A 42,329-nucleotide genomic window follows, 5' to 3' on the forward strand; every position below is an offset into this window, starting at 1 on the left:
TCATCAATGACCAGAATGCCGTTGTCATACTGTTTTTTTATATTTGATAACTGGATTATGGCCACGATTACTTCTCCTACTTCTCCGTTTCAATAAGGCCTTTGATAAAAAGCCGCTGCATGAAGATAACAACAAGAACAGGCGGTATCATGGCAACGACCGATACTGCCATGAGTATATTCCATTGAGGATCATGTTGAAGTGATTCAACAATAAGTTGTTTTAAAATAATCAGGATTGTTTGATGATTCTGATCCGTTGTGATGATAAGAGGCCAGAGATATTGTATCCATCCATAAATGAACATAATGATAAATAAAGCAGCAATATTGCTTTTACTAAGAGGAAGGAGAATATCCTTAAAAAATTTAAATGGTCCTGCACCATCAACACGTGCCGCCTCTAAGAGCTCATCTGGAACAGTCAAAAAAAACTGGCGAAATAAAAACGTAGCGGTTGCGGATGCAATAAGTGGAATAATCATTCCACTATAGGTGTTGATCATTCCCAATTTTGCAACAACCATATAGGTTGGAAGAATACGAACTTCGACAGGAAGCATCAATGTAACAAAAATAAGAACAAACGCAGTTTTTCGGAAGGGAAAACGCATGTAAACAATTGCATAAGCAGATAAAAGTGAAATAATAATTTTTCCAATACTAATCCCAAGAGCCATAATGAGTGAATTCATTAAAAGTGGCCAAAGATTGGGCAATCCGAGCTGTGCAAGACCATCACCAAAGACTTTTTTATAATTTTCCAGAGCATATTCTCCAGGTAAAAGAGGAAGTATTCCTGAGGTAAATGCTGCTGAACTATGAGTTGATGCAATGATAGCAACATAAACTGGAAAGCAAATAATGATAATACCAACAATGAGCGTTATATGGGTTAGAAATTTCAAAACAGGGCGATTTTCAACCATAACTTATTTCCTAATATTGTACACGACGCTCAATCCAGCGAAATTGGATAAACGTTAAGACAATAACCATCAACATCAATAGTGTTGATTGTGCTGCCGATGCACCGATTATTTGATTTCTAAAGCCATCATCATATACTTTATAAACGAGGATGCTCGTTGCACGCGCAGGACCTCCAGAAGTTGTGCTATCAATAATACCAAAAGTATCAAACATAACATAATTGACATTAACGATAAGAAGAAAAAATGTCGTTGGTGAAATTTGCGGAAAAACTACAGTCCAAAATCGTTTAAAGGGACCAGCACCATCAATGGCTGCGGCTTCTATTTGAGAACGCGGAACGGACTGAAGACCTGTAAGAAAAAAGAGAAAATTGTAAGAAATCTGTTTCCAGCTAGCCGCAATGACAATAAGAAGCATCGCTTGATTGCCATTAATACGATAATTCCATAAAACCCCTATTTTTTCGAGAAGAAAAGGGATAATCCCAATAGTGGGATGAAAGATAAACAACCATAATATACCTGCCAATACTGGAGCAACAGCATAGGGCCAAAGCAAAAGCATTGTATAAGCTTTTTTTGCACGGATGACACGATCAACACAAACAGCTAAAAGAAGCGATATTGTCATTGAAGCGACAGTAACTGAGATGGAAAATACTGCGGTTGTAAGAAGTGACTGCCGATAAGTAGGATCAGAAAGAACGGTTATATAATTTTCAAGGCCAATAAAAGTTGTTGTAAAGCCAAAAGGATCTTCGCGTTCAAAGGATGATTTTATTGCCTGAGCAGCAGGCCAAAAGAAAAACAAAAAAGTCACAAGGAGCTGAGGAAAAAGCAACCCGTAAGAAAGGAGACTATTTTTAAAATATGCATGCTTTTCTTGCATTCGTAGGGCTCTTTAAATGTAGAGACTTTAAAAAGATAAACAAAAAGGACTCAACGATTTTTGTTGAGTCTTTAATGTTTAACAATAAAACGAAATTAATGATTGGATTTTTCAAATTCACGCAAGAGTTTATTTCCACGTTTAACGGTTTCATCTAAACCATCTTTCGGTGTTTTTGAACCACGAAGAACAGCTTCCAACTCTTGATCAAGAATAGTACGGATTTGTGGTAAATTACCAAATCTTATACCTTTCGAATTAACTGTTGGAGGATTAAGGTTGATCTGTTTAATAGCTATATCAGCACCTGGCGTTTTTTCATAGAAATGTTGTTTTTTGCTTAATTCATAAGTCGCTTTTGTGGTTGGAAGATAACCTGTTTCTTGATGCCATCTTGCTTGATTTTCTGTTGTTGAAAGAAACTTAAGAAAAGCCGCTGCTCCAGCATATTCTTTTGGGGTATGTCCCTTAAATGCCCAAATAGAAGCTCCCCCAATAACTGAATTTTGCGGCGCTCCTTCTGCATCCTTATAGTATGGTAGCATACCAACCCCCACATTAAACTGAGCTTCAGAAACAATTCCAGCATATGATCCTGAAGATTGCATTAAAATTGCACAATTTTGCGCCATAAACATTGGTGTTGAATCTAATGCGCCAGCAGGACCACCATAGCGGAAAATACCTTGATCAGACCACTTTTTTAAGTCAGCCCACATACGCACTTGTAAAGGTCCATTAAATGTAAGTTCTGAATCAAATCCTTTAAAGCCATTTTCCTTCGTTCCAAAAGGAACATTATGCAACGCTGAAAAGTTTTCTATACCAATCCATTGAGCTGCATAAGTCATTGTAAAACCACACGTTGCCGCTTTAGTCTCAAGAATTTTTTTGGAAAAATCTTCTATATCTTGCCACGTTTTAGGAGGCTGCTCTGGATCAAGCCCTGCTTTTTTAAAGATATCTTTGTTATAATAAAGGATTGGTGTTGAAATATTGAATGGCATAGAAACCATACGCCCCTGTTCATCGGAGTAATAGCCACTAATAGCAGGAAAATAATCTGTAGGATCGAACTCTTGTTTTGTATCAGCCATAAGTTGATAAAATGGATAGATTGCGCCTTTTGCTGCCATCATAGTTCCAGTACCAACGTCATAAATTTGAGCGAGCACCGGCTGTTTTTTTCCACGAAATGCTGCAATGAGTGAAATCAAACCCTCTTCATACTCACCGCGATATGAAGAAATAACTTTATATTCAGATTGACTCGCATTAAAATCGTTAATGAGACTTTCAGTTTGCTTTCCTAGTTCACCACTCATAGAATGCCAAAAGCTAATTTTTGTCTGCGCGAAACCTTCTGTTATTCCCGCTGTTGTTATTATGATAGCAACCGTGGCTACTATGGAAAGATAAAAACGACTCATGGTTCACCCTTTCTGAAGTGATGGAATACAAACTACCCCTAAATTTATAGTATCACACATGAACATGCCATGCCGATTTTATTATAAAAATATGCTGGCTCATTTAAACAGGAACCACCAAAAGGTCAAATGAATTCGTTTAGATTTATTCGTTTTCTTTTATAAGCTTTCTTATGTATTCATGAGTCATTCGCTTGTAAATATTTTTAAAAATGAGAAGGTTTAAATAAACAAGGAAATAGGTAAAAAGATATAGATCGTAAATGTTATTCAATGACTATTGTAATATTTTGACTTACTTTTTAAAAAAGAGTTGTTTATTCTTTTGTTATTTGTCTTATAACTTTCGATTTATACCTTAAAACGGTGTTAATACTACATTTAACAAAGAGACAAATAGACTTTTTCTTAAAATGAAGAAAATTATTTTGAAGTATTTAATGGCCTCCTTCCCTGATAATGGGGTCGTGCCCTTCATGCAAAACAAAACGGCATTGTATTACCCAATTTTCATTCTGTAAAAAAATCTTCAATACATCCCCCTCCATTTCATGATTGCCACTATAATATATTGATTTATATAGATAATATAGCGTTGTTCATCTTTAATGAGACCTTCGAATATCATAGGATTCTCTCATTTCAACTCTCTGTATGTTGAAGTAATCAAAATCTCTTGCTTGCATACCACAAGCAGAGCTGACGTATGGGCAAAATTGTATAAGAAAAAACAAAAATATCTATCATGAACCGTCTCAAGTGCCAAGGGTTGTCGCAACATCCACAAGCTGGAAAAGTGTGTGATGATATCGGCTTGCTTCTCCAAAAGTGTAAAGACGAGAGGGCTCTATAGATTTTACATTATTTCCATGGAGGCTTTATCGTTAAAAGTCCCTCCACTAAAGCGTATAAAACTTTTTGCACGTCATCATTTTTATACTTCAAAAGTTAAAATAGCACCACTCTATGAACCCTCATACTTCAACAAGTCTTGTATTTGAGAACGTTAAATGAAAATTTTTATTCTTTTCTCACGAGCTGTTTATCCACATACCAAGCCTACTTGTAATGTGCAAACGAATGATTTTGATTGATCTATTGTAAAAAGATTTGAAATGAGAAAACCTTATATGTTAAGAATTCTCATTCAACATGAAAAACTATTAATTATCATTATAAATTAATGTGTTATTGTTACGTGTAAAAAATATTTCTTGCTTTCTTTCATTATGCTCGCTTTATGAAGGTACAGAAATTTCTTTTATAAGGTGTATTTTTTACCTTTGTGCTCGCAATGTCAATGCAAGATCAGGTTGATCTGTCGTAATATAATGTACAGGCATATCAAGCCAATGTGATAACCGAGCTTTTCCATTAATTGTCCATACCCCTACAATAAAACCAGCCTCAAGAGCTGATTCAATAAAATCCTGTGAAACAATAGAGCCATTTAAACTTAGATCAGTATACCCCAATTGTTTCCATTCAGAAAAATGACGGTACATATCACCTTCAAAATTATCAACACATGGACCAGATGGTATTCCTGCTTCAATAAAAGGACGAAGAACTAAAGGATCAAAACTAATTGCAGAAACCCGTTCTGTTAAATTGCGGCTTTTTATGAGTGCAAGCGCTTTTTGGGATAATATTGTTTCACGCTCCACTTCACCACATGTTTTGATTTCAAGATGTAACGCAACATTCGTTGGTGCTAGAAGATCAAGCAACTCTTCTAATAAAGGAGGTGCTTCTCGGCTTCCTTTCACGCAGAGTTGTTTGCGTGTTTCATTATCAATGTCGTGAATATATCCCTTTTTGCCAACCAATTGGTCTAGATGAAAATCGTGAAAAACAACCACCTCACCGCTTTTCAGCAAGTGAACGTCACATTCAACTTCATCAGCACCTAACGCCACGGCGTTATTAAATGCAGAAAGAGTATTTTCAGGATAAAGATGAGCTCCACCACGATGTGCAACAATTTTTTTCTCAGACATGCAAAATTTCATACTTCTCACTTTTCAATATATTGACGTACAGATTTTCAGATAAAAACTTATATCACATGAAAATGCACAATCATTTTTAAAGATTTTTTCTACATTTTTCTGAATATCAAACCCTCAGTCATATTTTATTCCTAAAAAGTTTATCCTTCATTTCAATTATTCCCATTCAATGGTACCAGGAGGCTTTGAGGTTACATCATACACAACACGATTAATTCCTCTAACTTCGTTAATAATACGTGCTGCTGTCTTACTTAAAAATGCCATATCATAGGGATAAAAATCAGCAGTCATTCCATCTACAGATGTGACTGCGCGAAGAGCACAAACAAATTCATAAGTGCGATCATCCCCCATAACACCAACAGTTTGAACAGGCAGAAGAACAGCAAAAGCTTGCCAAATTTCATCATAAAGACCAGCCTTACGGATTTCCTCAAGATAAATAGCATCTGCTTCGCGTAAAATCTCTAATTTTTCATGTGTCACAGCACCTGGACACCGAATTGCAAGGCCGGGACCTGGAAAAGGATGGCGACCAATAAATTGCTCCGGTAGCCCTAACTCTCGCCCTAGCGAGCGAACCTCATCCTTAAAGAGTTCACGCAACGGTTCTACAAGCTTCATATTCATCTGTTCTGGTAACCCTCCCACATTATGATGGCTTTTAATGGTTACCGATTCCCCAATAGCAGATACACTCTCAATAACATCTGGATAAAGTGTTCCTTGTGCTAAAAACTCTGCACCTCCTATTTTTTTTGTTTCTTCTTCAAAAACTTCAATAAAAAGGCGACCAATCGTTTTGCGCTTTTTTTCTGGATCTGTCTCACCTTCTAAAGCATTAAGAAATATATCGGCAGCATTAACGTGAATAAGCTTTATATTATAATGATCACGAAAGAGCGTGAGAACTTCTTCAGCTTCATTCTTGCGCATCAGCCCATGGTCTACCAAAATGCATGTCAATTGATCTCCTATGGCTTCATGAAGGAGTACCGCTACAACAGATGAATCCACTCCCCCTGAAAGACCACAAATCACACGACTTTTCCCAACTTTTTGTCGTATCGTAGCAATTGCCTGCTCACGATAAGAAGCCATTGACCAATTACCTTTAATAGCAGAGATCTTATGAACAAAATTTTGCAAAAGTTTTGTACCATCCGGTGTATGGATAACTTCAGGATGAAACTGTACCGCATAAAAATGTCTTTTTTCATCCGCAATAGCCGCATAGGGAGCTCCTTTTGAGGTTCCTATGATACGAAAGCCTTTTGGTAAAGCGGCCACACGGTCACCGTGGCTCATCCATACTTGATAACAAGATCCTTTTTCCCACACTCCATCAAAAAGTACACTCTTCTCTTGTACTTCCAAAAAAGCGCGCCCAAATTCACGCTCATGTCCAGCTTCAACCTTTCCTCCAAGCTGAATACACATGACTTGTTCGCCATAGCAAATACCAAGAATCGGAATACCTGCCTCAAAAATTTCCATTGGAACACGCGGCGAACTTTCATCCATAACGGAATAAGGACTCCCTGATAAAACAATAGCTTTAGGATTGATCCGTCTGGTAGCTTCTAAAGCTAATTGAAAAGGAACAATTTCACAGTATACCCCCATTGCTCGCACCCGTCGTGCAATAAGTTGTGTAACTTGTGAACCAAAGTCAATAATAAGAACAGTGTCTGGATGTGATATGCTCATGGAAAACCAATCAACAATTGTAAAAGAAAACGAATGAGATTTATGATTCAATCTTTCTCTTTTCACAAGCCTGTTTTCTTAAGAAAAAGATTATTCTCATAAAATTTATGATAAAAAATGCAAAAATATGGATTAATGTTTTTTTTGCAACACTGATAAAAAGAAACCATCTGTTTGTGTTGTTGCAGGCGATAAAGTAAGTCCATAATTTGAAAAAACCGGTTGCACAGGAGAAAAACTAAAATGTTGCTGCCAAAGTGCCTGCATATCTATGGGATAAAAATGAGAATGTTGTTGAAGGAAATGGGAAATTTGTTCCTCATTTTCATCTGTAAAAAGAGAACAGGTAATATAGACTAAGCGCCCATTTGGCTTAAGATAAACTATAGATTCATTCAAAATAGTCCTCTGTTCTGTTTGGCGCTGTCTCACCTGTTCTAATGTTAAACGCCATTTCGCATCAGGACGACGACGCCATGTTCCTGTCCCACTACAGGGTGCATCTATTAGAACTCTATCCATCTGACCTGTTAATGACCTCAATTCTTCTTTCTGCACTCGTACTTGGACATTACGAACACCAGCGCGTCGAAGACGATCAAAAATTGGAGCTAGGCGTGCTTTATCAGAATCATAAGCATAAATTTGCCCACGATTGTTCATATCAGAAGCTAAAGCTAATGTCTTGCCACCAGCACCTGCACAATAATCTAATACTTGCATGCTTTCTTGCGCTTCTACAAGATGAGCAACAATTTGAGATCCTAAATCCTGTATTTCAAAGTATCCTTTTTGAAAAGCTGGTTCAACTTGAACATTGGGATGACGGTTGAACTTTTCAATCGGTGCTATTCTTAAAGCTTGCTGAAACCATGATAGAGCTTGAGATTTAGTTCTTTTTGCTAATTCTTTCAGCACCTTCTCTGGTGTTGCCTTAAGGCTGTTTACCCGTAAATCTAAAGAAGGACGCGTTGCTAACGCAGCCGCTTCAGTAACCCAATTATCGCCAAATAAAGGACGCAGATGTGCCTGACACCATCGGGGAATATTACCACGAATATAGTCTGGCGCATCCACTAATTGCCTCCTTTGCCAAGATTCGCGCTGTTTATCCTCTAATAACTGCGGTGCAAACCGATCTCCTTCTAACATACTATCAATTTGCTCCAACGTCATTTTTCCAGTATCTAATAAGGTAGCAAAAACAATAGCCCGAATATCATCACTCTCCATACGCCATTGTAAAGAATAGCGCCGTCTTAAAACATCATAAACGATTGTACCAATAGCTGCGCGATCACCTGCTCCAGCAAAGCGATGAGAAAGACCCCAATCCTTTAAAGCTTCTCCTACTGGGCGATGCTTCATTTCTATCTCTGTGAGAACATCTATTGCTGCTTGCAAACGCCCACCTAATCGCATTCATTTCTCCCATTAAAATAATAAAATTTTAAATCATCTAAAAAAATAATATTATCTTCTTCTTGCCAATGAAACCTTCTCAAAGCCATAAAAATCTACATTCAATATTAAAATGATCTGATCAAACTTTTTATAAGACCCAATTTAGAGTATCTATATTTTTTCTTTCATCTTCTACCCATTCGCTTTATTATCTCCTTCTACCTCTTATACTAAAAGATACGTAGCCATCCATAAAGAACTTATTTCCGCCATGCATTATGAAAAAAACAACCTCTCTATCATTGCGTAAAATAAAATTTACGAAGATTATCTGAATAACAGAAAAATCAAATATCTCCCATCTTTTGATGGCTATCCTTCTGAAAAAATAGAAAAAATATTCTCATAAAATTAAACAAGTTCATCTGACTCCCATCAAAAAATTAACTTTTTAGAAAATGCTTGGAACCACTATTTGGCATGACCGTTTTTACTCTACTGGCAACTGCCAGGAAATTTAAAAGGAGAAAATAATGACTTATAATAATGGAAAAACAACTTCATCTAAAAGTCGTCAGAACACAATGCCCTCAAACAATGGAAAGAAATCCGTTCAAAGTGATCAGACAAACACTCGCCAACGTGCATCAAAGACAGGGCGGAAGACAACAAAAAGTTAATTCTAATTTTATATAACTTATTTCACATAGTCTAGAAGAAAGAATTAGAGTTTTAGCCTCTAATTCTTTCCTTTTGGGACTTTATTCCAAATCACAAACAGAAAGAAGAACAGCCTCTCTTTGTTTGTTCTCGGAAGATTTTATATTTATGCGATATGATGCTAGACTCTTATTTCTTCAAACAGGCCCACGATAGTTTGGACTCTCCCGAGTGATAGAAACATCATGCGTATGACTTTCATGGAGTCCCGCATTTGTAATACGAACAAACGTTGCTTTTTCACGAAACTCTACGAGATCTTTTGCACCAACATAACCCATCGAAGCGCGCAGTCCACCAGCAAGCTGGTGTAGAACTGATGCTATAGGACCTTTATAGGCCACTTGCCCCTCCACACCTTCAGGAACCAACTTAAGTTCATCATGAACGTCATCTTGAAAATAGCGATCTGCCGATCCTCGTGCCATAGCACCAACAGATCCCATACCGCGATAGGCTTTAAAAGATCGACCTTGATAAAGATAAACTTCTCCAGGACTTTCTTCTGTACCCGCTAAAAGAGAACCAATCATCGCTGCACAAGCTCCACCCGCTAAAGCTTTAGCAAAATCACCCGATGCTTTGATCCCACCATCTGCAATTATGGGAATGCCTGCTTTTTCAGCAACTTCTGCAGCATTCATAATGGCTGCAAGTTGAGGTACACCAACACCAGCAACAATACGCGTTGTGCAAATAGAGCCAGGACCAATACCAACTTTTACCGCATCTGCACCACTGTCGATCAATGCCTGCGTTGCTTGAGCAGTCGCGACATTCCCAGCAATAACAGCTGGTGAGGAAGCCATCTTTTTAATTCGTTCAACAGTTTCTAGTACACGTTGAGAATGTCCATGCGCTGTATCAATGACCAAAACATCAACACCTGCGTCAATGAGACGTTCAGCACGCTCAATCCCATTATTCCCAACACTACTGGCCGCTGCAGCACGCAAGCGCCCTTGAGAATCTTTAGCAGCATTTGGATTTAATTTTGCTTTTTCAATATCCTTAACTGTTATCAGTCCGACACAACGATTCTGTTCATCCACAACTAATAATTTTTCAATACGGTGATGATGTAAAAGATATTTTGCTTCATTGAGTTGGACATTTTCACGCACTGTAATCAAATTTTCATGCGTCATTAATTCATAAATTTTTTGTTTTGGATCTGATGCAAAACGTACATCTCTATTGGTTAAAATGCCAACAAGTCGTCCCGCTGTCTCACCTTTAACGCTATTTTCAACAACCGGAATACCTGAAATACCATGAGAGCGCATCAAAGCTTTTGCTTCTTCAAGTGTTGCATCTGGTCCAATTGTAACTGGATTAACAACCATACCAGATTCAAACTTTTTTACCTGGCGGACTTCTTCTGCCTGCTCTGCAGGAGACATATTACGATGAATAACCCCAAGACCACCAGCTTGCGCCATAGCAATTGCCAAACGCGATTCTGTTACCGTATCCATTGCAGCGGAAAGCAATGGCAAATTGAGCTTAATATCAGCTGCAATGCGCGTACTGAGATCCACTTGACTAGGCATAACAAGAGAATGACCGGGTTGTAAAAGTACATCATCAAAAGTCAGTGCTAATGCACCTGTCCCCGTTTCAACAATCTTTGCCATAGCAAAATTCCTTTTATAATAAAAATTATAATAAAACACCGCAAGGAGCTTTAAAATACAACTGCGGTTCTCGTACATGGTAGATTGGCAAAAAATTATGCCATGCTACAAACAAAATGAAAAGAAAAATAAATATCTTTTCATAGTTTATAAAAATTTACAATTGTGATTCGATAGGTAGCCAACTTATTATTTTTGCAAATGCGCGACGCCAGAAATTGCTTTCTGGTTCATAATCAATGCTATACTGTTTTTCATTTTCAATAAAATCCCAATAAATACGATTATTATCACCAAGACGAAGATGATAACTCATTTCCCTCGTCGTTTCTTCAGAAAACAACAAATCTAACCTCGCTGTAATAGGCGCACATTCAAAAAGAATGCCCATTTCTGTATTTAACGCTGCTGATCTAGGATCAAAGTTTAAAGATCCAATAAAAGCTGTTTTATGATCAACTAAAAAAGCTTTGGCATGTAAACTTGCCTTACTGGATCGAAACAATCGTAATCCATGGGAATTGCCTTCCGCTTTTAATTCATAAAGCTTAACACCACTTTTCAACAGTGCCTTACGATACGGGACATAACCACCATGCACTAATGCTACATCAGTAGCAGCTAAAGAATTTGTCAGAATTTTGACATCAACACCCTTTGAAACCAAATTACTAAAATTCTGCGTGCCAACCTTACCAGGAACAAAATAAGGTGACGTAATCTGAACGGTTTTTTGGGCATTTCCAATAACCTTTGACAGTGCCTTCATAAGCCAATTGCTTGCTTTTTTACGCAATGCTTTTTCTGGAGGATCAGAAAGAACGACAACTTTATCTGCTAAAAATAACCGCTTTCCTGTTTGGATAAAACAACTAAAGTTAATGTGTTCTTTGACATAATCTAAATAAACCTTTGCAACCTTAGAATCCCGAAATTTTCGTAATTTATCTCTCCAATAGCTAAGATCACTTGCGCTTTTAGGAACAACCAAAGTATGAATTGGCAAAACAACAGCACTATTCCAAAAATCATCAAAGATACTTTCCACTTTTTTAACAGAGGGACCGATTAACATCAAATCTAAATCTCGAAAATGAGATTCTTTACCAGCATCAAAATAAGAATCTGCAAGATTACGCCCTCCGACAAAAGCAACCCTACCATCAACGATAAAAGCTTTATTATGCATTCTACGTGTTACAGTAATTGCCCGTAATATAATTTCTAAACCACGGCGTAAACCACCTTTACGCGATCGCCCTGGATTAAACATTCTCACCTCAATATGAGGATGTTTATCTAGCGCAATATAAGCTGGATCACGTGCCTGAGCATTAATATCATCCAAAAGAAGCCGTACCCGAACACCCCGATCAGCTGCCTCAACTATTTCACTTAATAATAGGCGCCCCGTTAAATCATCGTCCCAAATATAATACATCAGATCAAGGCTACGCCCAGCTTCTGCAGCCCCTATTGCACGAACACAAAACGCATCCAAATTGCTGATGATGAGGGAAAGGGCATCTTTATCAACCCCCAATCCATTTTCTTCCTCACCTAATTGACTGACAATACGATCAAGCTTGGTTTCATCTTTCTTAATAGGCAACGCATATGAACATTGTCCCTTAGCACTTTTCACAAAACGCCCATATGTATAGATTGCCAACATAGACGCAACAAAAAAAAAGAGAACAAAACCAATAACAATCTGTAAAAGAGTCAAAGAGGATAAACTTTCTATTTTCAAGCTAACGCATCACCAATGATACAAACGACAATCCTAACACTAATCATTTTATCTTAAACGTGTAGCAGATAAAATGCCACTTCTTGCTTAAGAGAGTATAAACTTAATATCCATGATGCAAAAATTTTAGCTTTAATCTCTCAAAGCTTAAAAAATGCCTCTCAGCTGTAATAAATGCAAACTTCACTAAAATTGTATAAATTGAAACAAAAGATAAAATAGTCAAATAAAATTTATACTTGATTTAAATCTATAAAATCATCCTCACTACATAAACTTTACAATAAATGATCATTTTCTTAAGTCTTTCTATGGACTTTATAAACGGACTTTATCAAAAGCCACTTCATCTTTTTTGAAAATCATGTTTATTATGAATTTCACTTCCGTTCTTGATTTCTTATTGCTCTCAATTCTTCCATTTTTCTATAAAGTGTAGAGCGACCAATATGAAGGCGGCGCGCAATCTCGCTCATATGTCCTTTATAGTGTTTAACCGCTTTCTCGATAATATCATGTTCCATTTCTGCAAAAGTACGCACATGGCCATCAGTATTCAAAAATTGGATCGATTCTTGTTCATTATCTTCATCTTCTTGCATATTACCCTCAATGATATTGGGAACATTCATTAACGAATTTCCCATTAATTGAGGAAAATCTCGAACCGTTAATAAAGGTCCTTCACTGAGTAAAATCGCACGAAATAAAAAATTTTCAAGTTCATTTCTATTACCAGGCCAATCATACTGCATAAGCAAGGAAAGAGCCGATCCTGCTAAACCATGAACATGTGATCGCCCTGTTTCTACGATAATACGATCAATCAAATGTTGTGTGATCTCTGGAAAATCATCCCTTAATTCTCGTAAAGCAGGAACGCTAATAGACAAATGAGAAAACTGTTCAAACAAACTATGCAAAAGAAAGTTCTCTTTAACCAAGTCCTTTAAACGCGATGTTGAAATAGCAATGATCCGAAAAGGAAAAAGTTCTCCTTTTGTATTCTTTTCCCTTTCTTTAAGATAATGCGCAAACCGTTTCTGCTGTATGGGCTCAAGTCTATCAATATCACAAAGGCAAAGTGTCCCTTTTTCAAGCGAAGAAACCAATGGTAGGAATTCTTTAAACCATTGCTGATTTTCTTCTTCTGGATCAACAATGGCGGAACATTGAAAGCGAATAAAAACGCCCTCTGAGAATAAACCCTCATGATGAATAATCCGAGCTAATGTCTCACGTCCTGTTCCAACTTCACCCTCTATCAAAAGATTTTGCAAAGAATTCGCTGCTTTTCTCGATTGTTCTAAAACTATCTGCATAGCTCTACTTTTCATACAAAGGTCAGAAAATCGTAAATGATTCTCTTTTTTTCGTTGAATATCTCGAACCTCATGCTTCAAAGCAGAAATAAGAGCAAGAATATCCAACGTAACTCTTACTCGTAATAATGTTACTGGATGAATCCAATAATCAATCGCTCCAGCTGCTAGAGCTCTCTGGAGTAAATCCTGATTTTCTTGCTGTGCTATAACAATAATAGGAATAGAAACACCAGCAACTCTAATCATTTTAATCAAATCGCTCACACTCAAATCACTCATAACGACATCAAGGAGTGCAAGCACAATGTTTTTACGCCTGTGTAAAAGATCAATCGTACGGAGACCATTTTCTGCTTCAATGACACGGTAGCCAAAACCTCGGAGCATAGCAGAAAGCTCTATACGTCTTCCATAATCTTCACTCGCAACAAGAATGGGACCAACCATAATGTCAATAATCTCCTTTGAGATCACTCAGCAGCTTAATGTAAAAATTATTGTAAACCATAAGAAATATTTCACCTTTTGTGTTTCACTTACGAACTTCATTAAGCTGTTAATTAAATACAACATTAAGGCATTTTTTTCTATTTTTTTGCTTTTTCATTGATTTTCATCAAATTTTTCATATTGACTCATGGGATAATTTAATAATGTTATAGAAACTAGAGAGCAAAATAATCTAAATAGAGTGCAATAAATGAAACATACCTATCATATTTTATGTCTTACAATCACCACTTTCCTATTAAGTGCTTGTAGCTTTTCGCAGTATTATAACCCAAATATGCCAACAGGAATTGATGGAAAATGGGTTGACGAGAATGGTATTATTTCTTCTTTTCATAATGGTGTTTTTGAAACACATGCAGCAGATACAGAAGAAAAGCTATCAGAAGGAGCATATAATTATATCAATGCTCAAAATATAGAAATTGAAATACGCTCTATTCTTCGTGGAACAATCTCTAGAGTCAATTGCACAATGTCATATGACGCCACACAACTTCTCTGCACCTCACATACAGGAGCACAATTTTTTCTTAAACGAAAATCTTAGACAAAATATAAAGTAAAGCTTTTCTTATAAGATAGACAAAATACATACATTAAGCAGGAGGTGTTCCTTTCTCCTCCTGACAGGAAATCTTCTCTCAAATACGTAAAGAGACTGATACAATCTCTATCCGTAGAATTTTCTAAACATTATGAAATGCGTAAAACACTCATTTTCTTCCACAAAACATCAGAAAAACCGCTTCACAATAAAACTGTGACTTTGTATCATTCAATCTATTTTAAGCTAAAATAACATTTTATTTGGTAGGGAACTTTAATCTAAGCAGCACCAATACGCAAAAGATCATGAAAATGAACAATTCCTATCGGCTTCTTATCTTCAACCACGAAAAATGCGCCAATATGATGATCATTAATAAAAGCTGTTGCGGCACCAACAAGTGTATTTGGCGTTACAACTTTAGGGGTTTTTGTCATCACCTCATCAACATTAAATTTCGATAAATTAGAATGAATGTTACGTGCAAGATCACCATCGGTCACAATTCCGATTAGTTCACCTTTTTTATTCACAACACCAACACAACCAAAATGTTTTTTCACCAAAACATTCATCGCTTCAGTCATAGCTGTTCCCTGCATAACCAGAGGAATACTATCACCCTCATGCATAATATCCCGCACATATTTGAGGCTTGCACCAAGAGAACCACCAGGATGATATATTTTAAAATCCGTTGCAGTAAAACCACGCATTTCTAAAAGAGAAACCGCTAATGCATCTCCCATTGCCAATTGCATAATTGTTGAAGTTGTAGGAGCTAAACCATGGGGGCAAGCCTCTTCTATCTTTGGTAATAACAGAACAATATCCGCTTGTCGTCCTAACACAGAATGCTCATTTGATGTCATTGCAATAAGGGGGATACGAAAACGTGCAGCATAGCTCATAATACCACTTAACTCTTGAGTTTCACCAGACCATGATAAAGCAAGAATAACATCATCAGATCCAATCATACCAAGATCACCATGATTGGCTTCTGCAGCATGAACAAAAAAAGCAGGTGTTCCAGTTGAGGCTAAGGTTGCTGCAATTTTTGTTCCTATATGACCACTTTTCCCAAGACCCGTAATGACCACATGTCCACGAGCATTTCTAATAGTTTGAACAGCCGCTTCAAAAGAAGCAGAAAGACTTCCAAGAAGAGCTGCTTCAAGAGCTTTAAGCCCTTGCTTTTCACTCGCAAGTGTTTTAAGCGCCGATGCAACAGCTCCTTGCAAGGCCATGTGAGGAGACGGTATTGTCATAATCAAATTCGATCAATAAAATTAAATGAGAAATCTACATCATTTTTCAATTTTAACGGTTTCCAATAAATTTTTCAATGAGGCAGAAATGTGGCTGTGCATATCAGCGCGGGCTAAAGAAAATGCAACATTAGCTTCAATAAAACCAGCTTTAGAACCGCAATCAAAAGTGCGCCCTTCTAATTGCAAACCCCAAAAATCCTGTTCGTTTGAAAGCCGTATCATAGCATCTGTTAATTGAATTTCATTTCCTGCTCCTCGTTCTTGAGTGGAAAGAATATTAAAAATTTCTGGCTGCAAAATATAACGCCCATTGATGTACAAATTTGATGGTGCTGTTCCTTGTGCTGGTTTCTCTACCATTTTTGTGATTTCAAAACCATTTGCAATCTGTTTGCCTTTCCCAACAATACCATATTTATGTGTTTCTCTAGGATCGCATTCCTGAACTGCTATAATATTCCCCCCACCTGTTCTTTCATAAAGGCTCATCATTTCAGAAAGACAGCCCTTTTTCGCTTGTATCAACATATCCGGTAATAACAAAGCAAAAGGTTCCCCTGCAACTAATTCACGTGCACACCAAAGAGCATGCCCTAGTCCCAAAGGTTGCTGTTGCCGTGTAAAAGACGTTGTCCCTGGCAACGGCTGTAAACGATATAAATGCGCAAGATCTTCTTTTTTTCCACATTCAGCAAGTGTCGCGTATAATTCAACTTGCGCATCAAAATAATCCTCAATGACTGCTTTGTTGCGTCCAGTCACAAAAATAAAATGCTCAATACCAGCCTCCCGAGCCTCATCCACAACATATTGAATAACCGGCTTATCAACAACTGTTAACATTTCTTTAGGAATCGTTTTTGTCGCAGGAAGAAAACGCGTACCAAGACCTGCTACAGGAAATACTGCTTTCCGGATTTTACGCACACTCATCCTCCTTAATGAATTCATATAACCTTTTTGTTTTATTTATCATATGTTTTTACGAAATGATAAAAAAGATATCTTATTGTTTTATTTATTATTATAATGGGTAATTAAAAATGTAAAAAGAAAGTATGAGAATTTATTGAAAGGATTAAAATGAATTATTTGTTCCAATTTTTTTCTCTTCTTGATCGTATTATCGATTAATACTAAATACAAAATAAAGTTATTGCACATCTAACAAAATGAATATTAATGGGGGTTTTAAAATGCAAAAAACAGAATTGAAGATCTTCTCTTTTTCAGAGAAGTCAATAAATTGGAGTCCCCTTGTCACTGGCTCTGCCGTTCTTTTGTCTGCTTTTTTAATGTTTTTTGCATCATTTTCACATGCGGATAGCGGATTTAAACACTGGATTAAAGAGTTTAAAACAATAGCTCTTGCTCACAATATTACTCCCTCTACGTTTCATATGGCTTTTAAAGACATTAATGCCATTGATCCAGAAGTTTTAAAAAGCGCCGCATACCAACCGGAATTTATTGCTCCTTCATGGAACTATTTCGATAATCGTGTCCATGATATTGCTATTATAGAAGGACGGCGCCAAACTCAAAAATGGAATAAATGGCTTCTTCAAATTGAAAAACGTTTTGGTGTAGACCGCAATATTCTGCTTGCTATTTGGTCAATGGAAAGCAACTATGGGAAAGTTTTAACCAATAAAAGTGTAATGCGTGATGCCATTCGCTCACTTGCAACGCTAGCCTATGCTGATAAAAAACGTGCAAAATATGCACATATACAACTGATTGCCGCTTTGAAAATTCTACAAAGTGGCGAAATTAAACGCTCTCAACTCACTGGATCTTGGGCCGGCGCATTGGGGCATACACAATTTATTCCAAGCAGTTATCTTGCCTATGCGGTTGATATGGACCAAGATGGACAGCGTGATATTTGGAACTCTGTTCCCGATGCTCTTGCGACTGCTGCTAATCTTCTCCACAAAAATGGCTGGCAACCTAATCTTATTTGGGGAGTAGAGGTAAAAGTGCCGCAGGGGAAAAAACTTCCTGAAGGCTGGTATTCCTTTGAACAATGGAAAAAATTAGGTGTAAAACACGCTAATGGGCATCCTCTTCCTACATTAGCTGAACAAGCAGTATTAAAATATCCAGATGGAGAAAAAGGACCTATATTTTTAGTCACAAAAAATTTCTTTGTTCTAAAACGTTATAATAATGCAGACCGTTATGCTCTTGCTGTTGCCCTTCTTGCTGATCGCATTGCTGGACGTCCTGGATTGGTACATGATTGGCAAAGACCTTTTCAATCTCTTACTTTCCAAGAATGTAAAGAACTGCAATCTCGCTTAAGAACACTGGGCTATTATAAAGGGAATATTGATGGAAAAATCGGAACAGCCTCTCGCGAAGCAATTAAAGCTTTTCAATTGCGTCAAGGTCTAAAAGCAAATGGATATCCATCATCTCAAGTGCTTTTTCTCCTGCGCAAACAATAAAGGAGAATAAGGTTTTGTCTCTTTTTCGCCTGATATACTTAACGTTCCTACTGCTCTCACTTTCTATTGTGGCGATTATACAGCCATCCCCTAGTCAGGCAACAAACTTCTTCAAATGGTTGTCACAACATAACAAACAGACGCAACAACCACCGCAAATTATAGAACAAAAAATAAACAAGCCGCAAAAAAAGATCGTAACACAAAAAAACATACAAAAGCTAAAAAATGAGAATGCAAAGCGCATTCTTGTCATAGGAGATTTTACAGCTTCTGCTGTTGCCGATGCACTTAAGAAGTTTTTTATAGATAATAGTGATATCGTTATCATGAACAACACAATGCCAGCTTCCGGATTAGTTCGAACTGATTATTATTCTTGGCAAAGCAATATTTCTAAACTCATTGATCAAAATAACCCCGATGTCATTATCATGATGATCGGTGCAAATGATAATCAACCCATCATAGACTCTCATAGCACGATTAACACAGATCAATCAGAATGGATGCATATCTACAAACAAAGAATTATCGTAATTGCTGAAAGTCTTCATGCCTCTGGAAAATCGTGGATATGGATAGGTCAACCTTCTTTTGGAAATGACCTTTTGACACAAAAAATGAAAATTTTTAATGCGCTCTACAAACAAGTAACAGAAACAGCAGGAGGATATTTTCTTGATATCTGGAGTGGCTTTAGTGATGAAGAAGGAAACTTTTCTTTTTCAGGCTATGATATTAATGGAAAAATGACCAAATTGCGCACCAATAATGGCATACACTTCACCTCTGAAGGAAAGAAAAAACTTGCTTCTTATTTAGAAAAGCCATTGAAAAATATTTTAAATTTTCATGCCTTTTCTCATGAAAATCCATACTCAACCGATAAAGCTATTCAAAAACTTATACAAGAATCAGACAATCAAGAGCCAAGTAATATTATGCGCCAACCTCCAATGAGCCTTAATGATATGGTACAACAAAACACCCATCTCATAGGCAGAAAAAAATCAAGTTTTATAGAAAAATCATGGTTTCCGCTCAATGGACATCAAAAAGATCGAGCTGATAATTTTTCTTTCCCATAATGTCTATTTAAAATACAAAATCTAATTTTTCCCATAAACGAAAAGCGAATAAGATAAAAACACTGTTTACATAACTATAATGAAGAGAAAATTTGCATAAATTGCAACTACATCCTTCCGAAGAATATGAAAACGGCATGGTTAGCACCATGCCGTTATATCTTACAATCCACGTTTGTTAATCATTGCCTCTGGTAAAGGCATCCGTCCCCGAAAAGCTTTATAAAGCTCCTCTGGATCACGACTTCCCCCAGCAGAGTAAATAAAACGTTTCAACTTATTAGCAAGCTCTGAATTAAAAACATCTCCCGTTTCTTCAAAAGCCTGAAAAGCATCAGCATCAAGCACTTCCGACCACATATAAGAATAGTAACCAGCGGCGTAACCATCCCCTGAAAATATATGCGTAAAATGTGGAGGACGATGGCGCATAATAATTGTATCAAGCATTTGCAGCTTGTCTAATTCTTGGCGTTCAAATACTGTTGGATCAGTTACTGTTTCTCCTCGGTGAAAAGCCATATCCACAAGAGCTGATGAGATAAATTCAACCGCAGAAAATCCAGCATTAAATGTCTGTGCTGCTAAAACTTTATCTATCAACTCTTGTGGCATAGGAAGCCCTGTTTTTGCATGTATAGCATAAGATTTTAATATTTCTGGTACAGTTAACCAATGTTCATAAAGTTGAGAAGGCAGCTCAACAAAATCACGAGAAACCGATGTTCCCGATACAGATGGCCATACAACATCAGAAAGCAAACCATGCAATGCATGCCCAAATTCGTGGAAAAGCGTACGTGCATCATCAAGAGATAAAAGAGCAACCTCCCCTTTGGATGGTTTAGCAAAATTACAAACATTGTAGATAATGGGCTTTTGTCCGCCTTCCAATTTATGTTGTGATTGCAAACTACTCATCCACGCACCAGACCGTTTTGAAGAACGTGCAAAATAATCACCAATGAAAAGCCCAAGTAAGCTTCCATCAGATTTCTTTACTTCCCATAAACGTGCATCAGGATGCCAAAGTGCAACAGCATTTTTTTCTTCAAATGTAATGCCAAAGAGTTTTTCTGCTACTCCAAAAGCGGCTTTAATCATATGATCAAGTTGAAAATAATATTTAATTTCAGCGCCATCGAAAGAAAATTTTTCAGTGCGAAGTTTTTCAGCATAATAACGCCAATCCGAAGCTGTTAAAAATTCATTGCTTCCCTGATTATTGGCAAAATTTTGTAATTCAATTTGCTCAGTAGAGGCCTTCGCTTTTGCTCGCTCCCATACAGGCATAAGCAAATTCATAACAGAATCAACACTTTTAGCCATGGTATTATCGAGTTTTAAATCCGCAAAAGATTTATATCCCAATAATTTAGCTTTCTCATCTCGAAGCGCAACAATCTCTAAAATAATGGTTCGATTGTCATTCTTGTTATTATTTTCACCACGTTTAGCCCAAGCTTGGAATGCAACCTTACGCAAATCACGACGATCAGAGAATTTTAAAAAAGGTTCAACAATTGAGCGTGCTAGTGTTAATGCACAGGCTTCTTCACTGCCTCTTTCGTACGCAGTTTCTTTCATTGAAGCAATGAGATCTTCCGGTAAACCAGATAAGTCTGTTTGTTTTAAAAATAGAATCCATTCAGCTTCATCGTTTAAGACATTTTGCCCAAAAGTAGCATTTAAAAAAGCGAGTCTTTCATTAATTTCTACAAGCCGTTTCTTCGCTTTTTCATCTAATTTTGCACCATGACAAACAAACTTTTTCCACCATAATTCAAGAACACGTGTTGTTTCACTCTCAAATGTCCCCTGTTGCGACTGTTTATAAAGCACATCTATTTTCGCAAATATCCGTGCATCCATCATCATTTTTGAAGAATAACGAGAAAGTTTTACAACGAACTCTTGTTCAAGCTGTTGAATCAACGCATTCGTATGAGCACTGGTACGCAAGAAAAATATTGAACAGATACGATCAAGCGCTTTGCCACAAAGCTCAAAAGGTTGCAAAAAGTTCTCAAGTGTTGGTGGTTCTTGCACCATCGCAATCGCTTCTAGTTCTTCTTCGGCTTCTTGAAGTGCTTGTTCAAAAGCGGGTTTAAAATCTTCATCATTTATAGAAAAAAAATCAGGAAGACCTGAAAATCCCTTCCAGTCCAGCACGGCTTCTTTTGTCATAATACTTTATGTCTCCATTATAAATTTAGGCTGTAATCATTATCTTTACGACACAAATTGATAATATACTAAAACTATTTTGTGAGTTTCAAAACTACCTGTCAAAGCTCTATTGAAGTAAAAAATAAAAAGTACCTTTAATTTCAAGAGTTAAATAAAAATAAGAATTTCCACACTTATGAAACAACATATTGATTTATAATGATAATATATCGTTTTATATATTAAATAAAAAAACCTTAAGATCGTAAGATTCTCTCATTTCAAACCTGTTTATGTTGAATCAATCAAAATCACTTGCTTGTACATCACAAGCGGAGCTGGCATGTGGGTAAAAACCATAATAAGAAAGGAATAAAAATAGCTCTTATGAACTGTCTTAAATGCTAAGAGCTGTCGCACAATACCCACAAGCTGGCCAAGTGTTGTGATGGTACCGGTTTGATCCTTCATAAGCGTAAAGATGGAGGTACTCAATGGATTTACCTTTATACCCTTCACGGGCGCCACCGTGAAATAGGCTTGAATGCTCTTTGAGAGATGTTTCTTAAAATAAGCGCGCGAAACTGCAACATAATGGCGTTCTGTTTTACGTGAAGGGACGCTGCCCCATTACAAGAATGGAAGTTCCTACCAGGCTCCGGACTGTCAACAGTTCAGCTTATCTCGGCGGATTCTACCTGCTAACCACTCATGCAATTTACTTCATAAGCGTAGCAGATAAGCCCCTGCCCTGAATACGGATTGCGATATCTAAAAACACTTAATATGTAAAGCTTTTCATGCCTTATATCACCGCTCTAAACAACGGTGTTTTACGGCATAATAAGGTAAAAATGGGAACTGATTTTTACATTTATACCTTCATATTATCCCCCAATCAAGCTGTATTCTCGTTTCAGTGATTCAGAAACTTGTTCATAACTGATAATTTATCCTTGACTTTAACTTCAAATATTAACAATTGGAAATATAGTCGGGGAGGTTTTTTTCAAATCTTCCATAAATTTTTGTTTTTATCTCATCTATTATTTAGATTTACAACTTCCCAACTCTTCAGGAGGTACTTTATCATGACTGAAATTAAAACGGCCTTCGACTTCAAAAATTTTTCTCCTGAAGCTCTCGCTGAAAAGTTAAAGAACCAGCATTTTGCAGACTCTATTGATATCATCAATGATCTCGATATCATGGAACGTGTCACTATTCTTAGTCTTCTACCTCTTGATTATGTTATCGAACTTTTTGATAAACCAGAGCTTGAGCAACCTGCTGCTATTTTAGAACTTCTCCCTATAAATCGTGCTGTTGAAATTCTTGATGGCATGTCTGCCGATGCTGCTGCAGACGTCTTTCAAGAAATAAATAAAGAAACCCGTACACGGCTTTATGCCTTGCTTAAACCCTTAACACGTGCGGAACTTAAAAAACTTACCAGTTATCCTGATCATACAGCAGGGGCACTCATGACAACAGAGTTTATAGCCGTTCCTTCAAACTGGACCATACAAAAAACTTTGGATCATATTCGTGAGGTCGAGCGAACACGTGAAACAGTTTATACCAGCTATGTGATTGACCCTAAAACAGGGATTCTTCTCAAAGCTGTTTCACTGCGTAACCTTATTCTTGCCTCACCTGATGAACAAATCCTTAATGTCCCTACCCATGACTCACCCATTACAATATCGCCCTTCACACATCATGAGGATATCGCGCGCCTTTTCCAGCGCCATGATCTTCTGTCGGTGCCCGTCGTTGATGAAAATAACCATGTCATTGGCATTGTAACCGTGGACGATGTGCTTGATACTATGGTCGATGAAATGAATGAAGATGCCTATAAATTTGGGGGTATGGAAGCGCTTAATAAGCCCTATATGCAAATCAAGTTTCCTGAAATGATGAAAAAACGCGGAGGCTGGCTCGCTTTACTCTTTATCGGTGAAATGCTAACAGCAAGCGCTATGCAACATTTTGAAACTGAACTTGAAAAAGCGATTATTCTTACACTTTTTATTCCTCTCATTATGAGCTCAGGAGGGAATTCCGGCTCACAGGCTACATCCCTTATTATCCGTGCATTGGCTTTACGTGAACTCACATTAAAAGACTGGTGGAAAGTTATTATTCGTGAAATTCCAACAGGATTATCCCTTGGTCTCTTACTCGGAATTATTGGCATTGCGCGCATTGCTCTTTGGCAAAAACTCGGTATCTACGATTATGGCCAACATTGGATTGCTATTTCAACAACAGTAGGTACAGCTTTAATCGGCATCGTTACCTTTGGTTCTCTCTCTGGATCGATGCTACCTTTTATCCTTAAAGGTTTAAAATTTGATCCAGCAAGTGCTTCTGCTCCTTTTGTGGCAACTTTAGTCGATGTCATGGGCATTATAATCTATTTTTCTGTAGCTTCCCTCATTTTATCAGGAACTCTTCTTTAAATATATGAAGGAAAAACGCACCGTTATGGAAAGATCTTGTCATATCATTTAAGATCTTTCCCTAAAAAAACAAACTCCCGTATTTGTTTTCTTGCGCCCTACTTCATAGATAATACACTTTTTTATAATGATAATTTATCGTTTTTTTAGATTGAATAATAACTCCAAATACTGCAAGATTATCTTATCATAAACCTTCTCATCTTGAATCAATTAAAGTCATCTTTTTGCATACCACAAGCAGAATTGGTGCGTGGCTAAAATTATTCAAGAAAAGAGTAAACTGCTTCTTATGCCCCCTCTCTAGTACTAAAAACTGTTGCAATATTGACAGCTAAAATAGAGTAATAATAATGATGATCCATGGGCTTTATACTCTTCATAAAGGTGTTTATATTATACCATTTATGGGAACTATCGTGGAATGGATAAGGTATACATTAAGAAATCCCTCTTTAAGACAAATACATGGATATGCAATAACAAGTGTAATTCTGTTTGAAACGTTCTAGTTTTCAGGCAAAATATTGATTTATATATACAGTTCACTGTTTTGCATATTGAATGAGAATCCCGAATAACGTAAGATTCTCTCATTTCAAATCTGTGTATATTGAATCAATCAAAACCATTCGCTTGCACGTCACAAGCGGGGATGGCATGTGGGTAAAAACTGTATAAGAAAGGATTTAAAAATGGCTCTTATGAAGAGTCTCAAGTTCCAAGGGCTATACAACACCCACGAACTGGCAAATTGTGTGATGGTGCTGACTTGTTACTTCATAAGCGTAAAGATGGGGGTGCTCAATGGATTTACCTTTATACTCTTCTTACAAACGTTTATATCAATTTCTCGTGTCACGTTCATAAAGATCAAATTGATGATGATTTATGGACAAGTCTTAGCTCGATAATAAAACATACCGGTACTATAAAAGTTTTTTTATGAAACTCCACCAATTGATACTCAAGAAAGCATTAAAAACTTGAGTGAATACTCTTACCATAAAAATATTACCTCCATCTTCCAAAATTATAAAAAAACATGTAAAAGGTTTTTTGATAGTCAGGTAAAGAATGTAAATACTTTGCCTCAAATGGGATTTCATTAAACGAAAAGAAGAAAATTTATGCAATTGCGTAACATTGCCATCATTGCCCACGTTGACCATGGGAAAACAACGCTTGTGGATGGACTTCTCAAGCAATCAGGAAACTTCCGTGATAATCAGCGCACAAGCGAACGTATGATGGATTCAAATGATATTGAAAAAGAACGTGGAATTACAATTCTAGCGAAAGTGACATCTGTTGTTTGGAAAGATACTAGAATTAATATTGTTGATACACCAGGACATGCCGATTTTGGTGGAGAAGTTGAACGCATTCTAAACATGGTTGATGGAGCCATCGTCCTTGTTGATGCAGCTGAAGGACCAATGCCACAAACAAAATTTGTCGTTGGCAAGGCATTGAAAGTAGGTTTGCGCCCTATTGTTGCTATTAATAAAATTGACCGACCTGATGCACGCGTTGATGAAGTTATTAATGAGGTTTTTGACCTTTTCGCTGCTCTTGACGCAACTGATGAACAGCTTGATTTTCCCATTCTTTATGGTTCAGGACGCGATGGATGGATGGCTGAAACCCCCGAGGGACCAAAAGATCAAGGACTAGGTCCTTTATTTGATCTTGTAACGCGGCATGTTCCTTCCCCTAGCGTCGCAGAAGGCCCGTTCCGCATGATTGGAACTATTCTTGAAGCAGATCCATTTTTGGGACGAATTATTACAGGTCGTATTCATTCCGGCTCTCTAAAACCCAATCAAAATGTCAAGGTTCTGGGGCAAGATGGAAAACTTTTAGAAACTGGGCGGATTTCAAAAATTCTAGCATTTCGTGGTCTAGAACGGCAACCTATTGAAGAAGGAAGTGCTGGTGATATTGTTGCGATTGCAGGTCTGCAAAAAGGTACCGTCGCTGATACTTTCTGTGATCCTACGGTTAATGAACCCCTTACTGCCCAACCAATTGATCCTCCTACTGTTACGATGAGTTTTCTCGTCAATGATAGCCCCCTTGCAGGAACTGAAGGAGATAAAGTAACAAGCCGTGTCATTCGAGACCGTTTGTTAAAAGAAGCAGAAGGCAATGTCGCTCTTAAAATTGAAGAATCAGCCGATAAAGATTCTTTTTACGTTTCAGGACGAGGAGAATTACAGCTCGCAGTTCTTATTGAAAATATGCGACGTGAAGGATTTGAACTTAGTGTTTCACGTCCACGTGTTGTTATGCAAAAAGATGAAAATGGAACAATTCTTGAGCCAATAGAAGAAGTTGTTATCGATGTCGATGAAGAATATTCCGGTACTGTTGTACAAAAAATGTCTGAACGTAAGGGTGAAATGGTGGAATTACGTCCTTCTGGAGGTCATCGTATCCGCCTTGTCTTTTACGCCCCAACTAGAGGACTTATTGGTTATCAATCTGAACTTTTAACGGACACACGTGGTACAGCAATTATGAATCGCCTTTTCCACGCTTATGAACCTTATAAAGGAGACATTGCTGGTCGCGTTAATGGTGTTATGATTTCTAATGACAACGGTGAATCTGTTGCTTATGCTCTTTTTAATCTTGAAGATCGTGGACCTATGATCATCGATGCAGGTGTGAAAGTCTATCAAGGTATGATTATTGGCATCCACTCACGCGATAATGACTTAGAAGTCAATGTGTTAAAAGGAAAAAAACTTACTAATATGCGTGCTTCCGGAAAAGATGAAGCGGTAAAGTTAACGCCTCCCATTAAAATGACATTAGAACGTGCCTTATCATGGATACAAGATGATGAACTTGTAGAGGTGACCCCTAAAAATATTCGTCTCCGCAAACTCTATCTTGATCCCAATGAACGTAAACGTTTTGAAAAAACACGTGCATCAATTTCGAGCTAATTTTACAATCTACTTTGGTAAAATACTTGATTGTATTGAGCCTCACTCTATCCCAGAAAGGATATCTTTATGAATATTAAGGAAATACCCGTGGGTAAAAACCCACCAGAAGATATTAATGTTATTGTAGAAGTCTCTCTTGGTGGTCAGCCAATAAAATATGAGATGGATAAAAAGTCGGGCGCATTATTTGTTGACCGTTTTCTTCATACATCGATGGTTTATCCCGGAAATTACGGTTTTGTCCCTCATACACTTTCAGATGATGGTGATCCTATTGATGTCCTTATCTGTAATACCCGTCCACTTATGCCTGGTTGTGTGATCAATGTTCGCCCCATCGGCGCTTTAATGATGGAAGATGATGGTGGTAAAGATGAAAAAATTATTGCCATTCCCACGACAAAATTAACAAAACGCTATATCAATATTCATGACTATACAGATCTGCCCGAGATTACACTCAAACAAATTGAACATTTCTTCAAACATTACAAAGATCTGGAACCTGGAAAATGGGCCAAAATTGAAGGATGGCGTGATAAAAGCTTTGCTTATGAATTGATTAAGCAAGCTGTTGAACGCAATAAAGAAATATAACAATTCTAATAAAATAAAGCCTGTTTTTTATAGGCTTTATTATTTATTTCTTCTACGAAATATACTCTGTGAAGGATTGCCATATCTGCTGTAGCTCTTCTAAATGTGTTGAAAAATAAAGTTGTTTGTAGCGAGATGTTGCGCCGCTTTTCAGAGAAATAGAAGAAGCTGAAATTTTCCACTTCTTCGCAAGAAATTTAATGAGCGCTCTATTTGCTTTTCCATCTTCAGGAACAGCACGAAGACGTATAACTAGATATCGTTTCTCACCATCCCTACATTCAACCCCTATTATTTTGTCAATAGATGATTTGGGAATGAGGTACACAAACAAAACCAAATTATTTTTATCAACTTGATAAAACATGTATTCGCCTCAAGTAATATTTCTATAGATACATGCTTGCGTAAGTGTGCCACATGAAAGTACGAATAAAATAAATAATAATGAATACCACAACAGGTGAAATATCAATTGTTCCAAAATTTGGTAAAATCCGTCGAATACGATTTAGAATGGGATTTGTAAGGTGATATAAAAAGTCTCTTATCAAAATAACAAAGCGATTGTGCGGATTTATGATATTAAAGACATAAAGCCAAGAAAAAACAACACTAGCAATTAGGATATCAATATAAATCTCAAAAATCAAATCAATTGCTCTAAGCAATGCATAAATCATGCGTTATCCCTTTCAATCAAGGAAACAGAAGAGCGTATAAAAGGCCTTCATTAAAGTAAATCTGTGTATCAAACAATGGTTTTATATTTAAATATTCTTTTTTCTTGAATAAAAACAAAAAACCAAATCCTTCATCTCTCTATTTAATGACGATGAAGCTAGAAAACAAATATCACAATTAAAAATAACGCGTAAAAATAGAAAAAATAGTAAATAATCTGAGAACTTTGAAAGCTTTAGAGATTCCTTATAGGATTAACCTTAAATCTCATCGCTTTAATTATTAATATAAAAAACGTACAAACTAAAAACAGCCTTAAAAGGCCGTTTTTAGTTTATTCTTTTAATTATTTCTGCAAAGCAGTTAAACGATTAAGAGCATTGCTAAAACCATTCAGCTGAACAAACAAATCATTCAAAGGTGGTTCACCTGCAGCAGCAATTGTCATCGCCAACTTTAATTGCTTTCCTGCACGTAAAGCTGCTACGTGACTTTTGTCAAAAACGACTGGTACCATGCAACCTGCTGGCACACAAGTCCTTATACCAGTTTCAATAACAGCCTTTCCTTCATCAACTTGCAAACGAACAGGTTTAGAAACCAAAATGCCAAAAGGAACGGTTAAACTACCTGATACAACACCCTCAGCATTGAGAATAAGGCTCATAGCCACAACAACACGCCCTTGCTCATTTACTTCTTGACGATGCATAAAGCAAACTTTTTTTCCTTCTTGTAACCCACAATTAATGGTCCACAAGCCATAGGTTTCAGTTAAAGAAGAAGCACCATTTGGTAATGTCTCTACTGCATCTTTTGCATCTTTTGGTGCAGAAGGCTTTGAACCTGTTGCAAATGCAACAGATGAAATACTCAAAAGAGTACAAACTATAAGTAAATTAAATAACTTTTTCATTTTATATCCCTGTTCTTTACATAAAAGAGAAACATATTTATTATTTATAAATTAATATAAAGCATCTCAATACAAAAAGCTTTCTTATAATCATATAGCTTTTATAACAACCGAAGGCTACCTCGAAATTCGCTAACAACTTTCATATAAACATGCTTTTTAAAAGAAACAACAATTAAAGGAAGGGTTTCTAGATCAACCCATTTCCATTGATCGAATTCCGCTTTATTGCCTTCTGGCGGCGGATTAATGGCAATTTCAGAAATCTCTCCCGTAAACTGAAAAGCAAACCATTTTTGCATTTGCCCACGATATTTATTGCTTAATGTGCACCCAACAAGTTCTTGTGGAAAATCATAGCAGAACCAATTTTGTGCTTCTTTAATCAACTTTACAGATCGAATACCGGTTTCTTCATAGAGTTCACGATATGCCGCATCTAATGGCTTTTCATCTTCATCAATCCCTCCTTGAGGAAGCTGCCAACGATGAGATATTTCAATATCTGCATGAACAGGCGTCATTAAACGACGCCCAACCCAAACTTTACCCTCATGATTAAAGACAACAATCCCAACACATTTGCGATAAGGAAGAGCCTTTAAATTAATACCCGCATCCATTTAATATTCCTCAAAAGTGCAAGCTATAGATATCATTTCTCACTTTAATATATCCTTATTGGGATCTGGTGGGAATGCTGCATTTGCCATTTCACCCCGTAACAGTTTATAAGCCTCATTCAATTGAATATCCTCTTTAGGGTCTTTCGGAACAAAAGCAGCTGAACCAGAGCCTTTATTACTTTCCCGTTTCCCTTTGATATGTCCTTTTAATGCAGACTCACCAACTTTTACATCATAACCCTTATATTTTTCAGGGAGTGGTTGCTCTACAATAATATCAGGTGTGATCCCTGTTCCTTGAATAGAAGTGCCAGATGGCGTGTAATAAAGTGCTGTTGTTAAGCGTAAAGCCCCATTTTCACCCAAAGGAATAATTGTTTGAACAGATCCTTTACCAAAAGACTGCGTCCCTAAAATTGTTGCACGGCGATGATCTTGTAGTGCACCTGCAACGATTTCAGAAGCACTTGCCGAACCACCATTAATGAGGACAATGAGCGGCTTTCCATTAGTGACATCACCTGGCTTCGCATCAAATCTCGTCACATCACTCTTTTTGCGCCCACGAGTCGACACAATCTCACCTTTATCGAGAAAAGCACTCGAAACATTAACAGCTTGATCTAAAAGCCCACCAGGATTAAGCCGTAAATCAAGGACATAACCTTTTAATTTATCCTCAGGAATTTGAGATTGGATATCTTTAATTGCCGCTAGAAGATTACCCAATGTCTGCTCAGAAAACTGAATAATTCTTAAATATCCAATGTCTCCCTCAACGCGATATTTCACCGCTTTCACTTTAATGATATCACGAACAATCTTAACTTCAAATGGCTTATCAACGCCAGAACGAATAATTGTCAAGGTAATTGGCGTTCCAGGAGCCCCTCGCATTTTATTAACAGCTTCATTCAATGTTTGACCATTCGTTTGTACGTCATCAATTTTTGAAATAAGGTCTCCTGATAAAATACCTGCTTTTGAAGCAGGTGTATCATCCATTGGAGAGACAACTTTAATTAAGTTTTTCTCCATAGTGACCTCAATACCAAGACCGCCAAATTCTCCTTTCGTAGAATCCCGCATGTCCTTGGCTTCTTCAGCATTCATATAAGATGAATGGGGATCAAGCGATGTAAGCATACCATTGATAGCATTTTCGATAAGCTTTTTATCATCTGGAACCGTCACGTACTGCATACGAACACGTTCAAAAATATCGCCAAATATAGCCAACTGCTTATACGCATTACCTTCATTGTTTGCAGCAACAGACTGCACCATAATCATTGAACTGGCGCCGAGCAATACCCCAGCGACCAAAAGAATAACTTTACGAATCATTTTGGCTCCTTCTCGTTTTTTCAGTCTGCCACCAAGGAGTTGGATTTATAGGTTTTCCCTGTTTTCTAAACTCAATGTAAAGCATTGGAGCAGTTTTGCCTATATCCAATGCAACACTATTCGCAATAAATTGCATCTCCATCATACCCAGAGGCTCTCCTGAAAGAACAAACTGCCCTTGTTTTACATTAATTTTCGACATTCCGGTAAGAATGATATGATAACCATTTCCAACATTGAGAATAATTAACTGTCCGTAAGAACGAAATGGCCCAGCAAAAGCAATAAAAGCATCCACAGGTGATATAACAACAGCACCTGACTCTGTTTCAATCGTTTCACCAAAGCGCGTAATCTGCGAATTATTATGAGAAAATCGAATTCTTTTCCCTGAAACAGGAAAAAGTAAAGAACCTTTTCGGCTTTCAAAATTCGACTGCTCTAACAATTGTAAATTTTTCCGTACCTGTATTGATGAATCAGAGCTAAATTTTGACTGACGATCAAGCTCTAAAATCAATTCTTCCAAAGACTGCGCTTTTTTAGCAAGAGAAATATTTTCTTGTTGCTGTTCTGTAAGTTCTTTTTCTGATTTTTCTTGTAGTTTGTTTTTTTTGTCTAATAAAAGCTCTAGACGTTTTCGCTGCTCTGCTTGATTTTGCAGTTTTGTCTTTAATGCGGTATATTCCATGGTAATGGAATTGCTTAAATTGGTCAACTCCTTGAGTTTCTCTGTTAAATCTCGTGTTTTCTCTTGCATCTGAGGAATAACAGCGCCTAATAAAACAGAACTACGCATAGAAGCCAACACATCCTCTGGCTGTATCATAAGAGCAGGAGGCGGATTCAATCCCATACGTTCCAAAATTGCAAGAACTTCCGCAAATTCAGCACGACGACTTTTTAAACTTTGATAGACTTGTACCCGCTGTTCTATCATTTTCTTAAGCTTTTCTTCCCTTTTAGCAATATCATCTGCTACTGTACGTTCTTCTTTAGCCGCTTTTATAAGTGCATCACTCAAAACACGTTGATCTTTTTTTAAATGCTCAACTTGACGCGTAAGAATAGTAACACGCTCACGCGAAAGTGAAATATTTTGGCGAATTTCTCCCAATGCTTTATGTGCCGCCGTACTACTCATTGTATCTTCCGCATGCGATGCAGAAAAGCAAAAAAACATACTCAAGAGCAATACCACAAATATCACGCATTCCCCATATAAATATTGCATCTTTTTATGAAGAAGCTTTTTCATTTGCACAACCATTACAGCTCATCATATACATTAAAGATGCTTTAAATGGTGTCGGCTAAAACAATATTAATAAATAGATAAATAAGTACTAAAAATTGCACAAAAATATTAAAAACGATGATACGGATGATGATTTGCAATTGTTACAGCACGATAAAGTTGTTCTGCAAGAAGAATGCGCGCAATTTGATGTGGCCACGTCATAAAACCAAAAGATAAAAGAAAATCAGCACGATTTCTTATCTGTTCATTATGCCCATCTGGCCCCCCCAAAGCAATAATGACATCTCGAATGCCTTCATCACGATAAAACCCTAATTTTTCAGCAAAAGCAGCTGAAGAAATCGACTCTCCGCGCTCATCTAACACAATTAATTGATATTTTTCAGGCAAAAATTCAATGAGTCTCTTCCCCTCTTCCTCCATACGCTGACACGCTGTTTGAGCACGACTTTCTGATATCTCGTGTAACTTTTTTAAATGAAATCCTACAGCACCAGAACTTTTAGAAAAACGATCCAAATAATGTTGAACCAATGTTTGCTCTGCCCCACTTTTCATACGACCAACCGCAAAAATAGAAATTTGCATTTTAATGATCTCCGAAAAGAACCGATGTTGTATTGTTTAAATCCGGAGTCAGCCACATCTTTTCTAAATTATAAAAAAGACGAATTTCCGGACGAAAAAGATGAATGATAATATCACCTGTATCAATCAATACCCAATCGCCTCCCGCAAGACCTTCTACGCGTGCGAGGCCTTGCCCACTGTCTTTCCAAATGCGTAATAAATGATCAGCAACAGAAGATATATGACGCTGCGAATGCGCTGAAGCTATAACCATATAATCAGCCAAAGATGACTTCCCTTGAATATCAATAGCAACAATATCTTCTGCTTTTATATCTTCTAAACTCTTGAGAATAATTTCAAGACTATCATTCACAGAAAAAACTTCTTTTTCTTTAGAAGATCTAATATCGTAAGAATATTTGTGTACAATGTTTTTCAGATTAATATCCTTTCTTATCGTTGTGTAATGTCAAAAAGAGACTTCTTTAGAAAGAAGCAGAATCTTATAAATTGTTCAAGAAAAATTATTCTTCTCCAAACGAAGGTTTGTTGAAGATTGAAAAGATAAAGGTCCATGCAAATAAGTCCAAACTGGCGGTTTTATAAAAGGTAAGCGCCCACTTTCTCTCTCATCCAAACGAAATCGGCGATAAATCTGTGCCATAGGAGAAAAGAGTGCCGACCTATTGCCTAAAGGACGATCAATAATCGCAATAGGAAGCATAGAGACAATATCACGCCATCGATACCAATGATGTATCGTTGTAAAACTATCCGCTCCCATAATCCATACAAAATTTACACCACTGTAATGGGTAAGAATATGGAAAATTGTATCTACCGATACTTTGCTCCCTATAGCTTTTTCAAAACCTGTCAAGCGAATTTTCGGATGGTCAATAAGTTTAAAACTTAATCGCATTCTCTCCTCTAAAGGGAGTAACTGTGTACAATCCTTTAAAGGATTGCCTGGACTAACCATCCACCATAACTGATCAAGATGTAAACGCCGAATGGCAATTTTTGCAACGAGAAGGTGCCCCGCATGCGGCGGATTAAAAGAACCACCAAAAAGACCTACAACATTAGATCTTTCAACATGTGGCATACGATTTTTCCATGGAAAAAATGGGCTTTTCAAACTCTAACCTGACCATTTCCTTTAACATGATATTGAAATGATGTTAGCTGTTCAACGCCTATGGGACCACGTGCATGCATTTTTCCTGTTGCGATACCAATTTCCATTCCAAAACCAAATTCACCTCCATCAGCAAATTGTGTAGATGCATTGTGTAATAAAATAGCTGAATCTAAATGATTAAAAAAGATCTTCACCACTTCCAAATCCTCAGCAATAACCGATTCCGTATGTCCTGATGAATAACGCTTGATATGAGCAATAGCTCCCTCAACCCCCTCAACCGTTTTAACAGAAAGAATAGCATCAAGATATTCATGTGACCAATCTTCTTCAGAGGCTAATTTTACATCTGGCATAAGAAACGCGATATCCTCTGTTGCGCGGATTTCACAACCCTTCTCCTGTAAAGCCGTCAAAACAGGAAGAAACTTTTTTAATGCTTGACTGTCAATGAGAACTGTCTCAACAGCACCACATATCCCAGTCCGACGCAACTTCGCATTTAAAACAATATTGCGCGCCATATCTAAATCTGCCGATTTATCAATATAAATATGACAAAGCCCCTCTAAATGGGCAAAAATTGGAATACGTGCATCAGACTGAACGCGAGCAACAAGACTCTTTCCACCACGTGGTACGATCACATCAATCGCTCCATCCAATCCTTTGAGCATTTCCCCAACGGCAGCGCGATCTGTCGTTTCAACCATTTGAATCGCATCTTTAGGTAAACCAGAGCGCTCTAATCCTTGTACCAACGCACAATGAAGTGCATGTGAAGAATGAAAACTATCCGAACCACCGCGCAAAATCGCAGCATTGCCCGCTTTTAAACACAAAGCACTCGCATCAATTGTAACATTTGGGCGACTCTCATAAATAATGCCAATTACACCAAGAGGTGTTCTTACACGACTTATATGAAGCCCATTGGGACGTGTCCACGCACTTATGACCTGCCCAACAGGATCAGATAAATGAGCAACTTGACGAACACTATCTATCATTGCACCCAAACGCAATTCATCTAATCTAAGCCGATCAATCATTGCTGCTTTCAAATTATTCTGAGCAGCCTTCTCTAAATCCAAACAATTCGCCCGTAAAATTTCATCTGAGTAAGCCTCTAGGCTTAAAGCGATCATTTCTAATGCATTGTTCTTTTGCTCAGAAGAAGCAACAGCCAATGCTGCAGCGGCATAGCGTGCTTTTTGTCCCATATCTTTCATTTTTTCTTCTAAAGTCATCGTATCATCCACTCTGCCAAAATAATAAAAACAAAAGTAACTTTTTTAAACAGAATTGATCAAGCAACGTACAATCATATCATTACGATGCACCATAGCAGAGCGCGCCTCATACCCAAGAATAGCTTCAATTTCTTCACTTTTATGTCCTATAATGCGTACAGCCTCATCTTTGTCGTAGCTTACAAGTCCACGCGCAATCTCAACTCCATCTGTACCAACAATTGCAACCGTATCCCCACGCTGGAAATTTCCCTCCACGCTAATAACCCCTGCTGCTAATAACGATTTTCCTGTTTCAAGAGCCCTAATGGCTCCTTGATCAATCGTCAAAACACCAGATGGATCTAAATGACCAGAAATCCATGTTTTCCAAGCATTGACAGATTTCTTACTTGCCGCAAAAAAACTCTTGCGTTCACCTTTGTCAATTGCAGCAAGGGGATTCATACGTTTGCCTGAGGTGATAATCATCGCCGTTCCAGCAGCATTAGCTATTTTTCCGGCATCAAGCTTAGTCTTCATTCCTCCCCGCGAAAACTCTGAAGCAGCAACATCTGCCATTTTTTCGATATCATGCGTAATGGATGCAACAAAAGGTATAAATTCAGCCGTAGGATCTCTATGGGGAGACTTTGTATAAAGACCATCAATATCAGACAAAAGTATTAAAAGATCTGCCCTCACCATTGTTGCCACACGTGCAGCTAAACGGTCATTATCACCATAACGAATTTCAGTTGTCGCAACAGTATCATTCTCATTAATAACAGGCACAGCTCCCAAATATAAAAGCATCTCAATCGTTGCACGTGCATTGAGATAACGCCTTCGCTCCTCCGTGTCAAATAAAGTGAGCAAAATTTGGCCTGTTTTGAGCCCATGTTGAGCAAGCGCATCACCATAGGTTTTCGCTAACTCAATTTGCCCCAAAGCAGCACATGCCTGACTTTCTTCCAATTTCAAAGCCCCCTTAGGAAGCTGTAGCAATGTCCTTCCTAAAGCAATAGCCCCCGAAGACACCAATAATATCTCTACACCTTTTTTGTGTAATCCAACAACATCACTGATCAAGCTTTTAAGCCATTCAACCCGTAACCCTGTCTGAGGATCAACCAAAAGTGCAGATCCAATTTTGACCACGATACGTTTATAGTGTGTGAGTTTTTGCAATCCAACAGCCATCTCAATCAATCCTGCTATCCCCACCGTTCTCCTCTTTACGTGACATTTCAATAATACGTGCACCAGCACGCAGCACATTTTCTAAACCTTCGCGACTAACCGCAGAAAACATCATAACAGGTTGATCCGTTACTCTTTGTAAAGCTTCCTGTTTCGTTTTACGCTCGTCAACCGTGAGCGTATCTATTTGGCTTAAAGCGACAATTTCAGTCTTATTACTTAGATTGTTTCCATAAGACTCAAGTTCATGACGCACAATTTGATATGCCTTTGCTACATCTTCTTCTTGAGCAGAAATCAGATGAAGAAGTACACGACAACGTTCCACATGTCCTAAAAAACGATCTCCAATTCCCACACCTTCATGAGCTCCTTCGATCAACCCCGGAATATCAGCCAAAACAAATTCACGACCATCAATTCGTACAACACCAAGATGAGGATGTAGAGTGGTAAAAGGATAATCTGCAACTTTTGGCTTTGCAGCCGTCACAGAAGCTAAAAAAGTCGATTTCCCAGCATTTGGTAAACCAACAAGTCCCGCATCAGCAATTAACTTCAAACGAAGCCATATTGCACGCTCTTCTCCAGACAAACCTGGATTTGCACGACGCGGTGCCCGATTTGTCGATGTTGTAAAGTGAAGATTGCCAAAACCGCCATTCCCGCCTTTTGCAAGGCGATAGCGCTGTCCCACTTCCGTTAAATCACAGATTAACGTTGTATTATCTTCTTCAAAAATTTGTGTCCCAACCGGAACTTTAAGGATGACATCATCACCCTTCTCACCCGTCATATTACGCCCCTTGCCATGTCCCCCTGTTTTTGCTTTAAAATGCTGTTGGTAGCGATAATCAATCAGCGTGTTAAGCCCATCAACAACAAGCGCCCAGACATCACCTCCCCGCCCCCCATTCCCCCCATCAGGCCCCCCAAATTCTATGAATTTTTCACGGCGAAATGATACTGCTCCGGAACCTCCATTACCAGAACGAATATAAACTTTAGCTTGATCAAGAAATTTCATTGGAAGCGCTCACTGAGGAATCAATCTTTCTACCTCTATAGGCAATATATTAATTTTACCAGTTTTTCATCATTGTTAACAGAGAAACTCTAAATATCTCTGAATAACTATTTGAAAAAATCATCATACTTAAATACATACGTAAAGTTAAGCTTTTTCAAATACGTAAGTAAAGTTAAGTCTTCTTAAAAGAAGGTGCTATTCTTGTATTTTTGTTTTTCCCTTAAATTCAAGCGCTAAAAGATAAAGCTCCACTGATTCCGATCGGCTTGCGGGTGGTTTAACATGATAGACTTTTTTAAAATGCTGTTTTAGTATTGTGAGAAGAGTGTTTTCTGCTCCACCTTGAAAAGCCTTTGCCAAAAAATGCCCACCAGGTTTTAGAACAGAAAGAGCAAAATCAGCAGCAACTTCACATAAATAAATCGTTCTTAAATGATCTGTTTGACGATGTCCTGTTGTTGGTGCAGCCATATCAGAAAGCACAACATCCGGCTTTGTTCCTAAAGCATCAATTAATTTCTGCGGTGCATCTGCATGTAAAAAATCCATTTCCAGCATCACAACCCCAGGCAACGGATCAACATGCAAATAATCAATACCAACCACGCTAGGCTTTTCATCACTTGACCCTACTATATGCCCAGCCACCTGACACCATCCCCCAGGTGCTGCTCCTAGATCAATAACCTTTTGGCCTTTTTTCAAAAAACTATAACGCTCATTAATTTCAATGAGTTTATAAGCCGCACGCGAACGATAACCATCTACTTTTGATTGATGAACATAAGGATCATTCAAATGCCTCTCTAACCATCGCCGTGATGAAGCTTTAATGGTTCCTGCTTTCTTTTTTACGCGCTGATATAATTCATGTGACCCTGAACCTCCATAGCCACCCTTGGGTGTTTTTGTTGTTTTTTTCATCGTTATTCATTGTCTCCATATTTAATTCTCTAACGCTTGAAATCTCTGCTCTTTCTATGACGACACCATACACCATCGCGTAACATCAGCTCTATCAAAATTCCTTCCCTTAATCCACGATCAGCAACCCTTAAACGCTGACTTGGCCAAACTTCTCGAATAACATCTAAAATTGCACAACCAGCTAAAACTAAATCTGCTCTCTCTCGCCCAATAAAAGGACTTATTACGCGTTTTTCTATATCCCATGATAATAGGCGTTTTGTCATAAGAGTAATGTCTGCATCATTCATCCAAATGCCATCCACTTTTCTTCTATCATAACGCTCTAAATTAAGATACATTCCTGCTAAAGTCGTAACTGTACCAGAGGTTCCCAAAAGATGAAACTTCGAACCTTGAGCTAACTCTCCTAATTTATGACGATCTGAAAAATTATTTAACAACCTTCGCACATAGCTTTTCATTTTTTCAAAATCGTCTAAACTAATATTATTTCCTCCAAAACATTCAGCAAGTGTAACAACACCAACAGGAAGAGAAGTCCAAGCGATAATCTGTCCAGCTAAACGGAAAGAACGTTTTTGAGAAACATCAAGAAGAACAATTTCTGATGATCCTCCTCCAATATCAAAAAGCACAATTGCATCAATATTTGGCTCAACAAGCGTACTGCACCCTGTAACCGCAAAACGCGCTTCTGTTTGCCGATCAACAATTTCCAATTCAAGACCTGTTTCATCCAAAACACGCTGAATAAAATGCCTACCATTTTCCGCTGAACGGCAAGCTTCCGTTGCAATCAAACGATAACGCTTAATATGCCTTTGTTTTAACTTTAAATGACAAATCTTTAATGCTTCAATCGCACGATCCATAGCTTGCGTACTAAGAAAACCGTTATTTATTAAACCTTCTCCCAATCGTACAATACGAGAAAAAGCATCAACAACACGAAAATATCCAGGTTTACTGGGAGATGCGATAAGAAGACGACAATTATTCGTTCCCAGATCAAGCGCCGCATAAAGAGATGGAGATTTTACTGGATGGAACCGTCGAAGAAAAGGTGCTTTGAGTTTTTTTGTTTTTTGAGCTCCTATCATTGTCTGACCATGAAACTCAAAAGCTGTTTCCGATTGAATAAAAACCTGTTTCTGTTTACAATGTTTTTTTCTCTGTTGTCCCTTTATATCAACAAATATGGAGCGTGCCTCTGTTCGTGACAATGCAGAACGATTGTTTTTATTACTACCACACGGATCATAGAACTGATCTGCTTCAGTATTGCATGTTTCTCCTCGCTCTGACTCTTTTGAACCATAATTTAACGGGGTCATTTCTCTCATCCCTTGAGCGTTTCCCCCAATAAATAAACGCAAAAACTCTTCTACTCACTCCTAAATAAAGCAACAAAGCAGCATCAAATGATAGATACAAGAAACCATTCCTTCTTTTTCTATCATCAAAATTTTCTACGCTAGCATTATTCAGATTTTTGTATAATCTTTTGGTCGTTTCCATGAAATCATGCTTCTTTTTATGAACTTAAAACTATAAATTAATCGTTTACGTTCATATCAGTTTTTGTAAATTATGCTCTTTTTCATACCATCACGGAGTATACCTCTATTGTAACAAACCAGCACTATCATATTATCTGCTGACTCCTAATGTTACAAAAACCTATATATTGAAATAGTTTATAAGAAGAATTTTTACTTTTTTCTTCAATAGCTTTCTCCACACACTAGCCTCGTTTGACGAAACAACTTTGATTATATTGGAATAAAAGTTCCGTAGTACTACAAAATGCAACTACAATAGCTGTTATCTCGTGAATACAAAGAAAAACTATCGTTCAAAAAATTCTCTAGGATTATAAATTTATCTATTATTACAACACTTCAATTGAAAAATATTAATGCTTAATCAGATTACTCTAAAAATCCATATGAAGTTAAAAAATTTAGCCTACTCATTATTGTAAGGAAAACGTATTTTTATTTATTTAAAATTGAGTATTTCTAACAATTTTTTACTTCTAGTAACTAACGCAATCACTCTCTAAGCTTTGTGAAAAACTCTAACTTTATTTTCTATTACACATAAATCACTTATTGTGACTTTATATTCATAAAATTCCTACTCTTTTGAAGAAATCACTTCTATAGCATATTACATAAAACTTCTTACTTATCTTATCCTATAATTCACATAAAAAAAATATAACACAACGAGTTATGAAAAATGACTCTTGTTAAAATCACTCGATGTTTCTAAGGACGCAAAGAATTAAGTGCTGCATTTAATCCTTTAAATGGTACAGTAAAAGAAAATACCTTTCCCTCTTTAAGCTTATAGGAAATACGTACTTTATTGTTCTGCTCTATTTGTTTAGTAAAAACTGGCCCTATAGATGATTGTGCCAAACAAACTGTTTCATTACATTGTGTATAATGAATAAGAACAGGTTTTTTATCACCTTTCACAAACATTTGAATTGGAACATTTATATCAGAATTTGGCAATGTTCGAAAAAGCATTACTGCTTGACCATTTGTCGTAGAAACAAGAGACCAACTAAAAACGGTATTTCCTTCCTGATCATGAACAGTCTGTGTTACATTACATATACCTTGCTTGAGCTTTTGTTTTTCATCACAAATCAAAGTCCAATCATAAAACTGCATAATAATTCGACGTGTTTCACCAGGTTCACCCTTAGGTACCGACAAATGCGGTGGATGCACCGTATAAGTATTATTGTTCTCATTAGCAAAGCTTTCGCCCTTGCCTATTAAGGCAAGAGCAAACAGCACCTTCACTAATATATTTCTCTTTTTTATAATAATAGTCATTTTCTCTATTATCATCTCAACCTCAGAGTAATCCCAGCGCCTATGCCCCAATGACCTCCAGCACTCGTAATAGATACATTCGAGCGGATATTTCCATCTTCAGATGTATAACCAGCACCAATAGCAAATGCCGATTGACTCCGCCACAAACCACTACCAAATGAGACACTTAAGGATCCTGGTATATCATAGTAACGTAAATTAGACACAGCCAAACCAATAGCAGCTGCTTGCCTTGCCTCCTTGCGGACATCTTCAATGGCATAATTTAACGTCTCAAATTTCATATCTGTATAAGATTTCGACTCGTTAAGACTATCATTGACAAGACTACTAACTTTATCATCCGTATATTTCTTCGCATCGTCAAGAACTATCTTCATCTGCTCTTCAGTATAATCATGCAACTGACCACCATTAACAGCTTCCTTAGAACCTGTCTCAATCTTACCATCCCCTACATTGTCTATCAAGACAGGCTCGCTGTCATTCCCACCCACCAACGTGATGCTATTGGTCTTCTTACCCTCCGCATCTTTGTCATAGTTAACAGCTCCATCTGTAACCGCAGTTTCAATATCTTTAACATGTTGGTCTAGCTTATCTACCTTATGATCAACCTCGTTGACCTTCTCGTTC

At 37.4% G+C, this 42,329-nt stretch carries 37 protein-coding genes (1 of these 37 only partly in view); 7 read left to right on the forward strand and 30 right to left on the reverse strand.

What is annotated here, in order from left to right:
- The 7 genes from ACFIMQ_RS04520 to ACFIMQ_RS04550 form a co-directional block, all read right to left on the reverse strand.
- On the reverse strand, positions 1–65 hold the beginning of the coding sequence (locus tag ACFIMQ_RS04520) for a sn-glycerol-3-phosphate import ATP-binding protein UgpC (RefSeq protein WP_375616459.1). Its footprint begins 982 nt before the window's first position; the window shows 65 of its 1,047 coding nt (coding positions 1–65); its start codon is at positions 63–65; its stop codon lies off the left edge, out of view.
- Positions 66–76: 11 nt separating this feature from the next.
- Positions 77–928 (reverse strand): sn-glycerol-3-phosphate ABC transporter permease UgpE, encoded by an 852-nt coding sequence (gene ugpE / locus ACFIMQ_RS04525; protein WP_375616460.1) that lies wholly within the window; start codon positions 926–928, stop codon positions 77–79.
- Between the two features lie 10 nt (positions 929–938).
- Positions 939–1,823: a sn-glycerol-3-phosphate ABC transporter permease UgpA gene (gene ugpA / locus ACFIMQ_RS04530; RefSeq protein WP_375616461.1), complete on the reverse strand. Its 885-nt coding sequence runs from the start codon at positions 1,821–1,823 to the stop codon at positions 939–941.
- A 95-nt stretch (positions 1,824–1,918) separates the two neighbouring features.
- Complete coding sequence (gene ugpB, locus ACFIMQ_RS04535; protein ID WP_375616462.1) at positions 1,919–3,253, reverse strand: sn-glycerol-3-phosphate ABC transporter substrate-binding protein UgpB; 1,335 nt, start codon at positions 3,251–3,253, stop codon at positions 1,919–1,921.
- A 1,277-nt stretch (positions 3,254–4,530) separates the two neighbouring features.
- Entirely contained in the window at positions 4,531–5,253 is a 723-nt protein-coding gene (locus tag ACFIMQ_RS04540) for a glycerophosphodiester phosphodiesterase (protein ID WP_375616463.1), read from the reverse strand.
- A 168-nt stretch (positions 5,254–5,421) separates the two neighbouring features.
- Positions 5,422–6,978 (reverse strand): glutamine-hydrolyzing GMP synthase, encoded by a 1,557-nt coding sequence (gene guaA, locus ACFIMQ_RS04545; RefSeq protein WP_375616492.1) that lies wholly within the window; start codon positions 6,976–6,978, stop codon positions 5,422–5,424.
- A 132-nt stretch (positions 6,979–7,110) separates the two neighbouring features.
- A complete protein-coding gene (locus ACFIMQ_RS04550; protein WP_375703492.1) occupies positions 7,111–8,400 on the reverse strand; it encodes an RsmB/NOP family class I SAM-dependent RNA methyltransferase in 1,290 nt (429 codons plus the stop codon).
- 515 nt (positions 8,401–8,915) lie between these two features.
- Between ACFIMQ_RS04550 and ACFIMQ_RS04555 the strand changes: the two genes are divergently transcribed.
- Positions 8,916–9,062: a hypothetical protein gene (locus tag ACFIMQ_RS04555; protein WP_375608015.1), complete on the forward strand. Its 147-nt coding sequence runs from the start codon at positions 8,916–8,918 to the stop codon at positions 9,060–9,062.
- A 177-nt stretch (positions 9,063–9,239) separates the two neighbouring features.
- Here the strand turns inward: ACFIMQ_RS04555 and guaB are convergent, their stop codons facing one another.
- From guaB to ACFIMQ_RS04570, 3 genes are all read right to left on the reverse strand, one after another.
- Positions 9,240–10,739, reverse strand: a complete 1,500-nt coding sequence (gene guaB, locus ACFIMQ_RS04560) for an IMP dehydrogenase (protein ID WP_375616465.1) — start codon at positions 10,737–10,739, stop codon at positions 9,240–9,242.
- Positions 10,740–10,896: 157 nt separating this feature from the next.
- Complete coding sequence (locus tag ACFIMQ_RS04565) at positions 10,897–12,468, reverse strand: phospholipase D family protein (protein ID WP_375616493.1); 1,572 nt, start codon at positions 12,466–12,468, stop codon at positions 10,897–10,899.
- 404 nt (positions 12,469–12,872) lie between these two features.
- Complete coding sequence (locus tag ACFIMQ_RS04570; RefSeq protein WP_375703493.1) at positions 12,873–14,264, reverse strand: sigma-54-dependent transcriptional regulator; 1,392 nt, start codon at positions 14,262–14,264, stop codon at positions 12,873–12,875.
- A 253-nt stretch (positions 14,265–14,517) separates the two neighbouring features.
- On the opposite strand from ACFIMQ_RS04570, the gene ACFIMQ_RS04575 reads away from it, so the two are divergent.
- Positions 14,518–14,877, forward strand: coding sequence for a hypothetical protein (locus ACFIMQ_RS04575; RefSeq protein ID WP_375616467.1), 360 nt, complete (start codon positions 14,518–14,520; stop codon positions 14,875–14,877).
- Positions 14,878–15,155: 278 nt separating this feature from the next.
- Here the strand turns inward: ACFIMQ_RS04575 and ACFIMQ_RS04580 are convergent, their stop codons facing one another.
- Both ACFIMQ_RS04580 and ACFIMQ_RS04585 read right to left on the reverse strand, forming a co-directional pair.
- The gene (locus ACFIMQ_RS04580) at positions 15,156–16,148 is read right to left on the reverse strand and encodes an SIS domain-containing protein (protein ID WP_375616468.1); all 993 of its coding nucleotides are present in this window, start codon (positions 16,146–16,148) and stop codon (positions 15,156–15,158) included.
- A 39-nt stretch (positions 16,149–16,187) separates the two neighbouring features.
- Positions 16,188–17,078 (reverse strand): UTP--glucose-1-phosphate uridylyltransferase, encoded by an 891-nt coding sequence (locus ACFIMQ_RS04585; RefSeq protein WP_375616469.1) that lies wholly within the window; start codon positions 17,076–17,078, stop codon positions 16,188–16,190.
- 269 nt (positions 17,079–17,347) lie between these two features.
- Between ACFIMQ_RS04585 and ACFIMQ_RS04590 the strand changes: the two genes are divergently transcribed.
- A complete protein-coding gene (locus tag ACFIMQ_RS04590; protein WP_375703494.1) occupies positions 17,348–18,604 on the forward strand; it encodes a lytic murein transglycosylase in 1,257 nt (418 codons plus the stop codon).
- Between the two features lie 14 nt (positions 18,605–18,618).
- A complete protein-coding gene (locus ACFIMQ_RS04595) occupies positions 18,619–19,695 on the forward strand; it encodes an SGNH family hydrolase (RefSeq protein ID WP_375703495.1) in 1,077 nt (358 codons plus the stop codon).
- A 162-nt stretch (positions 19,696–19,857) separates the two neighbouring features.
- On the opposite strand, the gene ACFIMQ_RS04600 is transcribed toward ACFIMQ_RS04595, so the two are convergent.
- Together ACFIMQ_RS04600 and ACFIMQ_RS04605 are read right to left on the reverse strand one after the other, a co-directional pair.
- A complete protein-coding gene (locus ACFIMQ_RS04600; protein ID WP_375703496.1) occupies positions 19,858–21,882 on the reverse strand; it encodes a M3 family metallopeptidase in 2,025 nt (674 codons plus the stop codon).
- A 273-nt stretch (positions 21,883–22,155) separates the two neighbouring features.
- Positions 22,156–22,359: a hypothetical protein gene (locus tag ACFIMQ_RS04605; RefSeq protein WP_375703497.1), complete on the reverse strand. Its 204-nt coding sequence runs from the start codon at positions 22,357–22,359 to the stop codon at positions 22,156–22,158.
- A 596-nt stretch (positions 22,360–22,955) separates the two neighbouring features.
- On the opposite strand from ACFIMQ_RS04605, the gene mgtE reads away from it, so the two are divergent.
- From mgtE to ppa, 3 genes are all read left to right on the forward strand, one after another.
- Positions 22,956–24,332 carry a magnesium transporter gene (gene mgtE / locus ACFIMQ_RS04610; RefSeq protein ID WP_375609173.1) on the forward strand — a complete coding sequence of 459 codons (1,377 nt, stop codon included), beginning with the start codon at positions 22,956–22,958 and terminating at the stop codon, positions 24,330–24,332.
- 1,130 nt (positions 24,333–25,462) lie between these two features.
- A complete protein-coding gene (gene typA, locus ACFIMQ_RS04615; protein WP_375616474.1) occupies positions 25,463–27,289 on the forward strand; it encodes a translational GTPase TypA in 1,827 nt (608 codons plus the stop codon).
- A 69-nt stretch (positions 27,290–27,358) separates the two neighbouring features.
- Complete coding sequence (gene ppa / locus ACFIMQ_RS04620) at positions 27,359–27,889, forward strand: inorganic diphosphatase (RefSeq protein ID WP_375616475.1); 531 nt, start codon at positions 27,359–27,361, stop codon at positions 27,887–27,889.
- 52 nt (positions 27,890–27,941) lie between these two features.
- Here ppa and ACFIMQ_RS04625 read toward each other — a convergent pair whose 3' ends face one another.
- The 16 genes from ACFIMQ_RS04625 to ACFIMQ_RS04700 all read right to left on the reverse strand — a co-directional run.
- Complete coding sequence (locus tag ACFIMQ_RS04625; RefSeq protein ID WP_375703498.1) at positions 27,942–28,256, reverse strand: DUF167 domain-containing protein; 315 nt, start codon at positions 28,254–28,256, stop codon at positions 27,942–27,944.
- A 22-nt stretch (positions 28,257–28,278) separates the two neighbouring features.
- Complete coding sequence (locus ACFIMQ_RS04630; protein ID WP_375616477.1) at positions 28,279–28,572, reverse strand: YggT family protein; 294 nt, start codon at positions 28,570–28,572, stop codon at positions 28,279–28,281.
- 347 nt (positions 28,573–28,919) lie between these two features.
- Positions 28,920–29,489, reverse strand: a complete 570-nt coding sequence (locus ACFIMQ_RS04635; RefSeq protein WP_375616478.1) for an invasion associated locus B family protein — start codon at positions 29,487–29,489, stop codon at positions 28,920–28,922.
- Between the two features lie 101 nt (positions 29,490–29,590).
- Positions 29,591–30,112 (reverse strand): RNA pyrophosphohydrolase, encoded by a 522-nt coding sequence (locus ACFIMQ_RS04640; RefSeq protein WP_375609171.1) that lies wholly within the window; start codon positions 30,110–30,112, stop codon positions 29,591–29,593.
- Positions 30,113–30,151: 39 nt separating this feature from the next.
- The gene (locus tag ACFIMQ_RS04645; RefSeq protein WP_375609170.1) at positions 30,152–31,462 is read right to left on the reverse strand and encodes a S41 family peptidase; all 1,311 of its coding nucleotides are present in this window, start codon (positions 31,460–31,462) and stop codon (positions 30,152–30,154) included.
- A complete protein-coding gene (locus ACFIMQ_RS04650; protein ID WP_375616479.1) occupies positions 31,452–32,732 on the reverse strand; it encodes a murein hydrolase activator EnvC family protein in 1,281 nt (426 codons plus the stop codon). Before ACFIMQ_RS04650 ends, ACFIMQ_RS04645 begins: the two co-directional genes overlap by 11 nt.
- 96 nt (positions 32,733–32,828) lie before the next feature.
- The gene (gene rlmH, locus ACFIMQ_RS04655) at positions 32,829–33,311 is read right to left on the reverse strand and encodes a 23S rRNA (pseudouridine(1915)-N(3))-methyltransferase RlmH (protein WP_375616480.1); all 483 of its coding nucleotides are present in this window, start codon (positions 33,309–33,311) and stop codon (positions 32,829–32,831) included.
- A gap of 1 nt (position 33,312) precedes the next feature.
- The gene (gene rsfS, locus ACFIMQ_RS04660; protein ID WP_375616494.1) at positions 33,313–33,741 is read right to left on the reverse strand and encodes a ribosome silencing factor; all 429 of its coding nucleotides are present in this window, start codon (positions 33,739–33,741) and stop codon (positions 33,313–33,315) included.
- A gap of 69 nt (positions 33,742–33,810) precedes the next feature.
- On the reverse strand, positions 33,811–34,404 hold the full coding sequence (locus tag ACFIMQ_RS04665) for a nicotinate-nucleotide adenylyltransferase (RefSeq protein WP_375703499.1): 594 nt from the start codon (positions 34,402–34,404) through the stop codon (positions 33,811–33,813).
- 29 nt (positions 34,405–34,433) lie between these two features.
- Positions 34,434–35,690, reverse strand: a complete 1,257-nt coding sequence (locus ACFIMQ_RS04670; RefSeq protein WP_375703500.1) for a glutamate-5-semialdehyde dehydrogenase — start codon at positions 35,688–35,690, stop codon at positions 34,434–34,436.
- 45 nt (positions 35,691–35,735) lie between these two features.
- A complete protein-coding gene (proB, locus tag ACFIMQ_RS04675; protein ID WP_375616495.1) occupies positions 35,736–36,875 on the reverse strand; it encodes a glutamate 5-kinase in 1,140 nt (379 codons plus the stop codon).
- Position 36,876: 1 nt separating this feature from the next.
- A complete protein-coding gene (obgE, locus tag ACFIMQ_RS04680; RefSeq protein ID WP_375616483.1) occupies positions 36,877–37,902 on the reverse strand; it encodes a GTPase ObgE in 1,026 nt (341 codons plus the stop codon).
- Between the two features lie 198 nt (positions 37,903–38,100).
- On the reverse strand, positions 38,101–38,829 hold the full coding sequence (locus ACFIMQ_RS04685) for an RlmE family RNA methyltransferase (RefSeq protein ID WP_375703501.1): 729 nt from the start codon (positions 38,827–38,829) through the stop codon (positions 38,101–38,103).
- A gap of 29 nt (positions 38,830–38,858) precedes the next feature.
- Positions 38,859–40,169 (reverse strand): Ppx/GppA phosphatase family protein, encoded by a 1,311-nt coding sequence (locus ACFIMQ_RS04690; RefSeq protein WP_375616485.1) that lies wholly within the window; start codon positions 40,167–40,169, stop codon positions 38,859–38,861.
- Positions 40,170–41,108: 939 nt separating this feature from the next.
- Complete coding sequence (locus ACFIMQ_RS04695) at positions 41,109–41,705, reverse strand: invasion associated locus B family protein (RefSeq protein ID WP_375616486.1); 597 nt, start codon at positions 41,703–41,705, stop codon at positions 41,109–41,111.
- Positions 41,702–42,329, reverse strand: a 628-nt coding sequence (locus ACFIMQ_RS04700; RefSeq protein ID WP_375616487.1) for a YadA-like family protein, incomplete at its 5' end; no start/stop codon positions are given. The genes ACFIMQ_RS04695 and ACFIMQ_RS04700, both read right to left, overlap by 4 nt.

This window comes from Bartonella sp. AD13SXNS (assembly GCF_042196465.1).
Taxonomy (GTDB): domain Bacteria; phylum Pseudomonadota; class Alphaproteobacteria; order Rhizobiales; family Rhizobiaceae; genus Bartonella.

What these genes read in the sequence shown, in the direction of transcription:
- ACFIMQ_RS04685 (WP_375703501.1), bottom strand. Translation starts at nt 38,829, where the DNA reads ATGAAAAAAACAACAAAAACACCCAAGGGTGGCTATGGAGGTTCAGGG.
- ACFIMQ_RS04600 (WP_375703496.1), bottom strand. Translation starts at nt 21,882, where the DNA reads ATGACAAAAGAAGCCGTGCTGGACTGGAAGGGATTTTCAGGTCTTCCT.
- typA (WP_375616474.1), top strand. Translation starts at nt 25,463, where the DNA reads ATGCAATTGCGTAACATTGCCATCATTGCCCACGTTGACCATGGGAAA.
- ACFIMQ_RS04665 (WP_375703499.1), bottom strand. Translation starts at nt 34,404, where the DNA reads ATGCCACATGTTGAAAGATCTAATGTTGTAGGTCTTTTTGGTGGTTCT.
- ACFIMQ_RS04540 (WP_375616463.1), bottom strand. Translation starts at nt 5,253, where the DNA reads ATGTCTGAGAAAAAAATTGTTGCACATCGTGGTGGAGCTCATCTTTAT.
- ACFIMQ_RS04550 (WP_375703492.1), bottom strand. Translation starts at nt 8,400, where the DNA reads ATGCGATTAGGTGGGCGTTTGCAAGCAGCAATAGATGTTCTCACAGAG.
- obgE (WP_375616483.1), bottom strand. Translation starts at nt 37,902, where the DNA reads ATGAAATTTCTTGATCAAGCTAAAGTTTATATTCGTTCTGGTAATGGA.
- guaA (WP_375616492.1), bottom strand. Translation starts at nt 6,978, where the DNA reads ATGAGCATATCACATCCAGACACTGTTCTTATTATTGACTTTGGTTCA.
- ACFIMQ_RS04650 (WP_375616479.1), bottom strand. Translation starts at nt 32,732, where the DNA reads ATGGTTGTGCAAATGAAAAAGCTTCTTCATAAAAAGATGCAATATTTA.
- ugpA (WP_375616461.1), bottom strand. Translation starts at nt 1,823, where the DNA reads ATGCAAGAAAAGCATGCATATTTTAAAAATAGTCTCCTTTCTTACGGG.
- ACFIMQ_RS04630 (WP_375616477.1), bottom strand. Translation starts at nt 28,572, where the DNA reads ATGATTTATGCATTGCTTAGAGCAATTGATTTGATTTTTGAGATTTAT.
- ACFIMQ_RS04695 (WP_375616486.1), bottom strand. Translation starts at nt 41,705, where the DNA reads ATGATAATAGAGAAAATGACTATTATTATAAAAAAGAGAAATATATTA.
- ugpE (WP_375616460.1), bottom strand. Translation starts at nt 928, where the DNA reads ATGGTTGAAAATCGCCCTGTTTTGAAATTTCTAACCCATATAACGCTC.
- guaB (WP_375616465.1), bottom strand. Translation starts at nt 10,739, where the DNA reads ATGGCAAAGATTGTTGAAACGGGGACAGGTGCATTAGCACTGACTTTT.
- mgtE (WP_375609173.1), top strand. Translation starts at nt 22,956, where the DNA reads ATGACTGAAATTAAAACGGCCTTCGACTTCAAAAATTTTTCTCCTGAA.
- ACFIMQ_RS04580 (WP_375616468.1), bottom strand. Translation starts at nt 16,148, where the DNA reads ATGACAATACCGTCTCCTCACATGGCCTTGCAAGGAGCTGTTGCATCG.
- ACFIMQ_RS04640 (WP_375609171.1), bottom strand. Translation starts at nt 30,112, where the DNA reads ATGGATGCGGGTATTAATTTAAAGGCTCTTCCTTATCGCAAATGTGTT.
- ACFIMQ_RS04670 (WP_375703500.1), bottom strand. Translation starts at nt 35,690, where the DNA reads ATGACTTTAGAAGAAAAAATGAAAGATATGGGACAAAAAGCACGCTAT.
- ACFIMQ_RS04625 (WP_375703498.1), bottom strand. Translation starts at nt 28,256, where the DNA reads ATGTTTTATCAAGTTGATAAAAATAATTTGGTTTTGTTTGTGTACCTC.
- ACFIMQ_RS04590 (WP_375703494.1), top strand. Translation starts at nt 17,348, where the DNA reads ATGCAAAAAACAGAATTGAAGATCTTCTCTTTTTCAGAGAAGTCAATA.
- proB (WP_375616495.1), bottom strand. Translation starts at nt 36,875, where the DNA reads ATGGCTGTTGGATTGCAAAAACTCACACACTATAAACGTATCGTGGTC.
- ACFIMQ_RS04575 (WP_375616467.1), top strand. Translation starts at nt 14,518, where the DNA reads ATGAAACATACCTATCATATTTTATGTCTTACAATCACCACTTTCCTA.
- ACFIMQ_RS04555 (WP_375608015.1), top strand. Translation starts at nt 8,916, where the DNA reads ATGACTTATAATAATGGAAAAACAACTTCATCTAAAAGTCGTCAGAAC.
- ppa (WP_375616475.1), top strand. Translation starts at nt 27,359, where the DNA reads ATGAATATTAAGGAAATACCCGTGGGTAAAAACCCACCAGAAGATATT.
- ACFIMQ_RS04690 (WP_375616485.1), bottom strand. Translation starts at nt 40,169, where the DNA reads ATGACCCCGTTAAATTATGGTTCAAAAGAGTCAGAGCGAGGAGAAACA.
- ACFIMQ_RS04570 (WP_375703493.1), bottom strand. Translation starts at nt 14,264, where the DNA reads ATGGTTGGTCCCATTCTTGTTGCGAGTGAAGATTATGGAAGACGTATA.
- ugpB (WP_375616462.1), bottom strand. Translation starts at nt 3,253, where the DNA reads ATGAGTCGTTTTTATCTTTCCATAGTAGCCACGGTTGCTATCATAATA.
- ACFIMQ_RS04645 (WP_375609170.1), bottom strand. Translation starts at nt 31,462, where the DNA reads ATGATTCGTAAAGTTATTCTTTTGGTCGCTGGGGTATTGCTCGGCGCC.
- rlmH (WP_375616480.1), bottom strand. Translation starts at nt 33,311, where the DNA reads ATGCAAATTTCTATTTTTGCGGTTGGTCGTATGAAAAGTGGGGCAGAG.
- ACFIMQ_RS04635 (WP_375616478.1), bottom strand. Translation starts at nt 29,489, where the DNA reads ATGAAAAAGTTATTTAATTTACTTATAGTTTGTACTCTTTTGAGTATT.